The following is a 57,671-nucleotide window of genomic DNA, read 5'->3' as shown; positions in this document are numbered from 1 at the left end:
TATCTTTCCGTGCCTTCGCCTGTTAGCTTTGGTTACACAGCACGCCAACTAAGGGGACACCATAGAGCGTCTTAATATTTATCTGCTACTCTCGTTTATTCACATTTGTCTATTATAGTTTGTTCTGCCATGCATGTCAATATGATAATTTAATTTGCCTGGGCCAGATGCTTTTCAAGTACACGGACGAAAGCTTCAAGCCCTGTCTGATCTTCTTCAGTAAAACGGTCAGTGATCGGTGCATCGATATCCAGTACGCCATAAACTTCATCGTTCACTGTTATGGGTATCACGATTTCTGACTTGGAGTTCGCATCACAGGCGATATGACCCGGGAATACATGAACATCTGCAATTCGCATTGTGCGGTTGTCACTGACAGCTGTCCCGCATACACCGCGACCGACTGGTATCGTTACGCAGGCAGGTAAGCCTTGGAAAGGTCCCAGTTGAAGCTGACCATTCTTCATCGTGTAGAAGCCCACCCAGTTCACATCGTCGAGAAAGTAATTGAGTAAACTTGATGCATTGGCCAGATGACTGATGACATCTGATTCACCTGTAAGTAAATGATCAAGTGCTGTATTCAGCGCTTGATAATCTTTGATTTGACCTGGTTGAAACATAGGACCACCTCATGTTAATAGAATGAAAATATTTGTCTGAACTTCATTTTATACATCGACTTATATTTTCACAATAAAATAGTTTTTTGCAACACTTTTTTACGTTATAATGTTAAAGAACAAGTTGGAGGGAAGAACGTTGATAATTTACATGATTGTGTTACTGATCGTACTGATATTAATTGGAGTCGGCGTCCTGTTTTATTTAAGAAACCAGAAACGTACGGCTGTTGAAAAAGTTGAACTACGTAAAGAGGAAATCAAGGCGCTGCCTTTTCAGAATGAGCTTGTTAAAGTGAAAGATCTCCAGCTTAAAGGCGAAGCGAAAATGAAGTTTGAGGACTGGAAGTACAGCTGGCAGAATGTGCTGAAAAATGACCTCGATGAAAGTGAACTGCATATTAACGAAGCGGATGAGGCATTGGATCGTTTTAGATTTAAAGAGAGCAGCGAACGAATTGATGAAAGTCATCAGACACTTGACAGCATTGAACAGAAGTATCAGACGCTGTCTGCAGAGATTGATGATTATGTGAGTCGTGCCAAAGAAGACCGTATTAAATATGAAGAATGCCGGACTATTTATCGCGAGGCGAAACGTGATGTACTGGCCAATCGACATCAGTACGGTGAAGCTGCGCGACCGCTTGAAGAGAATATCGAACGCTTCTTACCGGCTCTGACTGAGTATGAACAGCTGACGAGTGAAGGGAACTATGAATCAGCGCACTTCAAAATTACAGAAGTTCATGATCAGATGACGCGTCTGAAATCAGATATGGAAGAGATTCCTCTCTTGATCCGTGATGTTCAAAAAGAACTGCCGGGACAGTTTCAGGAAATCCGATACGGCTGTCGCGACCTTAAAGTAGAAGGGTATAACCTGGACCATGTTAAAGTGGACAGTAACCTTCAGACTTTAAAAGGAAAGTTAAACTTAGTTGAACCACTGATCGCGAGACTGCAGCTTGACGAGGCAGAAGAAATTATTGCTGATATTAACGGCACTTTAGATGAGATGCTGGAATTAGTTGAAATCGAAGTGATGGCAAAGAATAATGTGGAGAAATCCAAAGAGCTGATCACTGATGAACTTTTCTACGCAAAAGATATGAACTATACACTGCGTACTGAAATAGAATATGTTCGAGATAATTATTATATCGATGAAGAAGATATTCAGAAAGTACGTCAATATGATAATGAAATTCAAAGTCTGATTGCTGTTTATGATGAGATTTTAAGCGAGATGGCAAAATCAGCTGTCCGCTACTCAGAAGTTGAAGACAACCTGACTTATATCAAAGACCATGTAGGGACAATCAATACTGAGCAGGAGAAATTGCAGCAGCATCTGACAGCGCTGCGTGAATATGAGCGGGAGGCTCAGTCACATACGCTTAAGATTCAGAGCCGAAAAGAAGACGTCTTCCGCAAACTGATGGCCTCTAACTTATCTAGTATCCCTGAACGTTTTATCATTATGAAAAATGAGATCGATATTGAAACGCGCGAGGCGCATGCATTATTCAACAAACGTCCAATGCATGTCGAGCATGTACGAGATAAAGTGCAGAAAGTGTTGTCTATGATGAATACCTTTGAGCAGGAAGTCTTGACAATGCTCCAGCAGGCGTCGTATGCTGAAGCTCTTATCCAGTATGGTAACCGTTATCGTAAGGACCATGCTGACCTCAATAAAGATTTAATTGAAGCAGAGCGATTATTCAGCAACAATCGATATAAACGCGCAGTAGAGATTGCTGAAACTGCGATTGAACGCGTCAGTCCCGGTGCACCTGTACAGATTGAAAAAAGAATGAACGAGATGAACTAACGCAGAAAAAAGACTTTCTTCTAAGTCTTTTTTCTTTTTTGTGAGAGGAGAGAAGAATACGAATGATCTATTTTGATAATAGCGCAACAACAAAACCGGATAAGGAAGTACTTTCTACCTTTAATAAGGTGAATGAAGATTATTATTTCAATCCCGCAAGTCCTCATGTTAAAGGACTCGAGACAGAGAAATTACTGGATTCTGCCAGAGAGCAGATCAGAAAATTGCTCAAGCTTGATCAGCAGTCGATTATTTTTACGAGCGGGGCGACTGAATCCAATAACCTTCTACTGACAGGGATGGCACGTGCAAAAAAACAGTTTGGTCGTACGATTATTACAACTAAACTTGAACATCCATCTGTGCTTGAGACTGTCCGTGCACTTGAAGAAGAAGGATTCATTGTGAAGTACATGCGATTTAAAGAAGACGAGACGCTTGATCTGGAGCATCTGGAAGGTTTGCTGACAAGTGATGTGATACTGGTTGCCATGATGCATGTCAACAATGTCATGGGCGCTATTCTGCCGGTCGCAGAAGTAGCGTCATTGATTCACAACTATCCGAAGATTCATTTCCATGTTGACTGTGTGCAGTCATTTGGTAAAGTGCCGCTGCAGCTGGAAGGTGTTCATAGCTTCAGTCTCAGCGGACATAAATTCAACGGACTGAAAGGTCAGGGGATTCTTGTATTTAGTCAGCTGAAGACTATCGCACATACATTGTTCGGTGGTGGCCAGGAGTATGGCTTCAGAAGCGGTACGGTCAATGTGGCTTCCGCAGTAGCGATGAGCAGAGCGATACGTCTGACACTTGATGACTATGAGATGCAGCGTGCCCGTCTCTATCAGATGAAAGAAGAGATAGAACGGTACGTTAAACAATTTCCAGGTATCCAGCTGAACTCACAGCAAAATGGTGCGCCGCACATCGTTAACCTGTCGTTTGTCGGTGTCAAAGGAGAAGTCATCGTCAATGCTTTTTCTAAAAGGGACATCATGGTATCAACAACAAGTGCATGCTCATCAAAACGTGCTAAACTGAATGAGTCGCTGACTGCACTACACGTATCAGATGAAGCCATCACAGGCAGCATCAGAATATCGTTATCGAAAAATAACACAGCTGAAGAAGTGCATACCTTCAATGAAGTGTTCAGAGAAATATATGAAGAAGTAGAGGAGTTACTGAAGAAATGAGATATGATCAGTTATTAGTAAGATACGGTGAACTCACGCTTAAAAGCGGGAACCGCCATACATTCGTCAACCAATTAAAAGGGAACGTCAAACATGCATTGATTCCGTTAACAGGGTACCAGGTGCATGCGAACCGTGACCGGATGTACATTCATTTAGACGAGCATATCGATGTTGAAGAAGTGATCCGCCGTGTATCGAAAGTATTTGGTATCCATTCGGTCAGCCCGGTCATGCGAGTCGATAAAGAACTGGAAACAATCAAGGCAGCTGCTGTTTTAGTCGCAAAGGATGTTGACCAGGAAGGCCGGACGTTCAAAGTAGATGTGAAGCGTTATGATAAGAACTACCCAATGGAGACTTTTGAACTGCAGCAGGTAATCGGCGGTGCCATCTTAAAAGATATCGAACACCTGACTGTCAACGTCAGACAGCCGGATTATAAAGTGACGGTTGAAATCAGACAGGATGGTGCATATCTGTACTCACGTATCGAAAAAGGAGCAGGCGGTCTTCCTGTAGGCACAGGCGGCAAAACATTACTCATGCTGTCAGGCGGCATCGACTCGCCTGTTGCCGGTATTGAAGTGATGAAGCGGGGCGTGACCATTGAAGCGATTCATTTCCATTCACCTCCATTCACAAGCGAAGAAGCGAAACAGAAAGTCATCGATCTGACACGTATTATGGCTGAGACGGCTGGAGAAATTAAACTTCATCTCGTACCATTCACTGAAATTCAGAAAACGATCCATAAAGTGGTGCCGGAGAATATGACGATGACATCTACACGTCGTATGATGCTCAAAATTGCTGACCGCGTAGCAGGAAACATTAATGCGCAGGCAATTGTCAACGGGGAAAATCTTGGGCAAGTCGCGAGCCAGACGCTCGGCAGTATGCACGCCATCAATGCAGTGACGAACATGCCTATCCTACGACCGCTTCTCACCCTTGATAAAGATGAGATTATTATAAAAGCGAAAGACATCGGTACGTTTGAAACTTCTATTAAACCGTTTGAAGATTGCTGTACGATTTTCACGCCTAAAAATCCAAAGACGAATCCGAAGCTCGAAAAAATGGAGAAGTTTGAAAGTCGCTTTGATTTTGAACCGCTTTTAAACGCCGCAATAGACCATATAGAAGTACTCACTATTACGAAAGAACGTCCAGAAGAAAACTTCAGCGACTTCTTATAATGGATAAGCGCTATTCGAATGAATAGCGCTTTTTTAACAAGGGGGATAAAAAATGGATATACAGATGCTGATCATGATTATTATATTTGGTTTTTTAGCAGCTTTTATTGATGCAGTCGTAGGGGGAGGAGGACTGATATCAACGCCTGCACTGCTCGCGACAGGTATGCCACCTGCAGTGGCTTTAGGAACAAATAAACTAGCCAGTTCTTTCGGTTCTTTAACGTCGACGATTTCTTTCATCAAGTCCGGTAAAGTAGACTTCAATATAGTCGGGAAGCTCTTTCCGCTGTCTTTTATTGCTTCTATATTAGGTGCGTTGACCGCCACGGTCCTGCCACCCGCACTGTTGAAACCGATTATTATCGTGATGTTGTCAATCGTTCTTGTCTACACACTTGTCAAAAAAGACTGGGGAAATGAAACGACTTACAAGAAGTTCTCTCCGTTAAGAATGCTGCTGTTCTGTTCGATTCTAGTGCTGATTGGTTATTATGACGGATTCATCGGTGGCGGCACAGGCAGCTTTCTTTTATTTGCTTTATTATTTGTTGGTTTCGATTTTCTGCGTGCTGCCGGCAATGCCAAGTTTCTGAACTTTGCTTCTAATATCGGTGCGCTCTTACTATTCATGGTGGTAGGCAAAGTGGATTACATGGTGGGTTTTGTGATGGGTGCTTCAATGATTGCAGGGAGTTACGCAGGCAGTCAGTTCGCATTGAGAAAAGGTGTCTCATACGTCAAAATGCTTTTCATCATCGTGACTCTTTTATTGATCGGAAAAAATGCCTATGACTATATTTCAATGCACTTTTGATAAGTGCTGTAAATTTTAGGGTGGTTTCTGTTATATTATAAGGAGATACTAAATGTTGGAAAGGGAGATAAGATGAGTAAAAGAATTATTGCATTATTAATTGCTGCCGCATTACTGATTTTAGCAACGGCTTCGTCGTTATTTACAACGAACTTCATGGATAGCTTCACTCAGGAGTTTGAAGGACAGCTTGATACAGGTGAACTGGCAGAAAGTTCTCTTGAAGGAGACGATCTTGGTCATCGAATTGCTAGAATTGAAGTAGATGGTGTTATTCAGGATACAGGTAGTCCAAGTCTTTTTGCTGAAGAAGGATATAATCATGAGACGATGATGAAAGAACTTGAGCAGATCAAAGAAGATGAGTCAATCAAAGGCGTCCTGATGGTTGTCAATTCTCCAGGGGGCGGTGTTTACGAGAGTGCTGAAATTCATAATAAAATAGAAGAACTGAAAAAGTCCGGCAAGAAAATCTATGTCACGATGAAAAATATAGCAGCATCAGGCGGTTACTATATTTCAGCTCCTGCCGACAAAATCTTCGCTTCTCGTGAGACACTGACTGGGTCGCTCGGTGTTATCATGCAGTCGATGAACTATAAAGAACTTGCTGATAAGTATGGCGTCAAATTCAACACGATCAAAAGTGGTGCTCATAAAGATATCATGAGCCCGACAAAAGAAATGGATGCTGAAGAACGTAAAATTCTTCAGTCGTTAGTTGATGAAAGTTATGGCGAATTTGTCAGAGTCATTTCTGACGGACGTGGAATGTCACAGGCTGAAGTACGCAAGCTTGCAGATGGCCGTGTTTATTCAGGACTTCAGGCGCAAAAGAATGGCTTAGTTGACGAGCTTGGACTTGAAGAAGACGCTTTAAGCGCCCTGAAAAAAGAAATTAAAGCAAATGATGCAGAAGTCATTGAATTTGCGCCAGCTGATTCATTCTGGGGCAGTAATCCATTTGCTGCGAACTCATTTGTTCAGAAGATGATGGGTAATGATGATTTATCAGCGATCAAAGAACTGATGTCTAAACGTCAAGGTACAACACCTATGTACCTTTACGGAGAGTAGGTGCAGATATGAGTGAAAGAATTGTGTACCCCTCTTCAATGGTAGAAGGTTATGAACGTGATATCATCAATAGCACGCATGCAGGGTTTGGTGTGCGACTGGTTGCGTTTCTTATCGATGGCATCGTTGTCGGAAGTCTGAAAGCCATCATTTTAAATCCACTGGCGAAACTATTTGACTGGGATCTCAGCAGCTATGTATGGGCACCTATTTTCAGTATTGAGAACATTGCGTCGTCCATGATTTTCTTCTTGTACTTTATTCTGATGACCTGGTTCTTCCGTGCGACACTTGGTAAGATACTGATGGGTCTGAAAGTCATTTCGGCCAATGACAAACCGCTGAACTTTCTGCAGGTTGTCACACGTGAATGGTTTGGACGTTATATCAGCGGATTCCCAGGTTATCTGCTCTATCTCGTCGTCTTGTTCAACCCAAACAAGCAAGGTATTCACGACATGCTCAGTGATACCGTCGTGATTTACGAAAGACAGGAGCGTTTACGCGACCGTCTGATGGCTCCTTTCATGAAACAAAATAGTACGCTTTAACTTTAATTCATGATAAATTAAAGATGAACTTATTCATAAGGAGGAATTATCAATGACTCAAGTGACATTTAAAGGAACACCGATGACATTAATCGGTGAGCAGGTTAAAGAAGGTACTGTAGCACCGGATTTTTCAGTACTTGCAAATGATTTAAGCGTTCGTACGCTTGCTGATTTTGAAGGTAAAAAGAAATTAATCAGCGTGGTACCATCAATCGATACAGGTGTATGCAGCACGCAGACGCGTACATTCAATGAAAATGCGTCAGGTATTGATAATGCAGTGGTTATCACTATTTCATGTGACCTGCCGTTTGCACAAGCTAAATGGTGTGCAGGTAATGGACTTGAAAATGTTGTGACACTTAGCGACCATAAAGACCTGTCATTTGGCACAAGCTACGGTGTCGTGATGGAAGAATTGAGATTGCTCGCACGTTCAGTATTTGTACTGGATGCTGATAATAAAGTGGTTTATACAGAAATCGTACCAGAAGGAACAGATCACCCTGACTACGATAAAGCAGTAGAAGCACTTAAATCAATTTAATAACTTGAACTGCCCTTTTATGGGCAGTTTTTATTTGAAAGGAAATAACATGGAATCAATGATTGAAACTCTATTTAATACGTTAGACGCTAAAACAAAAGAATTACAGCAGGACAACGGTCATAGTTTTATCGAGAACCTGGGGCTCGCGATGGAAGATATTTATATGAATCAGCGGGAGATGCTGGAGCAAAGCACGCTCAGTGACCGCCGTAAAGCCTTTCAGTTTGCTTATTTAAGTATGCTGAAAGAAGAGATGATTCAACCGAATCATCAGATTACGCCTGATAGTATCGGCTATTTTGTCAGCTATATGGTGAAAATGTTCACTGAAGACGTCACTGATATTACCATCCTTGATATAGCGAGCGGAACAGGTCATCTATCTGCAACCATCAATGAACAGAACCCTGATAAATCATTTCAGCATGCGCTTGTAGAAGTAGACCCGGTGCTTGCGCGGGTCAGTGTTCACCTTGCGAATTTCCTGGAAGTTCCCTTTGATATCTATCCTCAGGACGCAATGATGCCGCTGCAGGTAGACGAAGTCGACGTCGTGGTCGGAGATCTGCCGGTCGGCTATTATCCTGTTGACGAACGTAGCCACGAAATGAAGCTCGGTTTTAAAGAAGGTCATAGCTTCTCTCATCACTTAATGATTGAACAAAGTGTGCAGGGACTTAAACCTGGTGGATTTGCGATGCTTATCGTTCCAAGTCAGTTATTTGAATATGACCGAGTAGAACAGCTCCAGCAATTTATTGCTACAGAGACCTATATGCAGGCCTTTTTAAATTTGCCAAAAAGCTTGTTTAAGACAGAATCTGCACAGAAATCCATCCTCGTACTGCAGAAGAAACCACTGGAAAATAGTTTGCCAGTTGAAGTGTTGCTAGCAAATATCCCCGACTTCAAAGACAGTCAGGCGATGAAAAAATTCCTTGATGAATTCAATGAGTGGTTTGAAATTAACAGAAAAAATAAATAACTGTTATATTCATTGATTAATTGCTGTAATAATGGTTAAATAGCATATGTATATAAATAACGAGGAGGATCCTTATGAAAAAAATTATGGCGATCAACGCCGGTAGTTCTTCATTAAAATTCCAATTATTCGAAATGCCAGAAGAAAAAGTTCTGACTAAAGGCTTAGTAGAACGTATCGGCATGAAAGATTCTATTTTCACAATCTCTGTCAACGGTGAGAAAATCACTCAGACTTTAGATATTAAAGACCATGAACAAGCGGTTAACATGATGCTTGAAGAAATGAAAAAACACGGCATCATCAACGATATCAACGACTTAGATGGTACAGGTCACCGTGTTGTTCAAGGTGGGGACTTATTCCCGACTTCAGCACTTGTTACTGACGAAGTAGAGAAGCAGATTGAAGAATTAATCGAGCTTGCTCCTCTTCATAACGGTCCAAACTTAATGGGTATTCGTGCATTTCGTAAAATGCTTCCTAATATCCCACACGTTGCTGTATTCGATACATCATTCCATTCAACAATGCCTGAATCTGCATTCCTTTACAGCACACCTTACGAATACTATACAGACTACGGTGTACGTAAATATGGCGCACACGGTACAAGCCACAAATATGTATCTCAACGTGCAGCTGAATTAATGGAACGTCCAGCAGAAGAACTGAAAATTATCACTTGCCATATCGGTAACGGTGCTTCAATCACTGCAGTAGATGGTGGTAAATCAGTTGATACATCAATGGGCTTTACACCACTTGCAGGTGTGACAATGGGAACACGTACAGGTGATATCGATGCAGCAGTTATTCCGTTCGTAATGGAGAAAACAGGTAAAACAGCAGAAGATCTTATCATGAACGTCTTCAACAAACAATCAGGTATTTTAGGTATCTCTGGTATCTCAAGTGACTTACGTGACGTTGAAGAAGCAGCAGAATTAGGTAAAGAACGTGCTCAGTTAGCGCTTGATATCTACGTTGACCGTATTCAGAAATACATCGGTTCATACGCAGCGGTACTTCAAGGTTTAGATGCTATCGTCTTCACTGCAGGTGTAGGTGAGAACTCTGACTTAATCCGTGCTAAAGTACTTGATAACTTCAAATTCATGGGTGTGGAATACGATCCAGCATTAAACAATGGACTTCGTGGTAAAGAAGCATTCATCAACACAGAAGATTCTAAAGTAAAAATCATGATCATCCCTACAGAAGAAGAAGCGATGATCGCACGTGATACTATGGAATTCGGTAAAATCGAAGCGTAATAAATCGAAGCATAATAAAAAGACTCTAGTCCTGGACTAGAGTCTTATTTTTTTATTGATTATCTTGTTTAAACTGTTCTGTCGCGACTTCTGGTTCGAAGTTTTCTGGTAATGTTTCTGTACGAACGACAAGCACATCACATTCAGAGTGACGAACAATCGCTTCTGACACTGAACCAATAATAAAACGTTCAACGGCATTAAGTCCAGTTGAACCACACATGATCAGGTCAACATTCATTTTGTTCGCTAATCGTTTAGGGATAATAGTTTTTGGTGAACCATATTCTGTGAAGATTTCTACATTTTCAACGCCACGTTCTAAAGCTACATTTTTGTAACCTTCAAGTAATTTATTGCTGTAGTGAGCAGCGCGTTCAGAGATAGAACGGTCGTATGCTTCAACACTAGCATAGCTTCTCGTGTCGATAACATTGACGATTGAAAGTTTGGCACCATTACGTTTTGCTACTTCAACTGCTTTGTTGAACGCCCATTCAGCTTCGCTTGAACCATCAACCGCAATTAAAATGTTTTTGTAGAATAACATATAAATCCCTCCCAAAGTCTTTTTCTGACTTCATTATAGCACAAAAAAATATTTTTTAATTAAAAATGTTTGCGTTTTCATTTTAAAGTGTTAAACTGAAACCGCAAACAATTATTAGGAGGAATTAGCAATGATTATTGGTGTACCTAAAGAAATTAAAAACAACGAAAACCGTGTCGCTCTGACACCTGCTGGCGTGTATTCTCTTGTTCAGTTCGGTCACGAAGTATTGATCGAAACGACTGCTGGTGAAGGTTCTTACTTCACAGACGCTGACTACACTGAAGCAGGCGGTAAAATTGTTTCATCTGCTGCAGAAGCATGGAAAGCAGAAATGGTTATGAAAGTTAAAGAACCACTTGCTTCTGAATACCAGTATTTCAGAGAAAATCTGATTCTCTTCACATATCTTCACCTTGCACCAGAACCAGAACTGACTAAAGCGTTAATCGACAACAAAGTAGTAGGTATCGCATATGAAACCGTTCAAGCAGACAATGGTTCATTACCACTGTTATCTCCTATGAGTGAAGTAGCTGGACGTATGGCAACTCAGATCGGTGCTCAGTTCTTGCAACGTACAGGCGGCGGTAAAGGTATCTTACTTGCTGGTGTACCAGGCGTTGAAAAAGGTAAAGTGACTATCATCGGTGGTGGTCAAGCAGGAACAAACGCAGCGAAAATGGCAGTAGGTCTTGGTGCTGACGTAACGATTCTTGACTTAAACCCTGCTCGTTTAGCACAGCTTGATGACTTATTCGGCAGCAAAGTACAGACTCTAATGTCTACACCATTCAATATCGCTGAAAGCGTTAAAAACAGTGACCTTGTTATCGGTGCCGTATTAATCCCAGGTGCTAAAGCTCCTAAACTTGTAACAGAAGAAATGATTCAATCTATGAACCCTGGTTCAGTTGTTATCGATATTGCAATCGACCAAGGTGGTATCTTCGAAACAACTGATCGTATCACGACTCATGATGAGCCAACTTATGTGAAACATGATATCGTTCACTATGCAGTAGCTAACATGCCAGGCGCTGTTCCTCGTACTTCTACAATGGCACTGAACAACGCAACAATTCCTTACGCACTGCAGATCGCTAACAAAGGTTATGTAGAAGCAGTAAAATCAAATAAAGCATTATTCAAAGGTATCAATACTTTAAATGGTCACGTCACTTTCAAAGCAGTTGCAGAAGACCAAGGTTTAGAATTCAAAGACGCAAGCGAATTACTTGCTGACTTATAGAAAGAACAAAAGACATGAACGCAAAGTTCATGTCTTTTTTTATGCTTATTTAGAGTAGTGAGTCAGTAATTCATAGCCGTCTTCTGTAACGAGCAGATCATCTTCAACTCGTACACCGACTTCGCCGGGCACATAAACACCAGGTTCAATCGTGAAGACCATGCCTTCTTGCAGGACATCTTCATTTGTAGAAGAAATGTCAGGGAATTCATGAATACTGATGCCGAGGCCATGGCCGAGACGATGAGGGAATTGTTCGCCGTATCCCTGTTCATTAATATAGTCACGTGCTGCAGCATCAATATCTGCAATCTTGACACCAGGCGCAACTTTTTCAATTGCACGCTTGTTGGCTTCAGTGACAATGGCATGAATGCGCTGATGCAGTTCTGACGGCGCGCCGAATGGAATGGTTCTTGTGATATCAGAACAATAACCTTTATAAACAACGCCTAAATCGAAGAGGACATAGTCACCTTCTTTAAGTGTATTACTGCCCGGCGTACCGTGAGGATTGGCTGAATTGTCACCGAAAAGCACCATCGTCTCAAAACTCATCGCCGTGATGTCATCAATCTGCAGCATGTTATTTTCTATGACTCTAACAACTTCCTGTTCAGTGATGCCGACTTTTAAGTGCTCAACACCGATCTGTACAGCCTGATCAGCATATTGAGCAGCCTGCTTTAAGATGCTGACTTCGTCATCAGTCTTGATATTACGCATCTCCTTGATTGTCTGATCAATAGCGACTGTATCTTCAACAGCAAAATGACTCTGTAATTCTGCTAATCGTGCGACAGTCAGATGTTCACTTTCAATGCCGAGACTTGTGAGTTTGAATGATTGGATTAAGTACGGATTTTCAGTATCCAGATAACCGATGATATTGCCATCAAATACTTTTTTTGCTGATTCTACTTCCATCTTAGGGACAAAAAGTGTCAGTTCGCTGTCAGTGATCAGCAATGACAGTAATCGTTCATGCGGATTGGATAAGAAACCTGTCAGGTAATTGATGTTCTCAGGATTGGAAATCCAGATGCCGTTCAGCTCTTCTGAAGCAAGAAGTTCTCTTAGTCCGTTTAATTTTTCATTATTCATTTCGTTCCACACTCCTTCATATGTCCCATCATATCAAAAGACAGTGCAATGAGGTATAATAACAGTAAATAATGAAGAGGAGTGAAGTAGAAATGGAAGTGACTTTTCACGGACAATCTTGTATTTCTTTTGAGGCAAACGATAAGAAAGTGATTGTAGATCCTTTTATTACAGGAAATCCTTTATCAGATTTAAACGTTGAGGAAGTAGAGGCTGATTTCATCGTGCTGACACACGGACACGGCGATCATTTAGGTGACACGATTGCGCTTGCGAAACGTACAGGTGCGCTGGTCATCGCCCTGCCGGAACTCATCGATTATCTGGCGACAAAAGGTGTGGAGAATGGACATCCGATGAACATCGGAGGAAACCGGGCATTTGATTTTGGTCAGGTTAAATTTGTTCAGGCCTTTCATAGTAATTCCTATACCGAAGAAGACGGAAGCATTGTTTATTTAGGGATGCCGTGCGGTCTTATCTTTACTCTAGGTGAAAAAGTGATCTATCACGCGGGTGATACAGGTCTATTCTCCGATATGAAGCTGATTGCTGACAGACATCCTGTTAATCTCTGCTTTATTCCAATCGGTGATAATTTTACGATGGGCATTGACGATGCAAGCTATGCAATCAACCATTTTATTAAACCGGATATAACAGTGCCGATTCATTATGATACGTTTGATCTGATTAAACAGGATCCTGAAGTATTTAAAAGCAAAGTAGATGGAAAGGTAGAAATTATACAGCCGGGTGAATCCGTCACATTATAATTGAGGTGCCAGCATGACGAAACATGAACAAATTATCAAACATATAGAAGTGCTCAAAGTGGGCAGCAAAATTTCCGTCAGACAGATCGCTAAAGATCTGTCTGTTTCAGAAGGAACAGCATATAGAGCGATTAAAGATGCTGAAAACAGAGGCATCGTCTCTACAATGGAACGTATCGGAACAATCCGTATCGAGAAAAAAACGCGGGAAGCGATTGAAAATCTGACATTTGCTGAAATCGTCAAAATTATTGACGGTCAGCTGATCGGTGGCCGTACGGGACTTCATAAATCTCTGTCGCGCTTTGCTATCGGGGCAATGGAGCAGGAAGACGTCACAAAATATTTAGGTGAGAACACCCTGCTCATTGTGGGCAACCGTGAGAACATCCAGCAGCTTGCACTTGAAAAAGGCAGTGCGGTACTCGTGACAGGTGGATTTGCAGTCAGTGATTCAATCAGACAGCTGGCCGACCAGAAAGGTCTGCCGATTCTATCGACGAGCCATGACACTTTTGCCGTGGCGAACATCATCAACCGTGCGCTTTATGATCAACTGATTAAACAGGAAGTCCTGACGGTCGCAGAGATACTGATTCCGGTCAGTGAGACCAATGTCTTGTATGAAAACGATACAGTAGGAGACTGGAAAGCTTTGTCTCACAGCTCAGGTCATACACGTTTTCCTGTACTGGACGATCAGAACCGTGCTTATGGCATCGTAACGAACAAAGATATTATTGACCTGGATAACAGCATGAAAATAAAACGCATCATGACGAAGAATCCTATCACGGTTAACTTGAGCTCAACCATCGCGACTTGTGCACATGTCATGATATGGGAAGGCATCGAGCTTTTACCGGTCGTCAGCAAGAATCATCGACTGATTGGTATTGTCACACGTGAAGATGTTCTGCGCGCCATGCAGTCGATAGAACGTCAGCCGCAGATTGGTCATACGTTGAATGATCAGGTGCTGAAGCAGATGAAGTTCGGAGATGATATCACCATCCGAGTGACGCCGCAGATGTCCAATCAGCTCGGAACGATGAGTAAATCTGTATTCGTCGCCATCATAGAAGAAGCGACGAAACATCTGCTCAAGCGGGAGCGACGAGGTGAAGCGCTTATTGAAAGCCTGAACATCTACTTCCTGAAAACAGTACCGATTGATACAGTCCTCACAATCTCATGTGAAATGCTGGACCTTGGGCGGAAATTCGCGAAGATGGAAGTGACGATTCACTCTGAAGAAGAAATCGTCTCAAAAGCCATGCTGATGTGTCAGCTGATAGAAGCATAAAAAAAGAAAGCATTATGCTTTCTTTTCTTTCTCAAGTTCTGCCCATGCACGGTCTTCTTCTGCAAAATGCTGTTCGAAGTAGCGCATTGCACGTACACCGTAACTGATATTGGCAACTGCGAAGACAATAAGGACGGCGCAGATGAGATAAGTCACCAGGTTTGTGAACTGGATGATCTGATTAAATGAAAAGGCAACTAAGAAGATGCCGAACATCATTCTGCCGCGGGCACGATACCATGCGCGACGTACTTCACGATTCGTTCTGAAGTAGCGTGCCACCTGGTATAAAGTCAGGACGAGCGAAATAATCATGACAGCCAGCGCAAATGATGCAAGATAGGGTGATATTGTATTCCACATAATGAACAACCTCCATCTGCATTATAGCAGAGGATTTGCTAAAAGGAGAAACTATGACTAAAAATAGCATCAAATTGTTACAGAACTGGCTCAATAATTACGATACCATTATTCTGCATCGACATGTACGCCCAGATCCAGATGCACTGGGCTCTCAACTAGGTTTTAAAGCACTCTTGCAGAAGATGTACCCTAATAAAAAAATACTGGCCACTGGCGAAACAGTTGATAACCTGGCATTCATCGGCTCAATGGATGAAGTGCAGGATAGTGACTACCAGAATGCACTTGTCATTGTGCTGGATACAGCCAATGCGGCTCGAATAGATGATGCACGCTATCATTTAGGAGATAAACTGGTCAAGATTGACCATCATCCGCCTGTAGAAAATTACGGGGACATCAATATCGTTGATACAACAGTATCCTCTACAAGTGAATTAATCGCTGAACTGCTGATGCAGTTTGGCTTTGGACAGGACTATCTGAACACAGAAATCGCGGAGCGCCTCTATATCGGTATTGTGGGTGATACGGGCCGTTTCCTCTTTAACAATACATCACCACGCACGATGGAGATTGCAGGTATGCTGTTGTCATATGATTTTGATCATACAAAGATGCTGAATCAGATGAGTCAGCGGACACTTGAAAGCATGCATTTTCAAGGCTATGTGCTGCAGCACTTCAGTTACGAGGACCATGTTGGTTTTATCTTTATTACAGAGGATATCCTGCAGCAGTTCAAAATCAGTGCAAATGATGCCTCGCTTTTCGTCAATAGTATAAGCGATGTAGCAGGGATTGAAGCCTGGGTCTTTGCAGTGGATGAAGGCAATCAGATTCGCGCACGCATCAGAAGCAAACGAGCACCTATCAACACGCTTGCTGCACGATATAATGGCGGCGGTCATCCGATGGCTAGCGGCGCAACAGTTTACAGTAAAGAAGAACTTGAGCAATTGATCAGTGAGTTAAAATCTACAGTCAAAGAGTGAGGTGAAAGTGATGGTCGTGCATCTGAATATTCATACTGCTTATGACCTGCTTGCATCAACAGTCAGAATAGATGAAGTCATCAGCCGTGCAAAAGAAGCGGGTCAGACCGCACTTGCCATCACAGACACCCATACCATGTACGGTGTGCAGGCATTTTATACGAAGTGTCTGGCGCAAGGCATCAAGCCGATTATCGGTATGACAGTCTGGCTGACAGAAGGTCCTGATGAAACAGAAACTATTCTGCTTGCGAAAAATCTGGAAGGTTATCATAATCTTATTCGACTGTCCTCACGTATTCAGCTTAAAGAACTGGACTTTGTATCAGAAAAATTACTGAAGCAATATCTGGAAGGGCTCATCGTTATTTTCAAGCAGGCGCATAACGGGTTTCTGGAACTATTCCCGGGAAGCTATGCCTGTCATCTGTCTGACGTCAGAGCGGAGCAGAAAGTCTATGTCAGCAGTGTGAAATATATGGAGTCAGCTGGTCTGACGGATCTGAATGTTTTACAGGCCATCGAGAATAATCAGAAGATGGCACTGGATCAAGTGACAGGGGAAGACTTCTTTAGAACTTCTGAGTCCTTGTCACATGTCGAGCGTCCGTTTTTAGAACGAACTGAAGCAATTGCAGCGATGTGTGACGTTCAAATTCCGCAGCTGCACCATCTGCCGAAATTTCAGACGCCAAACGGTGAAACGAGTGATGATTATTTAAAGCAGCTGTTGGACGAAGCATGCACTGGTTTTACTGAAGTATATAAGGCAAGAATGGAGAAAGAGTATCAGATCATTACGGATATGGGGTTCAGTGACTACTTCCTGATTGTCAGTGATTTGATCCGTTATGCGAAAAGTCAGGGCATCCTTGTCGGCCCGGGACGTGGTTCTTCAGGGGGTTCTCTTGTCAGTTATCTGCTGGATATCACCATGATTGATCCGATTAAACATCAGCTGTTATTTGAACGATTTTTAAATCCTGAACGGGTGACGATGCCGGATATCGATATTGATTTTGAGGATACAAGACGTCACGAAGTCATCGAATACTGTGTAAAGAAATACGGCGCATTTAATGTAGGAGGCATCGTGACGTTCGGCCATCTGACGGCTCGCGCTGTGATGCGCGATGTCGGACGGATTCTGCAGTTTCCCGATTCCGATTTAAAGTTTGTTTCTCACCTCATTCCTAAAAAACCAGGAACTATGCTTGAGGATGCCTATCAGAACGCAGAGTTCAAGCAGTTTACCGAGCAGGACGACGCGCATCGGCAGTGGTATACTATCGCCAAGCGTCTGGAAGGTTTACCTCGCCATACTTCTACTCATGCAGCGGGTATTATCGTTCATGACCAGCTGTTGACGAATTACGTCCCGCTCATTAAAGGAGACACGCTGAATTTAACGCAGTGGACCATGACAGAAGTCGAACATCTGGGATTACTGAAAATCGATTTTCTGGGTCTGCGCAATTTAACGATTATTCAGCGTGTCTTAAATGCGAGTCGGCAGAAACTGACGACGAAAACGATCAATTATCATGACCCGCTTGTTTTTGATGCCCTCAGTCAGGCGGATACAACTGGGATTTTCCAGCTCGAATCTTCTGGTATCAGGCAGGTACTGCGTCAACTTGAACCGCAGAACTTTGAAGATATTGTCGCCGTACTCAGTCTGTACCGTCCCGGACCGATGGAACAGATTCCGCTTTACATTGAAAGACGTCATGGTCAGCCGTTTGACTATCTGCATCCTGATCTTGAGCCTATTTTAAAATCAACTTATGGTGTCATCATCTATCAGGAACAGATTATGCAGATTGCGAGTCAGTTTGCAGGTTTCACTTTAGGGGAAGCCGATACGCTTAGACGCGCAATGAGCAAAAAGAAACGGGATGTACTGGAAGCTGAACGTCAGCATTTTATCAGGGGCAGCGAGCAAAATGGTTATGATACAGCGACAGCCGAGGCGATATACGAGCTGATTATGAAATTTGCTGATTATGGTTTTCCCAGGGCCCATGCGGTTGCTTATGCGCAGATCGCCTATATGATGCTTTATTTAAAAGTTCATTATCCAACCTATTTTTATGCGGCAACAATGAGCAACGTGATCGGCAGTGAAGATAAACTTGCCGATTTAATCGCTGAAATGAAGGCAAAACAGATGACGTTTAAACCGCCTTCTATCAATCAGTCGCACTGGTTTTTCAGAGCAGACCAGGATCAGGTTATTCTGTCACTCGGTATGATTAAAGGAATGGGTTACCGGACGGTAAAGGAGATAGTGGACGAACGGCAGAAAGGTCAGTTCCTGGACATCTATGATTTTATGCAGCGTATGCCTAAACGATCAGTTTCAAAAGCAGCGCTCGAGGCGATGATTGTAACAGGTGTCTTCGATGAATTCGGACAGACGCGTGCAACGTTACTCGCGTCCATTGACAGTATTATGGATATGGAACAGGGACAGGAGGATGACCACTTTCTCGAGGAACTGGGTTTCAGCCTGAAAAAAAGTTATCAGGATCGCCCTGAAATGTCAGAAGAGAAACGTACACAGTATGAAGTGGAGTATCTCGGTTTCTATCTATCGACACATCCAATTGAGAAGTTGTACAATGACCATCTTTATCTGCCGCTTTTTAAGCTGAATCATATGGACCAGTCAAACTGGCTGCTCGTCAGTTTGACGTCGGTCAAAGAGATTCGCACTAAAAAGGGGCAGCTTATGGCTTTTGCGACCGCAACAGATGGCTCGACAGAAGCTGAACTGGTCATTTTTCCATCTGCATTTGAGCGTTTTGAAGCGGTGCTTAATGAGAAAGAGGTCGTTATCAGAGGCAAACGAGATGATAAAGGGAAAATCATTGTGGAAGAGATGGCTACTTTTAAGCAGTTCAAAGATAATTATATGAACAGAGTGAAAGAAATCTATCTTCTCAAAGAGCCTAAGATACCGCTGGAAGATGGAGAGATTGCGCTTCTGTTCTTTGACTATGCAACAGGTCAGTCTAAGCAGATTGCTACAGTGAATCAGAAGACAATGAAGCAGCTGCTAGCACATTATTCGCCTGAACTGATCCGCCTGATTTAACTTTATAAACTGAAATGATTATGATATATTATTCCTTAGTGGTCAGACCACTAAGGAATTTTTACTTTACATACTAGGAGCAGAATGATGAACACTGCAAAACAAAAAGGGTTTATATCTGTTGTTAAAGAACTCGAAAACTATATGATAGCCCATGATCTGTCTGCTGGAGACAAACTACATTCAGAGCGGGATTTAAGTGAAAAGATGAATATCAGCCGGTCCAGTATTCGTGAAGCATTAAGAGCGATGGAACTCATCGGTATCATCACGACTAAAAGAGGCGAGGGAACCTTTCTCTCCAATGTAGATGACCATCAGCTTTTTGAAATTATCGGCCGCTTTTTAATCTATTCAGAAAAACAGAAGAATGAAATCACAGAATTTAAGCAACTTTTAGAAGGATTTATCAGTCATCACGGGGACAAGAATAGAATTATCTTTCGTGTCTACAGATTGATCAAACGTTACGATAAAGTATTCAGCGGGAAGGGGTCCGAGCATGATTAAAGATTTATTTAAACGTAATAATGGCAATAAGAAATATGTGGCAGTACCCAAAATAAAGGCAACAGACGTTCCTGAAGGTATCATGGTGAAATGTCCGAAGTGCGGTAAAATCATGTATACAAAAGAACTTAACAAAAACCTGAATGTCTGTGTGGAATGTAACTTTCATTTAACGATGACGGCACATGACCGCATTCAATCTCTCGCTGATAAAAACAGTTTCGTTGAATTTGATGCAGAGATGCTGTCGGAGAACTTGCTCGATTTCCCTGATTATATGGAGAAAGTTGAAAAAGACAGAAAGAAAACTCAGCTGAATGAAGCAGTTGTAACAGGAACGATCAAAATTGACGGTATGCCACTCGGAATCTGCGTCATGGATTCCAGGTTCCGTATGGGGTCGATGGGTGCTGTAGTAGGAGAAAAAATCTGCCGTGTCATCGACTACTGTACTGAACATAAGCTGCCATTTGTTATTTTTACGGCGAGTGGCGGAGCGCGAATGCAGGAAGGTATTATTTCATTGATGCAGATGGCGAAGACTAGTGTTGCGATTAAACGTCATAGTGATGCGGGCGGGCTTTACATCGCATATATGACACATCCGACAACAGGTGGAGTCAGTGCCAGCTTTGCTTCTGTTGGTGATATCAATCTGGCTGAACCGGAAAGTCTGATCGGTTTCGCGGGCCGACGTATTATTGAGCAGACCATCAATGAAAAACTGCCAGACGATTTTCAGACAGCAGAATTTTTACTGGAGCATGGTCAGCTGGATAAAGTCGTTCACCGCAAGGATATGAAACAGACACTTAGTCAATTAATAATGATGCACGGAGGTAAAGCAGATGACACTGGAATTTGAGAAACCACTTGCAGTGCTGGATAACAGAATCAAGGAACTGGAAAAGAAGAGCAGTGAAGAAGAACTGAAACAACTGAAAGAAGAACGTGCGGAACTTCAGAAGAAAATATATCGTGAACTGGAACCTTGGGATCGGGTCCAGATTGCACGCTTAGGTGTCAGACCGACGACTCTTGATTATATCTATGCGATTTTTGACGACTTCATTGAACTGCACGGCGACCGTACTTATGGTGACGATGCAGCGATGATCGGCGGCATCGCTATGTTCCATGACACACCCGTTACCGTCATCGGTCATCAGCGCGGAAAAGATACAAAGGACAATATTTACCGCAACTTCGGTATGGCACATCCTGAAGGTTATCGTAAAGCGCTGAGATTGATGAAACAGGCAGAGAAGTTTAAACGACCGATTATCTGTTTTATCGATACGAAAGGAGCTTATCCTGGTAAAGCAGCAGAAGAGCGCGGGCAGAGTGAGTCAATAGCCCGCAACTTAGTGGAGATGGCGGGACTATCAGTACCCGTTATTTCGATTGTTATCGGTGAAGGTGGAAGCGGTGGCGCTCTAGGAATCGGTATCTGTAATCATCTGCTCATGCTTGAGAATTCAACTTATTCAGTCATTTCCCCGGAAGGCGCAGCCGCTCTTCTCTGGAAGGATAGTACACAGGCTAAACGTGCCGCTGAAACGATGCGAATTACTGCGCCTGACTTACTTGATTTAGATGTTGCAGACCGTGTAATCGAAGAAGTAGTTGGAGGCGCTCATGAAGACGTTGAAAGACAAAGTGAAAAAATTGCGGAAGCCATCTCTGATTCTCTCTCTGAACTGACTCAATTATCTGCTGATGAACTGATCAATCAGCGCTATGAAAAATACCGAAATATCGGTTCCGGCCAGTCATTTAACTAAGAATATGATGTGAAACGTTTTCATTTTCAACCCTGTTTGCAATTAATAGCATCCTACTTTTTTTTGTGGTACGTTATAAATAAATACCGACAAAAAGTGAGGAAGCCATTATGAAAAAGATTGCAGTATTAACGAGCGGTGGAGATTCACCGGGGATGAATGCGGCTGTACGTGCAGTAGTCCGTAAAGCGATTTATCACGATCTGGAAGTATACGGTGTCTATCAAGGCTATCAAGGTCTGATTACCAACAATATCAAGCAGATGGACCGAGGAGCGGTAGGGGACAAAATTCAGCGTGGTGGTACTTTTCTCCAGTCTGCAAGATGTCCTGAATTCAAAGAACCTAAAGTTCGTCAGCAGGGGATTGAAAATCTGAAGGCATTAGGTATCGAAGGTCTTGTCGTCGTTGGGGGAGACGGCAGCTACCGTGGTGCTCAGCGTTTGAATGAAGAAGGAATCAAGACAATTGGTATTCCAGGAACGATTGATAATGATATTAACGGTACAGATTTCACAATTGGTTTTGATACAGCTCTGAATACTATCATTGAAGTAGTCGATAAAATTCGTGATACTGCATCCAGTCATGAGCGAACTTTTATCATCGAAGTTATGGGACGCGATGCAGGAGATCTGGCATTATGGTCAGCGCTTGCAGGCGGTGCAGAAACTGTGCTGATTCCTGAATTCAAAAAAGATGTTCAGGAAATTGCGGACAAGATTCAACAAGGGATTGAGCGTGGTAAAAAACACTCGATCATCATCGTAGCTGAAGGGGTCATGTCTGGTAAAGACTGCGCTGAAGAACTAAAAAAATATATCAATGTAGATACACGTGTCTCTGTTCTAGGTCATATGCAGCGTGGTGGCTCACCATCAGGCATCGACAGAGTGCTCGCTTCTCGTTTCGGTGCTTATGCAGTGGACTTACTCATGAATGATGAATCAGGTTTAGCAGTGGGTATACAGAATAACAAACTGACAAAGACGAAGTTTGAAGATATCTTCTCAAGTCAGCATAAAATTGATGAAGATATGTATCGCCTGACGAACGAACTATCGATTTAATTAAACTGATAATGGGGGAGAAATAATGAGAAAAACGAAAATTGTATGTACGATTGGTCCAGCTTCGGAATCACCAGAAATACTTGAACAACTGATGACAGCAGGGATGAATGTTGCGCGTCTGAACTTCTCACATGGTTCTCATGAAGAACATGGTGAGCGTATCGCACGTATCCGTGAAACAGCCCGAAAACTGAACAAGACAGTAGCCATCCTGCTTGATACGAAAGGGCCTGAAATCCGTACGCATAATATGGAGAACGATAAGATTGAACTGCAGAAGAATACATCAGTTGTCATCAATATGCAGGAAGTACTTGGCACAGCGAACGAATTCTCTGTGACTTACCCTGAATTGATCAACGATGTTCATGTCGGTTCAACGATTTTATTAGACGATGGTCTGATTGAACTGAAAGTGAAAGACTTAAAGCATGATGAAGGTAAAATTGTCTGTGACGTCATTAACGCTGGTGAACTAAAGAACAAAAAAGGGGTTAACCTGCCAGGCGTTAAAGTCAACTTACCAGGTATTACTGAAAAAGATGCTGAAGACATCAAGTTTGGTATCGATCAGCAAGTCGACTTTATTGCAGCCTCATTTGTTCGTCGTGCAAGCGATGTTCTTGAAATCCGTAAGATTCTTGAAGACCGTAAATGTACAACAATCCGCATCATTCCTAAGATTGAGAATGAAGAAGGTATCGATAATATCGACCAGATTCTTCAGGTGTCAGACGGGTTAATGGTTGCTCGTGGCGATATGGGTGTTGAAATTCCAGCAGAACGTGTGCCGTTAGTTCAGAAAGAATTAATCCGTAAGTGTAATGCACTTGGTAAGCCGGTCATTACAGCTACGCAGATGCTGGATTCTATGCAGCGTAATCCGCGTCCGACCCGTGCAGAAGCAAGTGACGTTGCGAATGCGATCTATGACGGCACAGACGCAGTCATGTTATCAGGCGAGACAGCAGCCGGCCAGTATCCTGTAGAATCAGTAAAAGTAATGGCTAACATCGCTTTTGCTGCAGAAGAAGCACAGGATTATAAGTTCCTGCTGAACGCTCGAACAAAATTAAATGAAACAAATATGGTCAATGCAATTGGGGTTTCTGTGGCTCATACAGCGCTTAACCTGGACGTACAGACTATTGTAGCTGCGACAGAAAGTGGTCACACTGCTCAGATTATTTCTAAATACCGCCCGCATGCACACATCATTGCGATGACGCCTTATGAGCAGACAGCTCGTCATATGGCTCTAGTCTGGGGAACGATTCCAGTCGTCAAAGAAGGCAAGAAAACGACAGACCAGCTGCTGGAACAGGCATCAGAAGCAGCTATTGAAGCAGGTAGCGTGGAAAATGGCGACCTGATTATTATTACAGCGGGTATCCCGACAGGTGAAGCTGGCACGACGAACTTTATGAAGATTCAGCTCGTAGGTGACGAACTCGCTACTGGTCAAGGTATCGGTCGTACATCAGCAGTCGGGCGTATCGTAATCGCTAGAAATGCTGGAGAGTTAGCTGACAAAGATCTGACAGATGCAGTTATCATCACGCATTCTACAGATGCTGATATGGTGCCTTATCTTGAACAGGCAGTCGCTATTGCAACAGAAGAAGGCGGACTGACAAGTCATGCCGCTGTTGTAGGACTGACACTTGGAAAACCGACCATCGTCGGCATAGAAGGCATCTATGATAAGTTTGAAAACGGCGCTACTGTAACAGTAGATGCACAGCATAATAAGATTTATGCAGGTCATGCCAAAGTATAAAAAAAGAAGCTCATCCCTCGGATGAGCTTCTTTTTTTAAGCTTTTTTACCTTTCATATCAAAACGATACATCAGGAAAATCAGTACGAACCAGAGTGGTGTAAGCGCAACGCCGATTCTTGTGTCAGGCGCCATGAAGAGCAGCGCAAACATGAAGATGAAGAAAGCTAACAGTACGACGGCAGTCGCCATACCACCAGGTGTCTTGAACTTAGAAGCCTGATGTAAGTCTGGGCGTCTCTTTAGATAGACCATATAAGAAATCGTGATCAGTGACCACACAACAATGAAGAATACAGTTGCGAGTGTTGTCACGAGTGTGAATACTTGTGAAGCATTCGGAATCATGTAGTTCAGTAATACAGAGATTAAAAGTAATGCACTAGAGAAAATAACTGCATTAGCAGGAACGCCTGTTTTGTTTGTCTTTTCAAAGAAGCCTGTTCCTTTTGCGTAGTGTTTACTTAAGCCGTATAACATACGGCTGTTTGAGAAGATACCACTGTTACAAGATGAAGAAGCAGATGTGATAACAACGAAGTTAATTAAGCTTGCTGCAAAGACAATACCAATCATTTTGAAGAGCTCAACGAATGGGCTGAGTTCTGGATTGATCTGATCCCAAGGCGTGATACTCATGATAATGGTTAAAGCACCCACGTAGAATAAGATGATACGAATCGGTACATTGTTGATTGCTTTTGGTAACGTTTTTTCTGGATCCTGCGCTTCACCGGCTGTTACACCGATTAACTCAATTCCGACAAAACTGAAGACTGCCATCTGGAAGCTGAGCAGGAAGCCGTTGATTCCGTTCGGGAACCAGCCGCCGTGACTCCATAAGTGAGTAAGTGATGCATGACCGAATGGTGTTTTAAACTGAATGATGATTAAGAAAATACCGACTAAAATCAGTGCGATGATGGTAATAACTTTAATGATAGCGAACCAGAATTCAAGTTCACCGAATAATTTAGCTGTTAATAAGTTTAAAGTCATTAAGAAAAGAATGGTGATCAGTGCCGATAACCAGGTCGGAAAGTCCGGCCACCAGAAGTTGATAAACTGTGCAACAGCTGTTACTTCGGCCATCCCTGTAACAATCCAGCAGAACCAGTAAGTCCAGCCTGTCATATAACCTGCAAATTCACCTAAGTAATCTTTAGTGATGTCTGTAAATGAATGATAGTTCAGGTTAGAAAGTAATAACTCTCCTAGCAGTCTCATAAACAAAAAGAAGATAATTCCTAAAATTCCGTAAGTCAGCAGAATTGACGGACCTGCAAAGTGAATGGATTTTCCAGCTCCAAGGAATAACCCGGTACCAATCGCGCCCCCGATCGCGATCAGCTGGATATGACGATTCGTTAATGTTCTCTGAAGATTATTATCCATAATATTTCCCCTTTTCTAGTTTTGAAATAATATAACGTTTTAATCTCCAAAAGCATATAACGAAATATTCTAAATTGCAAGAAAATTTTTGAATGCGATTTCATAAGTAAAACTTATAGCTAGCAATAAATAATATCAAAGTATTGAAAACGTTCACATATCTGACTGGTTTCTGTATAATAATCATGTAAAGTAATTTCGAAAGAGTACGAATATAAGATGTAAAGGGGACTATAATATGGCAGATGTAATCAGAGGTTTAGAAGGCGTCCTTGCTACTGAGACGAAAGTAAGTTCTATCGTTGGACAGCAGTTAACATATGCAGGTTATGATATCGATGATCTGACTGAAAATGCTAAGTTTGAAGAAGTTATCTTTTTATTATGGCACTTCAGATTACCAAACGAGCAAGAGTTGGAAGAATTCAAAGCGCAGTTACTTGAAAATATGGAGTTAAATCCACGCATCTATGAACACTTTGAAGATTATGCAGCAGACCATGTTCATCCGATGACAGGATTAAGAACATCACTTAGTTATCTGGCTCACTTTGATCCGCGTGCTGAAGAGTTCAATGATGAAGCACATTTCAATAAAGCGACTCGTATTCAGGCGAAAGTGGCATCACTGGTTGCAGCATTTGCGCGTGTCCGTCAAGGTAAAGAGCCACTGAAACCTAAAGCAGAGCTGAGCTATGCAGCGAACTTCCTTTATATGCTGTTCGGTGAAGTACCGACAGACGTGCAGGAAGAGGCATTTAATAAAGCACTTATTCTTCATGCGGATCATGAACTGAACGCATCTACATTTACTGCACGTGTCTGCGTTTCGACTTTAACAGATATGTACTCAGGCGTGACAGCAGCAGCCGGCGCTTTAAAAGGACCTCTTCACGGCGGTGCCAATGAGCAGGTCATGAAAATGCTCAGTGAAATCGGGTCTATGGAAAATGTGGAATCTTATATTCAGAAAAAAATTGATAATAAAGAAAAAATCATGGGCTTCGGTCATCGCGTCTACAAAGAAGGCGATCCTCGTGCGAAGTACTTGAAAGAGATGTCACGTCGTATTACAGATGAGACAGGGCAGAAAGAATTATACGATATGTCTGTTCGCATCGCTGAAATACTGGAAGAGAAAAAAGGCTTACTGCCAAACGTTGACTTCTATTCAGCAACGGTTTACCACTCAATGGGCATTGAACATGATTTATTTACACCGATCTTCGCAGTATCACGAGTCTCCGGCTGGTTAGCGCATATTCTTGAGCAGTACGAAAATAACCGCATCATCCGCCCTCGTGCAGAGTATGTCGGTGAAGTTGGACGTAAATATGTCCCTGTATCTGAACGAAAATAATCAATTATAGGAGGATTATCATGGCTGAAAAAATTACGAATTCTAACGGAACATTAAATGTACCGAACAATCCTGTTGTCCCATTCATTATTGGTGATGGCACAGGCCCGGATATCTGGCATGCAGCAAGCCGTGTGCTTGATGCAGCTGTAGAAAAAGCCTATAACGGTGAAAAGAAAATTGAATGGAAAGAAGTCCTAGCGGGTCAAAAAGCATTCGATACGACAGGTGAGTGGCTGCCGCAGGAAACACTTGATACAATTGATGAATATTTAATCGCGATTAAAGGACCTCTGACAACGCCGATCGGTGGAGGTATTCGCTCACTGAACGTCGCATTACGTCAAGAACTTGATTTATTCGTCTGCCTGCGTCCTGTCCGTTACTTTGAAGGGGTACCTTCTCCAGTTAAACGTCCGGAAGATACAGATATGGTCATCTTCCGTGAGAATACAGAAGACATCTATGCAGGAATCGAATATAAAGAAGGATCAGATGATGTCAAGAAAGTCATTGACTTCCTGCAGAATGAAATGGGCGCTAAAAACATCCGTTTCCCGGAAACATCAGGTATCGGTATCAAACCGGTCTCTAAAGAAGGAACTGAGCGTTTAGTCCGTGCTGCCATCAATTATGCATTAGACCAAGGACGTAAGTCTCTGACACTGGTTCATAAAGGGAACATCATGAAGTTCACAGAAGGTGCATTTAAACAGTGGGGTTATGATTTAGCTGAACGTGAATTTGGCGACAAAGTCTTCACTTGGGCACAGTACGATAAACTGGTTGAATCAGAAGGTAAAGAAGCAGCAGAAAAAGCACAGGAAGAAGCAGTAAACAGCGGCAAATTACTGATTAAAGATTCAATTGCAGATATCTTCCTGCAGCAGATTCTGACACGTCCCGCTGAATTTGATGTTGTTGCAACTATGAACTTAAACGGTGATTACATCTCTGATGCACTCGCTGCTCAAGTAGGCGGTATCGGTATTGCACCGGGTGCTAATATCAACTATGAGACAGGTCATGCAATCTTTGAAGCGACTCACGGTACGGCGCCGAAGTATGCAGGTCTTGATAAAGTTAATCCGTCATCAGTCATCCTAAGTGGTGTGCTGATGCTGGATCACCTCGGCTGGAAAGAAGCGGGCGAACTGATTACTAAATCAATGGAAAAAACCATTGCATCTAAAGTGGTCACATATGACTTTGCCCGTTTAATGGACGGTGCGACAGAAGTGAAATGTTCAGAGTTTGCTGATGAACTGATTAAAAATATGTAAATCAAGTAAGCCGTGTAACAGCGGCTTATTTTTTATGGCTATATCTGAAATATAAATATTTTGTAAATTTTATTACCGGCAGTTGAAGTTTATTGATTAAATATAGCCTTAATAAATCGACTTCATATATAATATAAGAGACATATCATCTGGAGGTAGTGAATGGCACAGAAAATACTAGTTGTTGACGATGAGCAATCAATCGTGACACTGTTGAAATATAATTTACAGCAGGCAGGATTCGAAGTGGAAACTGCTTTTGACGGAGAAGAAGGACTCGAGAAAGTTTTTACAGAACGACCGGATTTACTGGTGCTTGATTTGATGTTACCTAAAATGGACGGCGTAGAAGTCTGTAAGTCCATTCGTAACGAAAAGAATCAGATTCCGATTCTGATGCTGACAGCAAAAGATGATGAATTTGATAAAGTGCTCGGGCTTGAACTGGGTGCCGACGACTATATGACGAAACCCTTTTCTCCAAGAGAAGTCGTGGCGCGTGTTAAAGCGATATTAAGACGTACGGTTGTCAATGAACAGCAGATGGATATCAGACAAAGTAAAGAAATCAATATCGGTAAACTGAAAATCTTGCCTGAACATTTTGAAGCTTACCGAAACAATGAGTTATTAGATCTGACACCTAAAGAATTTGAACTATTGATTTATCTGATTGAACGGCAGGGACGCGTTATCACACGTGAACATATGCTGAATTCTGTCTGGAACTATGAGTTTGCGGGTGACTCGCGAATTGTCGATGTACATATCAGTCATTTAAGAGAGAAGATTGAAGAGAATCCGAAACAGCCGCAATATATTAAGACCGTACGTGGACTCGGCTATAAGCTGGAGAACCCTCGTTCAATATGAGAAGTTTCACAAACCGACTTTTTACCTCGCTCGTTGCCTTGATGATTTTAAGTTTTCTGCTGATCGGCTTTTTCCTGTCCAATATTTTAGGCGAACAAATCAGTAAAACGAAGGAAGCAGAATTAGAACGCCAGGCTGAGCGATTAATAGAAGTCTTAAAAAATGAAGACCAGTATCTCCAGAAAATCAGAGACTATGATAAAGTATCACTCAAAAAAGTCTGGATACAAAAAGGTGAAAAGACGCTTTTTAAAAGCGACACAATAGATGATGAACAGATTGAAAAAGTGATGGCGCCATGGATCAACAGCGGGGCTTCTGATTTTTACCGTTTTCAAGGTGATAGCAGCGATGCCATGCTGATCTATAGAAAAGAAGGCTATACCATTTTTCTTATAGACAGATTGACCAATCTGGAAAGTCTGACAAAAACCATCTGGCAGTACATGCTTCTGACACTGGCAACTGCAATTCCGGTCATCTTCTTTATAGCGAGATACATCAACCGGACTTATATAGCACCGATCAGAGAAGTGACCTATGCATCGAGATTACTGACAGAAGGTAATTATAAAGTCCGTGTGCCGGAAAGCAGTGTCACTGAAACGAAAGAACTTTACATCAGTACTAATCGACTCGCACGGACACTCCAGACATTGAACAATGAGCAGAAACTGCAGCGTAACAGGCTGGAGACGACCCTTGAAAACATCCCTTCTGCTATTTTGATGATCGATAAGAAGGGACAGGTTGTTATCGTCAATGATAACTACAATGAAACCTTTAATAAAGGTCAGCAGATACTTTCCGGACATTTTGAAGAAGTGATTCATTTCGCGTCAGTTAAACAGATGATCAAAGAAGCTATCATCTCTGAGAAGCCGATCAATCAGACGATAGATATTCAGATGACCGTCTACCGCAAGTATTTCGATGCGGCTGTTGTGCCGGTATTATCAAGACGTCGCCGCAAACTGGAAGGTGTCGTTGTCGTTCTGCATGATATCACGAAGCTGAAGTCACTGGAACAGATGCGAAAAGACTTTGTAGCCAATGTCTCTCATGAACTGAAGACTCCTATCACTTCTATAAAAGGATTCTCTGAAACGCTGCTCGACGGCGCAAAAAATGATTCCGATACACTGGACATGTTCCTGGATATCATTCTAAAAGAGTCCAACCGAATTCAGGGGCTTGTCAGTGAACTGCTGGAACTCTCTAAAATAGAGCAGAGTAGTCATATCATGCTCGATGCGGTCAATATGAGCAATAAGGCGCTCAGCTGTATTGAAGTCGTTGAACCACTTGCTACTAAGAAGAATATAACGATTGAAGCTATGATTGACCATGACGTCATTGTGATGGCAGAAGCCAGCAAACTGAAACAAGTCATCATTAACCTGCTGTCAAACGCCATCAACTATTCACCGGAAGGTTCACGGATCAAAGTCATTGTTAAAGATGGCAGGCAGGGCATCCTGGAAGTTGTTGATGAAGGAATGGGTATTGCAGCAGAAGAGCAGACGCGAATTTTTGAGCGTTTTTATAGAGTGGATAAAGCGAGAAGCAGAGACAGTGGCGGTACGGGACTGGGTCTGGCCATCGTCAAGCATATCGTCGAGGCATTTGACGGTGTGATAGAAGTTGAAAGTGAAGTGGGTAAAGGTTCCACTTTCAGAGTATATCTTAAAAAAAGTTAAGCCATGCACGTGAGTGCGTGGCTTTTTCTGTGCTGTGGTAAAATAAGAGTATCAACCTGATGGAGGTTCTTTATGACTGAAAAATTGATTTTAATAGACGGTAACAGCCTGGCATTTCGTGCTTTCTATGCACTGCCGCTCTTAAGTAACCGCGCGGGTATTCATACGAATGCGGTATACGGATTTACTTTACTGCTTGAAAAAATACTTAAAGATGAGGCACCGACTCACTTCTTAGTGGCATTCGATGCAGGGAAGACGACTTTCCGTCACTCTACATATGGCGACTACAAAGGTGGACGTCAGAAGACACCGCCGGAACTAAGTGAACAGTTCCCGCTGATCAGAAAGCTGGTCGATGCCTATCACATCAAACACTATGAGCTTGAAAATTATGAAGCGGATGACATCATCGGCACGCTGGCTCGTGAAGCGACTGAAAAGAAGATGCAGACGATTATTATCACGGGTGACCGTGACTTGACACAGCTTGTCAACGACTCTGTATCTGTCTATTACACTAAAAAGGGTGTTACAGATATCGATCACTATACACCTGAATTTGTCCATGCACAGTATGGTTTTGGTCCTGATAAAATCATCGACTTAAAAGGTCTGATGGGCGATAAATCAGATAATATTCCGGGTGTACCGGGCATCGGTGAGAAAACTGCAGTCAAACTGCTGCTTGAATACGGCACAGTAGAAGAAGTGATCAGCCACTTAGATGAGATTAAAGGCAAGAAGCTGCATGAGAACTTAACGACTTATCAGGCAGATGCACTGATGAGTAAGCAGCTTGCGACGATAGAAGTCCATGCACCGATAGAAATTCATCTGGAAGATGTCAAATTGTCCGCAGAAAGCAATGACGACAAAATTGAGCTTTTCAAGGAACTCGAATTCAAACAGATGCTTGACCAGATGGATACAGCACCTGTCATCGAACAGAAGGCGCTTGAACTGACAGACCAGTTTGATGCTATTGATCTTACAGGGGCTACGTCACTATTTATCGACTGCTTCAAAGATAATTACTTAGTCAACGAAATTCTGCCGATTGCTGTGACAGATGGCGAGAAGATTTTTGTGACATCATCTGATGAACTGCCGGATGCGCTCGTAGCATACCTGGAAGGTCCTGACCAGAAGAATGTCTTCGATGCGAAGAAAACGGCTGTACTTTTGAAGCGTTTAGGTGTCAATGTGCAGAATATTCATTTTGATGTTATGCTGGCAAGCTATCTGCTTGATCCATCGAAGACTATCGTTGACGTTGCAGAGACGGCCGCGCTGCACGGAATGGTCATGCCGAATAATGAACAGATCTTCGGTAAAGGCGCTAAAATGGCAATTCCAGATAGGAAGACACTCTTTGATTATTTCGGCAGACAGGCGATGACCATACATCAGCTGACCGATATCATGAAAAAAGAGCTCGAGAATAATGAACAGCTGAAGCTGCATGATGAACTGGAGCTGCCGTTATCACTTGTCTTAGCGGAAATGGAGTATCGCGGTATTACAGTAGACAGACAGGCACTGATCGACATGCAGGGTGAACTGAAAGCACGTATCGATGAGCTGATGAATCGTATTTATGAACTCGCCGGCCACGAATTCAATATTAACTCGCCGAAACAGCTGGGTGTCATTTTATTTGAAGAGCTTGGTCTGCCGGCTGCTAAAAAGACGAAGACGGGTTATTCAACAGCGGTTGATGTCTTAGAAGGTTTAAGAACCAAGCACGACATTATTCCGGCCATCTTGGACTACAGACAGCTCGCAAAGCTGCAGTCGACTTATGTCGAAGGACTGCAGAAAATGATTGCTGAAGATGGCAAGATTCATACACGCTTCAATCAGGTGCTCGCACAGACAGGCCGTCTCTCTTCAGTCGAACCGAATCTGCAGAACATTCCAATCCGCTTAGAAGAAGGGCGCAAAATCAGAAAAGCGTTTACTGCTTCGAAACCAGGCTGGGTGATCTTTGCAGCGGACTATTCACAGATTGAACTGCGTGTCCTCGCTCATATCACAGAAGATAAGAGTATGATGGAAGCCTTTAATCATGGTATCGATATTCATACGAAGACAGCGATGGAAGTATTTGATGTGGAAAAGGACGAGGTCGATGCGGATATGAGACGTCAGGCGAAAGCGGTCAACTTCGGTATCGTCTACGGTATCAGTGATTATGGTCTCAGTCAGTCACTCGGTATTTCACGTCCGGCTGCTGCCCGCTTTATCGATAATTACTTAACGAGCTTCCCGAATGTTAAGCAATATATGGACGATATTATTTTAGAAGCAAAACGAGATGGCTATGTCTCAACACTGCTCAATCGCCGCCGTTATATTCCGGACATCAATGCACGTAATTTTAATACGCGTGGCTTTGCAGAACGTACAGCTATGAACACGCCGATTCAAGGTAGTGCTGCTGATATCATTAAACTTGCGATGGTGAATTACGCGAGAGAAGTGAAGAACACTGATTTTAAAGCAGAGTTGTTACTGCAAGTACACGATGAGCTGATCTTTGAAGTACCAGAAGAAGAGATAGAAGCGTTCAGCTTGTTTGTGAAAGATATCATGGAGCACGCACTAGAACTGAACGTGCCGTTATTAGTGGAATCTAATTACGGTCAGTCGTGGTATGAAGCGAAGTAGGAGGAAGTTATGCCTGAATTACCAGAAGTCGAACATGTCAAAAGAGGTCTTGAACCCAAGGTCACCGGTGAAGTGATCACCGGTGTGACCTTTTCTGACAAAGTTCATATCGGCAAAGAAGCCGGTAAGGAAACAATTATAAAGGGAATCGATCTAGAATCTTTCAGAGAACGAGTCATAGGCAGTAGATTTAAGTCGATAGACAGAAGAAGTAAATATCTGATTTTTACGCTTGAAAATGAATTTGGAGAACAGTTTATCATCAGTCATCTCGGTATGTCCGGGGCCTATTTCGTGGTCGATACAATCGACGATATCGGCATTCCAAACTATATCAATCACTGGCATGTGGAACTTGAACTGCAGTCAGGGAAAAAGCTGATCTACAGTGATATCAGGCGATTCGGTGAGATGCGATTAGCCAAACACTTAGAAGATGCCGCTCAGATTATGGCGATTGCACCCGAACCTTTTGAAGAAGGGTCTGAAGATTATTTCATCAGACAGCTCAAGCAGAAGAAGTGGCAGCAGAAGAAAATCAAGGAAGCGGTCATGAATCACAGTGTGATCAGTGGCTGCGGCAATATCTATGCGTGTGAAGGTCTGCATACAGCAGCTATTAATCCTCATCGACTGGTGAAAGACATGACGGAAGATGAACAGCGCAGACTTTTTAAGGCGCTAGTAGCAAGTCTTGAAGAAGGAATTCGTTACGGCGGCTCGTCTATATCGAGCTATCGTAACGTTGAAGGCGAAAGTGGCCAGATGCAGACCCGGTTCAAAATATATGGCAGACAGACGTGTGGGACATGTGGTCGTGAAGTAGAGAAGGCAGTCATTGCCGGACGCAACACCCACTACTGCACGCATTGTCAGAAATAGGAGATAAAGTATGTCAGTTATAGGCTTAACAGGTGGTATCGCAAGCGGGAAATCAACAGTATCAAGATTACTCGCGGCACATGGATTTGTGATCGTTGATGCAGATATTGCAGCACGCCAGGCAGTCGCTAAAGGATCAGAAGGTTTAAGGCAGGTAGAAACCGTATTCGGACCTGAAGCAATTAAAGACGGTGAGATGAACCGCAGCTATATCGGGCAGCAGATTTTTCATGATGAAGAGAAGCGTCTGGCTTTGAACGGGATTATTCATCCTATTGTCAGAGAAATTATGGAAGAAGAGAAACAGTCAGCACTTGCTGCCGGGAAACCGGTCATTATGGATATTCCTTTGCTTTATGAGAATAAACTGGAAGAGACGGTTGATGCAGTCTGGGTCGTTTACGTGACAAAGGAAGTACAACTTGAACGACTGATGAAGCGTAATGACCTGGACAAGGAAGCGGCACTTGCACGCATTGCGTCTCAGCTGTCCATTGAAGATAAGAAGGAAAGAGCAGATGTCGTCATCGATAATAATGGCACGCTCTTAGATCTGGAAAGACGCATCAATGAAATTGTCGCAGAATATTACAAATCTCACTAAAAAGTTGCTAGCAACCGCTTCCATATTAGATTCATTGTGTTATACTATTGACATAAAAGTATAGCACAATAAGGAGAAATGACATGACGACTAGAGTAGCAATTAATGGTTTAGGAAGAATTGGTAGAATGGTATTCCGTGCAGCAGCACTGAACGATGAGTTAGAGGTTGTAGCAATCAATGCAAGTTATCCGCCGGAAACATTAGCGCATCTGATTAAATACGATACAACTCACGGTAAGTATGAGCTTGAAGTAGAACCGATTGAAAACGGCCTTCGCGTCGGCGGTAAAGAAATCAAACTTGTAGCTGAACGTAATCCGGAATTATTACCTTGGAAAGATCTGAACATTGATATCGTCATCGAAGCAACAGGTAAATTCAACGATGCAGAGAAAGCATTTGCTCACTTAAAAGCGGGCGCTAAAAAAGTTCTGTTAACAGCACCTGGTAAAGGGGATGTTCAGACAATCGTACGCGGCGTAAACTGCGAAGGATTAGATGTTGAAACTTATGATGTCATCTCAAACGCATCTTGTACGACGAACTGTCTGGCACCTGTAGCGAAAGTCCTGAACGAAAAATTCGGTATTGAGAACGGTTTAATGACAACTGTTCACGCTTATACAAATGACCAGAAAAACCTTGATAACCCGCACAAAGACTTACGTCGTGCGCGTGCTTGTGCACAAAGCATCATCCCGACTTCAACAGGTGCAGCAAAAGCTTTAGCGCTTGTCTTACCGGAATTAAAAGGTAAATTACACGGTATGGCACTGCGTGTACCGACAACAAACGTATCATTAGTTGACTTAGTCGTTGACCTTAAACAAGACGTAACAGTAGAAGACGTCAACAACGCGTTTAAAGAAGCGGCAGAAGGTTCTTTAAAAGGCATTCTTGACATCACTTTCGAACCATTAGTAAGTGTTGACTTCAACACAAACCCAATGTCATCTGTTGTTGATGGCTTATCAACAATCGTCATGGACGGCAATAAAGTGAAAGTCCTTTCTTGGTATGACAATGAGTGGGGCTACTCAACTCGTGTTGTAGAACTTGCTGTCTTAATGGGACAAAAATTAGCGAAATAATAAAGAAAGCTGGCGTATGCCAGCTTTCTTTATTGCAGTTTTATACTCTTAATCTGTTTAGTCAGAACTTCCGCCATTTTATCGTAGCCTTTGACATGAGGGTGAAGACCATCTATCGTCAGCTCTGGATTCAGCTTGTCATCTATGGTCATAACGTCATAATAATTCAGAAAGTGAATGTTTTCCTCGGTCGCGAGCTCTATTAGTCGGCGATTGATCTCTATAATAGCGTCCTGTCTGATACCTTGAAGATCCGTGTGGGGACGGTTGATGGAAGTGACTGAAGTAATCACAATGTTAATGCCCCTGTTCTTACTCTCTTCGACCATCGCCCGGATATCTGACACGACCTGTTGGATGATGTCAGCTGCTTTCTCAGAGTCAGACGCTTCTTTCGTATTATTGACGCCTACTGACAATATGATGAGTTCCGGATTAAGCTGCAGTGCGTCAGCTTCGAAGCGTCTTCTGCAGTACATGGAATAGTCATCGCTGACCCCGCGGTTGATTAGACGTTTGCCTTCAGTATGTCTGAAGTAACTGTCGATATCCCAGTAGGCGGTGATGGAATCACCGATAAAGACAGCACCGACTGGATCTTCATGATAAAGAATGGCTTCATTTCTACGGTTGAATTTCTCCCGTTCTTTGTTGACTGGATTGCCTTCTTCAAATTCTTCTAATTCAATCATCTTTTTCGCCTCCGTTTGTGGTCATTATACCCTGTCAGTAAAATCAATAACAGTTTTTATGAAGACTTGATTCATGTATAATGAAGTGATACTAACTAAAGGGGCGATCATATGAAATGTCTGAAATGCGGTTACAATCAGTCTAAAGTCATCGATTCACGTCATGCAGATGATCTGAATGCCATCAGAAGGAGAAGAGAGTGCGAACAGTGCGGCACTCGTTTTACGACGTTTGAGCGTATAGAACTGTCTCCGCTTATCGTCGTTAAAAAAGACGGTACGCGCCAGGCGTTCAACCGCGATAAAATATTGCACGGTCTGGTACGTGCATGCGAGAAAAGACCGGTCGCATATGATGACTTAGAGAAAATTGCAAACGATGTTGAATATCAGCTGCGTGAGGGCAGTAAGACTGAAATATCATCAGTTGATATCGGTGAACGCGTCATGGAGCAGCTGATGACGCTGGATCAGGTGTCTTACGTGCGCTTTGCCTCGGTTTATAAGGAGTTCAAAGATATCGATCAGCTCTTGTCGACGATGCAGGGGATTTTAAGCGATAAGAATAAGAAGTAGGTGTACACATGCAATATTTTTCAGGGTTACGGCCGGCCGACCGTTTTGTCGTCACGACCAATTATGTCGAAACCAGTCTGACAGATGAGATATTAAAACGTCTGTATATTCCTTTGATTGGTCTCGAAAGTATAGCGGTCTATCAGTATTTAAGTCAGTTTCTGGAGAAAAGCCAGGTCTCTGACGAGGTCACTCACTATATCGTTATGAACGAACTGAAGATGAATCTCAGCCATTTTGAGCAGCTGCGGTTTCGTTTAGAAGGCATCGGTCTGATGAAATCATTTATGAAAGTGACGGATGAAGCACAGCATTTTGTCTATAAGCTGATCAGTCCAGTAATGCCGGACCAGTTTTTCAATGATCCCATGTTGTCTGTCTATTTATTTCAGACGGTCGGCAAAGAGCGTTTCAATCAGCTGAAACGTCATTTCTGCACAGAACGTTTTGATGTTTCAAGTTATCAGGAAATCAGCAAGAACTATATCGATATATACGGCACACCGAAATCACCACCGGCGTCAATTTACGCGGGTAACGATCATCTGATTAAGACGAGAGAGTCGCTCGGCATCCCTGTTCATCAGCAGACGTTTGATTTTGAGATGCTCGAGATGCTCCTCGCGCAGAACATGATCACAAAAGAGCAGCTGACGAGAGATGTCCGGGAACTGATCGCCCAGCTGTCGTTACTCTATGACATTGCACCGACAGATATGAGACGAATTATCCTGAAGTCATTGACCTCCAACCAGACGATATCGCATGAAGACTTAAGACGTAATGCACGGGACTTCTATCAGTTTGAACACGAAGGTAATCTGCCGGCGCTGACTATTTCTGCTGAAGCTGAAGCTGCGCCTAAGAGTGATAAGAACTGGTTTGAGATGCTCGACACGACGAGTCCGATTGAGATGCTCGCAAGTTTCAGTCAGTCAGAGCCGACTGTCAAACAGAAGCGGATGGTTGAAAGTATTCTGGAGCGGGAGAAACTGCCTTTTGGGGTCATGAATATTCTGCTGCAGTATGTACTTTTGACCAGTGAGATGAAACTGCCGCAGAGCTATATAGAAGAGATAGCATCTAACTGGAAGAAACTCAAACTCTCTTCCAGCGAGGAAGCCTACAATCATGCGATGAAAGTAGAAGAGAAGAAAAAAACGAGAAAAACAGTTCAGCGTGAAAAAGCATCCTACGAAAAAACACCGGAATGGCTGAACAATCAGGAACAGCCTAAAACCGCTGAAGCAGTGACAGATTTAGCAGAAGAAAAACGAAAACTAGAAGAAGAACTGAAGAACTTCTGGAAGGAGGGTGAATCATGAAACCGTTCAGTGCATTTGTAAAGAATAACCCCGCTATTATGGCGCGGATTGAGCAGGTCAAAAAAGAGACCGTGCAGCATCCTGAAATCAAGCCGTTCTTAGAAGCACATGCCGTGACAGATGACATGATTGACAAAGATCTGACTGTTCTGCAGGAATATAAAGACCAGTCTAAGCTCTGTGACCGCTGCGCCAGTTACGGCCAGTGCATCAACTTCGTCAAAGGGCATACCCCGCATCTATATATAGAAGATAACCGCATAAAGATCAGCTACACGCCTTGTCCGAATAAAAAAGTGCATGACGAAGAGCAGCTGATGAAACAGTATGTCACTGCTATGCATGTGCCGTATGAAACATTGAATGCCAAGATTAATTCGATTGATTTAGAGGGGACGGACCGTCTTAATATCGTTAAACGGGCAATGGAAATCTGTAACGATATCGCTGCAGGCAGACCGACGAAGGGTCTTTATATTTACGGCAGCTTTGGTACAGGCAAATCATACATTCTAGGTGCGATAGCCAATCAGCTTAAGGAGCGCCATATTTATACGACCATTTTCTATGTGCCGGAATTTATCCGTGAACTGAAAAATGGCTTCAATGATCAGACTTATGCGGAAAAACTGGACCGCGTCAAAAAAAGTCCTGTCTTAATGCTGGATGATATCGGCGCTGAAGATATGACGACGTGGGTCAGAGATGAAGTGCTGGGACCCCTCTTACATTACCGCATGATGAACCAGCTACCGACTTTCTTCTCATCCAACTTCAACAAAGAGGAACTGAGATATCATTTCCAGAAGACGAAGGTGGGCGAAGAGAAGACAAAAGCTTACCGGATGATGGAACGAATTGATGCGCTGACAGAAGCTTATCCGCTTAAGGGAAAAAATTATCGTCGCTCTTGATAAATTTGCGGCAAGGTGTATAATAGCATTATAGTCAAACAATTCAAACAATGATAAAAGGATATGAAACGCATTTCTCATCATATAGCGAGTCAGGGTAGGTGTGAGCCTGATGGATGACATGTTGTTTTACTCCCTTTTTTAATCGACATCTAATCCATGTCCGGCTCAAGACCGTTATCTTATGCAGAGTTGCCTTTATGGTGATTAGGGTGGTACCGCGGAATGACTCCGTCCCTTGTGGGATGGGGTCTTTTTGTGTTTAAAAAATAAAAGGAGTGTTTAGAATGAGTGAAATTAAGATCAAGTTTCCAGATGGTAATGAAAAAAGTTTTGAGAGTGGCATCACAACTGAAGAGATTGCAGCTTCTATCAGCCCGGGTCTGAAGAAGAAAGCACTGGCTGGTAAGTTTAACGGTCAGATGGTCGACTTAACGACTGCTCTTGAAACAGATGGTGATATCGAGATCATCACATCGGACTCACCGGAAGGAATCGAGGTCCTTCGTCATTCAACAGCTCATTTAATGGCACAGGCACTTAAACGTATTTACGGCGACGTTCATTTCGGTGTAGGTCCTGTGATTGAAGAAGGATTCTACTACGATTTCGATATGCCGGAGAAAATCTCTGCTGAAGACTTTGAGAATATCGAAAAAGTCATGAAACAGATCGTCAACGAAAACATTGCGATTGAACGCCGTGTCGTTTCACGTAACGAAGCAAAAGAAGTCTTTAAAGACGATCCTTACAAACAGGAACTGATTGACGCGATTCCGGAAGATGAGAACGTGACACTTTATTCACAAGGTGAATTCACTGACTTATGTCGAGGTGTACACGTGCCTTCAACAGCTAAAATCAAGGAATTCAAGCTGTTATCTGTAGCAGGTGCTTACTGGCGTGGTGATTCTGACAACAAAATGCTGCAGCGTATCTACGGTACAGCGTTCTTCGATAAGAAAGATCTGAAAGCACACTTAGAAATGCTGGAAGAGCGTAAAGAACGTGACCACCGTAAAATCGGTAAAGAGCTCGATATCTTCACAACTAGCCCGTTAATCGGAGCAGGTCTGCCGCTCTGGCTGCCGAACGGTGCAACTATCCGTCGTGAATTAGAACGTTATATCGTCGATAAAGAAGTCGCGCTCGGTTATGACCACGTCTATACACCGGTGATGGGTTCTGTTGACCTATACAAAACATCTGGTCACTGGGATCACTATCAGGAAGATATGTTCCCGGTCATGGAAATGGACAATGAAGCGTTCGTTCTTCGTCCGATGAACTGTCCTCACCATATGATGATCTATAAAAACAAACCGCACAGCTATCGTGAGCTGCCTATCCGTATTGCTGAACTCGGTACAATGCACCGCTACGAAGCAAGTGGCGCTGTATCAGGCTTACAGCGTGTCCGCGGCATGACTTTAAATGATGCGCATATCTTCGTTCGTCCTGATCAGATCAAAGATGAGTTCAAGCGTGTTGTACAGCTTGTGATTGACGTCTACAAAGATTTCAACTTAAACGATTACAGCTTCCGTCTGTCATATCGTGACCCGGAAGATACAGAGAAATACTTCCAGGACGATGAAATGTGGGAAAAAGCACAGGCGATGCTGAAAGAAGCAGTAGACGAAATGGGTCTTGACTACGAGGAAGCACCAGGCGAAGCGGCATTCTATGGTCCTAAACTGGATGTTCAGGTGAAGACAGCACTAGGTAAAGAAGAGACTTTATCGACTGTACAGCTCGACTTCCTGTTACCACAGAAATTTGATTTAACATACATCGGTAGCGATGGTCAGGAACATCGTCCGGTCGTAATTCACCGCGGTGTCATTTCAACGATGGAACGTTTCGTAGCCTTCCTGACAGAAGAATACAAAGGGGCTTATCCAACATGGCTTGCGCCAAACCAGCTGGAAATCATTCCGGTATCTAACGAAGTCCATTATGACTATGCACGTGCACTTTATGATGAGCTGAAATCTCAAGGTGTTCGCTGTCATATCGATGACCGCGAAGAGAAAATGGGCTATAAAATCCGTGAAGCTCAGATGCATAAAGTCCCATACCAAATCGTTGTGGGTGACAAAGAAGTTGAGAATAATGAAGTCAATGTCCGTCAATACGGCAGCCAGGATTCAGAAACAATCGACCGCGATGATTTCATCTGGAAACTTGTCGATGAAATCCGTCTCAAAAAATAGGCTTGCAGGACTTACTTTAATACGTTATAGTATAAAGAAATAAAATATTCCTCAATAAGAGGTAGAGGTCGCGATGAAGAAGAGTAGCCTTGCTGATACGGTATCACGTAGCTGAAGCAGGGTGAAAGGCAACATCGCCGAAGTGGCAGACGTCTGATAACCGTCTGCTGCTGGGCTGATATAGAATATATATCAGACTGTCACATTTGTGATGCGCTACTGATACAATAGATAAAGGTGCGCATCTATAGATGTGCACCTTTTTTTGTGTGAAGAATGGAGTGTCAAAATGAGTAATAACAATGAAGTGCAAAGATTACTGAAACCGCGCCATATTTCGATGATCGCGATCGGGGGCTGTATCGGTACAGGTCTGTTCATGACTTCAGGTGGTGCTATCCGTGATGCAGGTCCTGGTGGTGCACTGCTTGGTTTCTTAATTATCGGTATCATGGTGTTTTTCCTGATGACCAGTCTCGGTGAGATGGCGACATACTTGCCGATTTCAGGTTCATTCTCAACTTATGCGACCCGGTTCGTGGATCCGTCTCTTGGCTTTGCGCTCGGCTGGAACTACTGGTTCAACTGGGTTATTACCGTTGCAGCAGACGTCAGTATTGCAGCCAGCGTCATCAAGTACTGGGCGATATTTGATTTTCTGCCGGGGTGGGGCTGGAGTCTCGTCTTTCTTGCGCTGATTTTCCTGCTTAACACACTGAGCGTTAAAGTATACGGAGAAAGTGAATACTGGTTTGCGCTTGTTAAAGTCGTCACAGTCGTCCTTTTCTTAATCATCGGTGTACTGACGATATTCGGTATTTTAGGCGGGGAATATATTGGTCTTAAAAACTTCACAACAGGTGAAGCACCGTTTCTTGGTGGTAGTCTGTCAGGCTCGTTCCTGACCATCCTCGGTGTATTCTTAGTAGCGGGCTTTAGCTTCCAGGGGACAGAGCTTGTCGGTATTACAGCAGGTGAGTCAGAAGAACCGGAGAAAACAATTCCTAGAGCCATTAAACAGGTTTTCTGGCGTATCTTGATTTTCTACATTTTATCTATATTCGTTATCGGACTCATCATCCCTTATACAAACCCGAACTTAATGGGTGGGGACAGCATCTCCAAATCACCGTTTACACTCGTATTTGAAAATGCAGGACTGGCTTTTGCAGCATCATTTATGAATGCAGTTATTCTGAGTTCTATTCTGTCAGCAGGTAACTCTGGTATGTATGCATCTACTCGTATGCTGTACGCAATGGGTAAAGATGGTCTTGCATCACGCAAGTTCTCTGAAACTAACGAGAAAGGTGTACCGATTCCGAGTTTACTGGCGACATTCGTCGTTGTTGTCATCATCTTCCTTGTAGAACGTGTGGCAAGCGGGGCCTATGAATATATCGTTGCGGCAAGCGGTTTAACCGGCTTTATCGCCTGGCTGGGCATTGCGATCAGTCACTATCGCTTCAGACGTGCCTTCTATCGTCAGAATAAAGACTTGTCAGTCCTGAAATATAAAGCGATGTGGTTCCCGTTCGGTCCGATATTCGCATTTATGCTCTGTCTGTTTGTTATTATCGGTCAGGATACAGACTTGATTCTACGAGGTGAGTTTGAGCTGAACGGTTTCCTGATCACTTATATGGGAATCCCAATTTTCCTGGCCTTCTATCTTTATCACAAAGTGAAATATAAAACGAAGAAAATACCGCTTGAACAAGTAGACTTATCGCAAGCTCATGATATGAGTGAATATGAAAAAATAGATGTTGACACTGTCAAATAATCCTGTTATTATTAAATCTGTTGAATACGAATCGGACAAGTAGAAGCCTCCCGCTTCTCACCCGCAGAACGCCAAGAGCAGTGACCGGGTAAAGACATGGTTATCATGTCTATTTTTAGCGGGCGCTTTTGCGCCCGCTTTTTGTTCGTCGTAAATCCAATAGGAGGTGTCAATCATAGCTAAAGATCAAACGCAAATCAATGACAAAATCCGTGCGAGAGAAGTACGTCTCATCGGACATGACGGCGCTCAGTTAGGTGTTAAATCTAAATTTGAAGCCATCGAAATCGCTGAACGTGTCAATCTTGATGTTGTTCTAGTTGCCCCTAATGCAAAACCACCAGTCGCTAAGATTATGGACTATGGTAAGTATAAATTCGAGCAGCAGAAGAAAGAAAAAGAAGCACGTAAAAACCAGAAAGTAGTTGTAGTCAAAGAAATCAGACTGAGTCCTACAATCGAAGAGAATGACTTTAATACGAAACTGAAAAATGGTCGTAAGTTCCTTGAAAAAGAGGACAAAGTCAAAGTATCTATCAGATTCCGTGGACGTGCAATCACGCATAAAGAATTTGGTCAGCGTGTGCTGGAGAAATTTGCTGATGAGTGTAAAGATATCGCCACAGTAGAACAAAGACCAAAGATGGATGGCCGCTCGATGTTCTTAATGCTTGCGCCAATCGTCGACAAAAAACAAAACTAGGAGGATAACGAAATGCCTAAAATGAAAACTCACCGCGGAGCAGCGAAACGTGTAAAAAGAACAGGTTCAGGTAAATTAAAACGTTCAAGAGCTTACACTTCTCACTTATTCGCCAACAAATCAACTAAACAAAAACGTGGGCTTCGTAAAGCGTCATTAGTCTCTAAAGGCGATCAGAAACGTGTTGCTCAAATGTTAACTTACGTAAAATAATAAAATCAGGAATTATTTAAGGAGGAATTATCATGCCACGAGTTAAAGGTGGAACGGTGACACGCGCTCGCCGTAAAAGAACCATTAAATTAGCAAAAGGTTATTTCGGTTCAAAAAGCACATTATACAGAGTAGCTAAACAGCAAGTAATGAAATCAGGAAACTACGCATACCGTGACCGTCGTCAGAAAAAACGTGACTTCCGTCAATTATGGATCGCACGTATCAACGCGGCTGCACGTATGCACGACATCAGCTACAGCCGTCTAATGAACGGTCTTAAATTAGCTGGTATCGACATCAACCGTAAAATGTTATCAGAAGTTGCAATCTCTGACGACAAAGCTTTCGGCGAATTAGTTGAAGCAGCTAAAAAAGCATTAAATAAATAATCACTTAACTCCAGTATCTTTAAAGATGCTGGAGTTTTTTTGTTGCAATTTTTCTCTATAAGGGAATTCCCTATTTGTGAACAAAGTCACATTAATAGCTATAAATCATGACATGGATACGATAAAATAAAAGTGTATTCGAGGGGGAATAGAATGAAGGGAATTATTTATATTGCGCATGGCTCGAAAATGCCGGATAAAAATGAAAAGTTCAGAGCTTTTGTAGATAAAATCATCAAAAATCGGCCTGAAAGTATTCAGCGACTCGCATTCCTTGAAAAAGACGATGAAAATGTGCCGCGTGTAGCAGGTGAAATGCTGGTAGAAGGTGTCACTGACTTTTTAGTCATGCCGATGCTGCTTTTCCCTGCTATGCATGCTCAGGAAGATATACCTGAGCAACTTGACTCAGTCCTGAACGGTCGGGCGACTTACCATATTGCAGACTGCTTTGGTGATGAAGTAAGTGTCTGGCAGGTTGCCTTAAAGAGAATAGAAGATGCAGAGGGACTCATCCTCATTACAGCGCATGGCAACAAGCGTTTTGCAGAACCTGACCGCATGCTTGAACAGGTTGTACATAATATGCAAGAACAGACGGAACAGCGTCTGCAGGCTGCAATGCTCTACGGTGCACTCAGTTTTGAGAATCAGCTTGCAGAAACAGAGGCACAGGAAATCACCATTATGCCTTATTTCCTTTTCGATGGGCATCTCGTTCGCAAGATTAAGCGACTGAGTCAGCCTTTTATAGAGGAAGGAAAGACTATTCATTTCACTGACACGCTTGACCTGGATGAATCAATGGTCGAAGCAGCACTGAATAAACTGGAGGCACTCGATGTATCCCGTCATGCTTGATTTAACAGATAAGAAAATCGTGATTGTCGGTGGAGGCAGAATCGCCGCACGTAAGGTGAATGGACTGAAAGAGACAGGCGCCAGCATCACCGTTATCGCACCTGAAATCCTGGAAACAATTAATGGTGAGACCATTACTTGTATTAAAGAACCTTTCCATCATGATCTATCACATTTCGATATGATTTTTATTGCGACTGATGACGCAGAAGTGAATGCCCGTGTCATGAAGCAGATTAAACCGCATCAGCTCGTCAACGACTGTACGAATAAAAAGAACTCCAATTTTTTTAATATGGCCAGCTTTAGAACAGACGACGCGCGCATCATGATTTCAACAGACGGTAAAAGTCCTGAGACCAGTAAGAAACTAAAAGAACGTCTTAAACTATTTTTTAACTCATAAAGGAGAGTCAATCATGAAAGAAAAATTAGTCATGGTCGGTAACGGTATGGCCGGCGTCAGAACAATAGAAGAGATTATTGATAGAGATCCGGAAAAATTTGATATTACCATCATCGGTGAAGAACCTTATCCAAACTATAACCGTATTATGCTGTCGAACATTTTACAGAAAAAGATGACAGTCGAAGAAACGATTTTAAATGATTATGCCTGGTATAAAGAGCAGGGTATCACGCTGCACAACAGCGACCGTGTAGAAGAGATTGACCGTGATCATAAAAAGGTCATCACGAAAGACGGCGCGGTCTATGAATATGACAAACTGATTATGGCGACAGGGTCTACTTCATTCCTTTTACCGATTGATGGCGTCAAATTAGACGGTGTTATCGGCTGGAGAACCATTAAAGATACAGAATACATCATTGAACAGGCTAGACATTACCGTAAGGCAGTCGTTATCGGTGGTGGGCTGCTTGGTCTGGAATGTGCCCGTGGTCTGCTTGATCAGGGCATGGATGTCACAGTCGTTCACTTAGCTGAATGGCTGATGGAAATGCAGTTAGACCGTAAAGCAGGCGATATGCTGAAAGCGGACTTAGAGAAGCAGGGTATGAAATTCAAGCTGCAGGGTAATACACAGGAAATTATCGGAGACGAGCGTGTAGAAGCTGTCCGTTTAAGTGATGGTACTGTTATTGAGACCGATCTTGTTGTCATGGCAGTCGGTATCAGACCTGTCACAAAACAGGCTCGTGCTGCAGGACTTGAAATAGGTCGTGGGATTGTCGTCGACGATTTTATGGTGACGAGTGATCCAAATATCTATGCAGTCGGAGAATGTGCAGAGCACAACTCTAAAGTATACGGGCTAGTAGCGCCTCTCTATGAGCAAGGTAAAGTACTGGCTGACCATATTACAGGGCGTCCGACAGATGGTTATCATGGTTCAGCGACCTTCACTTCTCTGAAAGTGTCCGGCTGTGACCTTTTCAGTGCTGGCAAAATCTACGAAGGTGAAGAAACACGCGGCATTGAAGTTTACAACGGCATTGATAATGTCTATAAGAAAGTCTTCGTTGAACAAGGTAAAGTCGTCGGTGCTGTGCTGTACGGTGATACAGAAGAAGGTAACCGCTTCTATAACATGATCAAAAAAGGCGAAACAATCGAAGAATTTACACTTGTGTCACTGCTTCATAAAGCAGGTGAAGTGGATGCGATTTCTGTAGCAGAAATGGCTGACGATGAAACCATCTGTGGCTGTAATGGTATCTCTAAAGGACAGATTGTCACTGCAGTCCACGAAAAAGGGCTGACGACTGTTGCTGAAGTGACAAAGCATACAAAAGCAGGGGGCTCTTGTGGTAAATGTAAGGGTCAGATTGCTGATCTACTTGCTGTTACACTGGGTGATGCCTTTAATGCCGGCGGACCGACAGGTATCTGTGAATGTACAGAACTGACACGTGATCAGATTGTCACTCAGATTCGAGCAAAAGGCCTTAAAACTTCTAAAGAAGTACGTAATGTGCTCGGCTGGAAAAACGAGGGCGGCTGTTCTAAATGTCGTCCGGCTGTCAACTATTACCTCAATATGGTATGGCCGCATGAACATGAAGACGAAAAAGATTCTCGCTACGCTAATGAACGTTTCCGTGCCAATATTCAGAAAGACGGTACATTCTCTGTTATTCCACAGATGCAGGGCGGTATTACGAATCCGGATCAGCTGATTAAGATCGGTGAAGTGGCGAAGAAATATGATGTTGATTTACTGAAAATTACTGGTGCACAGCGTATCGGCCTGTACGGTATCAAAAAAGATGATCTGCCGAAGATCTGGGAAGAACTTGATATGCGGTCAGCTGCAGCATACGGTAAATCTACACGCTCTGTTAAATCATGCGTCGGTAAAGCGTTCTGTCGTTTCGGTACACAGTACACGTCAGACCTCGCGATTCGCTTAGAGTCCACATTTGAATATATTGATACGCCGCATAAATTTAAGATGGGTGTCTCTGGCTGTCCACGTAGCTGTGTGGAATCAGGTGTTAAAGACTTCGGTATTATCGGTGTGGAAAACGGCTTCCAGATTTATATCGGTGGTAACGGCGGTACAGAAGTTAAAGCAGCGACACTGCTGACAACTGTTGAGACTGAAGATGAAGTGATCGAGTTATGTGGCGCAATGATGCAGTACTACCGTGAGACAGGTATTTACGGCGAACGTACAGCACCATGGCTTGAGCGTCTCGGCTTTGAGCAGGTGCAGGAAGTGCTGATGGACTTCGAAAAACGTCAGGAGCTTCATGCGAGACTCATGGATGCAAACAAAGATCGTCAGCATGAGCCATGGAGAAATGTCATCGAGAATGAAAATGAACGTAAAATCTTCGAAGTGGGGCGCGTATAATATGGAAAAAGTAAAAGTATTCAATCTGTCGGACTTAAAACCTCAGATCGGCATGAAGTGTTTCGTCGGCGATAAAGAAATCGGTGTCTTCCTCCTTGATGATGGTGAAGTGAAAGCAGTCTATAATCGTTGTCCTCACCAGCAAGGGACACTTAGTGAAGGCACAGTATCCGGTCATTATGTGTTCTGTTCACTCCATGAACGCAAAATCAGTCTTGAAGACGGGGAAGTGCAGCCTCCTGATAGCGACGGCTGTGTAGAAACATATCAGACTGAAGTTGAAAACGGTGAAGTTTTCGTATGGGTGTAGGCAAAGTTTATTTTGTCGGAGCAGGGCCGGGGGATCCCGGCCTTCTGACTTTAAAAGCAAGAAGAGCCATTGAAAAAGCAGATGTCATCATCTACGACCGGCTTGTTAATCCTATTCTTCTGCAGCTTTCAAAGCCGGAATGTAAGTTGATATATGTGGGTAAAAACCCTGACGTCAAATACATGAAGCAGGATATGATCAATGAAGTGATTAATCATGAAGCGGCTAAAGGACTGCAGATTGTACGGCTGAAAGGCGGGGACCCTGCTATTTTCGGTCGGCTGACAGAAGAAGTTGAAAGTCTTGTTCATACGGACTATGAAGTGATTCCGGGCATTACGAGCGCGACGGCGGCAGCAGTCTATAGCGGATTTCCGTTAACGGACCGTGAGTATTCCCCACATGTGACTTTTGCGACCGGTCATCTGCAGAAAGACAGTGTTAAAGAAATAGATTTTCAGGCGCTCGCTAAAGGCGGGACACTCGCACTTTATATGGGGATGAAGGAACTGCCGAATATCGTCAAAGTCCTGATTGATCAAAATGGCGAGACATTGCCTATAGCGGTCATCGGACAAGCAAGCTATGGCTACCAGAAGACAGTCATCAGTAATCTCTGTCATATAGAGCGGGCAGTTGGCGAAGCAAAGGTTTCGCATCCTGCTATGATTATTGTCGGAGATGTCGTAAGATGCCGGAAGACTGAATCCTGGTTTGAGAAAAAAACTAATTTCGGCCGTAAAATACTAATAGTCAGTGAGTCAAAAATAGAGATTGACGATGTGCTCGAACGCTTTGATGACGGCGGCTATTATTATTTAATCGATCAGCTGACCGATACGACGCACAGCGAAAAATATGCGGATGTTCACCGCGATGTATTAAAGGCAGTGGCGTTCGATGAAATCAGCGGAACAGATGCAGCAAAGGCCTTATTCAAGCAGCAGTTCGCTATTGATTAAGTGAACTGCCTTCAGTATAATAAAATTAATTTCATAGAGGCGGCACATTGCCCGCTTTCATATGTATATGACTGCAGCGCCTTCCAATTCGGAAGGTGCTTTTTTATTGGAGGAGAATATGAATATCAATTTATTGTTACTCGCTTTGATGGCCTTTCTCGCAGGACTTGCTGAATTTGTTATCGCCGGGATTATTCCGTACCTCGCCGATTACTTTCAGGTGACGACAGAGCAGGCAGGTTTACTCGTAACCGTCTTTGCTTTTATCTTTGCTATTGCTGGACCCATCCTGATGATGGTAACGAGCGCTATTAAAAGACGTACACTCTTGATCGGTTTTAATATACTTTTTATCATCGGTAATCTGCTCAGCGTGATGAGCACGACTTACGGTATGATCATGCTGTCAAGAATCGTTCTTGCAATCAGTGTGTCGATGCTTGTCGGCCTCGCATTTTCATTATGTGTCAAAGTAGTCAGGCAGCCGTTTCAGCCACGAGCAATCGGTATTGTCCTGATGGCTCTCAGCAGCGCCATGGTTCTCGGATCGCCGATTGGAATCTTTTTATCTTCTCTTTATAGCTGGAAGATGGTTTTTATGGGGATTGCTGTCTTGTCTGTTGTGACGTTACTGATTACCGTTAAATATTTTCCGTCTGATTTGGAAGTTGAGAAGCTGTCGCTTAAAGATGATTTAAAAGGACTGCTCAGAAAAGACCTGATTGCAGCCCACTGCTATACCTTTCTCTTTTTTACAGGTCAGAGTGTTTTCTATATTTACTTTTCACCTTATTTACTACATGAAAAAGTCAGTGCAACTGTCATCAGTTTGCTTTTCATTGTCTTTGGTGTCTGTGGTACACTCGGCAGCGGCTTGGGCGGACTCCTGACAGAGAAATGGGGCAGCAGACGGGCATTAGTGGTTTTAAGTATGCTTTATGCTGTTGTGATGGCCGGCTACCTGGTTTCAAGTTCAGTCGGCTGGCTGTTTATCAATACTGCGCTGCTTGGACTTGTCGGCTGGTCCATTAATGCTCCGACACAGTCCTATCTGATTGAACGTTCAGAAAAATATGCGAGTATCAATCAGACGGTCAGTACGTCATCGGTGCAGTTCGGTATTTCATTTGGTGCGTTACTTGGCGGCATGATACTAGGAGCTTACGCGTCCTATACATTATTGATTGTGTGGGCAGTGGTGATTCTGATTGGAACAGTAATAGTGTCACTGATGTTGTTCAGATTTTCCAGAGAAAGAAGATTACCTTAAAGTTTCCTTAAAAACACGAGGAAAATGAAATTTGACACCCTTTTTACGTTAAAATAGAAAAAAATGGAGGGTGATCAGATGGACTTTCTGAAAAATCGCATCGTAGTAAGGCTAATGGCGACGTTCGCAGTCATCGCCATCGTTCTCTGCCTGTTCTTTCTGCTAGTTGAGTGCAAGACCAATTTTGAACATAGAATCGGCTATAGCCCAATCGTTAAAATGAATGTGGAACCATTGTCAAAATTAAATGTTGAGCGATGGGTGATAAAAAGGTAAGTATGAGCGTCCCGCCGATTTATCTGCCGCTCTTAAATATTGAATATATTCAGATGGCTGGTGTCTCTTTAATAACATGTCATCACCTCACACTCACTAAATAAGCTCCGGCAATTCCTGACAAACTGGCCAACTCGAATCCCATCTACAGTTTTTCATTTTCTGCTGCTATTTCTTTAAAAACTGTGCGAACTTCTCATGCAGTTTTTGACGAAATATTGAAAAAACTTAAATTTAAAAGTGCTATACTGAAATTAATGAAAAGGGGGATATACATGGAACAACTAGACTTATTCAAAAAATTGACGGACTGTAATGCAGTTGCCGGTTTCGAAGGACCGATGACAAACTTGATGAACGATTACTTAGAACCGATATCAGACGACATCGTGAAAGACAATACGGGCAGTATTTTCGGTAAGAAGGGGCAGGGACGCCATTCCATTATGCTGGCCGGTCATTTAGATGAAATCGGCTTTATGGTGACAGCGATTACAGTGGATGGTTTCATCCGATTCACCAACCTCGGCTACTGGTGGGCAAATGTCATGCTGAGCCAGAAAGTCACCATTACCGGCAGTAAAGGAGACGTCCGAGGCGTGATCGGCGGCAAGCCGCCTCATGTTTTAGGCGTTAAAGAGAAGGAACTTGCTGCTGAAGTCAGCAATATGTTTATTGATATCGGTGTGAATAACAGACAGGAAGCACTTGATGCCGGCGTGCGTATCGGTGACCCGATCACACCGTACAGCGAGTTCGAAGTGATGACTAACCCTGATTACCTCCTCGCTAAAGCATGGGATAACCGTTTCGGCTGTGCACTTGCGATTGAAGCGCTGAGAGACAACCCTGATCCTCATATCACTATTTACTCAGGGGCAGTCACTCAAGAAGAGACATTGTCACGCGGTGCTAAGACAGCAGCTCATAAAGTGAAGCCATCACTCGCCATCGCGCTTGATGTCGGTATTTGTGCGAAGACGCCAGGTATGACAGGGAACGCGAAGATGGGCGATGGACCGATTATTGTGCTCGTCGATGCATGGCATATCGGCCATCCGACTTTCAGACAGTTCGTTACAGATATCGCTGAAAAACATGACATTAAGATTCAGTTTGACTACCTGACAGGCGGCTACACAGATGCTGGACATATTGCACAGAGTTTTGACGGCATTCCGGCTATCACAATCGGTGTGCCGACGCGTTACATTCATTCGAACGTCTCGATGATGAATCGTCAGGACTATAACGGCGCACTGAAACTCTTGAACGCTGTACTTGCAGAGCTGACTGATGACATCGTCGACCAGATTATAGAGCAGACATACTAAAAGACAGCCCGAGTCATTCGGGCTGTCTTTTATAGTTCGATATCCACATCCATCATCTGTACTTTCAGCAAGTCTAAAATACCACTTGAAGCACTTGGGAATGCGAAGATCATCATGTTCAGTTCACGGGCAGACATCTTCTTCTCGACGATGAAAGTCATGATGTTGATCAAATCATCTGCTGCATGACCGTAGATCGCGGCACCCGCAACATGCTTTCTGTTATCCAGTGCAAAGACCATCTCGGCGTCTGTCTCGTTTTTATATTCAAATCTGAGACTTTCTCCGAACTTAATAGTTTTGATTTTGTAACCTTTTTCTTCTGCTTCTGCGATTGGCATCCCTACTTGAGATATTCGTGGCAGTGTGTAGGCGACAGACGGAATAGCCGGATATTTAATAGGCAGCAGTTCGAGTGCCTTGACAGGATTCAGCAGGTTCGCCTCGCGTGCCATAATCTGCAGCGCAATATAGTTGGATTCAAATGTCGCAGTCGGTGTTAATTTCGGAATATCTTTATCCAGGACATCTCCGCTGGCATAAATATTATCAACTGAAGTGAGTAAATGTTTATCTACTTTGATTCCTTTTTTGCTGTACTCAATTCCTAATTCCTCGAGACCAATATTCTCCACATTTGGAATACGGCCTGTTGCGTCTACGATATAGTCAGTATCAATCGTGAGACCTGATGCAGTCGTTAACTTATAGCCGAATTCAGTTTTCTCAACGCTTGTAGTATCTTCATAATAATGGAAGGTGACATTTTCTTTTTCAAGCTTTTCAGTCAGTTTCTTCACGTACGGCTGGTGAAATGCTTTTAAGATCTGGTCAGAGTGGCTGATGACATGCACTTCTGAGCCATATTTACTGGCGATGGAAGCAAACTCGATACTGATATAGCCGCCGCCAATAAAAGTGATGTGTTTCGGAAATGACTCCAAGTCCATAAAGTCACGACTGTCGTGCAAATATTCCTTGCCTTTAATATCCAGTAAATGGCTGCGCTGGCCTGTTGCAATGACGATATATTTTGGAGAATAATCCGTGCCATCTACAGTCACCGTATTCTTGTTTTTGATGACGCCGTGACCATAAATAATATCGACGCCCATTTTTTTGAACATCTTCTCGAGGCCATCTTTCTGTGGATCGATAACTTCATGTTTATAACGCATCAAGTTTTCCCAGTTAACTGCTGGCTGACTTTCAAATATATCACCGAGACGTTCCATATCTTCAACTATCTCAAATGGGCCCTCGAGTAAAAATTTTGGGTTACAGCCATAGTTGGTACAAGTGCCTGCCAGTGTCTCTTTTTCGATTAATGCCACTTTCTTTTTGGACTGTGCAAGTGCGACCGCGGCATGCCAGGCTGCATGACCACTACCGATAAAAATTACATCATAATTCATTACTGAACCTCCTCTACTATTATATTTTCCTCTTCCCTTTTTCTGGGTATTTAATCAACCTGTAAGGAGACAGCGAATTAAGTTATAATAGAGGTAATCAGATAAATCGGAGGCGTGAAGACATGGAATTAATCGAATCAGTACAGAACACAAGAATTAAAAATATCGCCAAACTGCATACACGTAAAGACCGCAAAAAAGCACAGCAGTTCTTAGTGGAAGGCTATCATTTAGTGGAAGAAGCAGTGAAAAGCGGCATTGAAGTAGAGACAATTCTGAGCGTCAATCCGGATGATATATCAAGTGAGATGACAGCAGGCAGCAAGGAACAGTTCCAGATTACTTTTAAGATTGCGGAGAAACTGTCTCAGACAGAATCGCCTCAAGGTATCTATGCGGTATGCAACATGCCGGACTATCAGATAGGCGATTTCAGTCAGCTGATTTATCTTGACCGCATCCAGGATCCAGGCAATGTCGGCACGATTATCCGTACAGCAGATGCAGCAGGATATGATGGTGTTGTCATCTCAAAAGGCACCGTTGATATCTACAATGATAAAGTACTGCGCGCGAGTCAGGGCAGTGTCTTTCATATACCGGTTGTGGAAGCGGATTTTCACGATATCAGGAAAGACTTCAGCGGCAAGATATACGGCACATCACTGAAGAATGGTAAGAACTATAAGGAAGTCGAACTGTCTAAAGAATTCATACTTGTTCTCGGCAATGAAGGGCAGGGCGTCGATGAACTGATTTTAAATGAAACTGATGAAAATTTATTTGTACCGATTTTTGGCCAGGCAGAAAGTCTGAATGTCGCGGTCTGTGCCGGTATTTTAATGTATCAGCTGAAGTAACCTTAAACTTACCTTAAAAATACAGAAAATAGTAAAATTAACCACCTTTTCGATTATACTAAATGTATAACGACGAAGGTGGTTTTTTCTATGAATCTAAAAGAGACATGGCAGGACTATAACGACTACTTTTATAATACGAAAGCACCCATTAATTATAAACAGTATAGAGATGAATTAAATTTAATCGCGATAATGACATTACCTGTTTTCTTATCTTTTATCTTTCTGATTTCCTTGAATTTAAATGAAGGAATCAAACAGTCCTTTATCTACGGTGTGACATTTGTAATTGCAGCTTTAATAATAACAATACTTAGAAATCCGGTAGAAAGACGCATGTTCAATACAAGAGACAAATCTGATATGCCTTATCGGGTGTCCCATGTTATCTTTTTTATCGGTTCGATTATCTACTGTCTGATCAGCTACTTTCTACATCAGGAAGTTCAGTTCTATGTGCTTGTGCTAGGTTATTTTATCCCGAGCATGACCACGATGGGAAACTATTATTTAAAATAATTCTGAGGTATTCATAAAGGGGGCAATTTAATGAAAAACAACATTACCTGGAAGGAAGCTTGGCAGGACTATATACGTAACTTCTTTAAACCGAAAGCGCCGATCAGTTACGAGATGTACGACAAACATAGATGGGTGTCTGTGCCATTGCTCATTTTATTGCTTATTCTGTTCTTTTTTATCAGTTATCAGTTAGATTTATTCGACTCGATAGACTGGAATCAATCACTTGAAAAATACCATAAATTAAAGGTAGAACAAGCTTTTCTGTCAGGACTTGTCTTTACACTTTTTCTTTTCATCTTTCACCTAACAGATTTAACAACTGAACTAAGAATGTTTCATGCAAGAGGAAAAAGTGCGAGAGACTATCTGATTGCACTGATAGTAGCTCCCATCATTTCATTATTATTTGTTTATTTGATGTATCGATTCGAGCAAGAGAATCAAACGTTTTTCATCATCATATTCTTTTATTTACCGTCTTATTTCAACAACTGGAGATATATAAATAACAGAAAAGCAGATCGACTACGAAAAGAATATTAATGCTTTTCAGGAAGGAGTATCGAAATGAAACAGCAAATTACCTGGCAGGAAGCCTGGCAGGATTATACGCGTAACTTCTTTAAGCCGAAAGCGCCGATCAGTTATGAGATGTATAAGGCACATAGTCGTCTCGTGCGACCTTTAGGTGTAGTTTTAACAATCATATGGTTTATTATTATTTATCAGATAGGAAAATATCCAGAAGGATTTTGGAATAGAGCTGAAAAGACACAGGATCACTTTGAAATTGTCCAATCTTTTAAACGTGGTCTAGTATTCATCTTAATCTCCAGCGCTATCATTCTTCCCACTTTACCAACAGAATTAAGAATGTTCACTAAAAGAGGTAAAAGTGTTTTGCCTTATATGTTAACTTTTATCTTCTTTGTTGTTGGAGGGATTACTTTTTCTTTTATCACCTTCTATCTAAATATGAAGGGAGATATGCTGTTCGGTGTTCTAATGATGTTAGTGTTGATATTTATGAATAATCAAAGTTATGTAGATAACGTGAGAAAAACAGGGGCCGACCAAAATGAACAATAAAATTACCTGATAGGAAGCCTGGCAAGATTATACGCGTAACTTCTTTAAGCCGAAAGCGCCGATCAGTTATGAGATGGATGATTATCATAGATGGATTACTTTGATATTCTTGCTGCCAACTACAGCACTTTTATGGTATATTGCGAGTCAATCAGGGCTGTTCGACCCAGTGGATTATAATTTATCTGAAAAGGAATACGCTTATCAGAGAGCAATGGCGTTTTTTAACGTAGGATTATTTGTTCTGGTATTCATGTTTTTTAACTTCCTTTTTAGCATCGGTAAGGAAATCAGATTGTTCTATTCAAGAGGAAAAAGTCCGAAACTCTATCTTCTTGCAGTGGCAAGATCCTTTATATTGGCATTGATATTTCTGTTCGTTATGAAGCATTATGAACAAAATGTTCCAAGTGTCATGGTACTGAACCCTGAAAATGGGACGGAATAAAAAACACTTTTTATAAGGCTGCTTGTATTCGGTATTGAACCGGAGATAAGTAGCCTAATTTTTGTTGAATTCTATTTTCATTATAATTTTTGATGT

55 protein-coding genes, 1 riboswitch and 1 other annotated feature are annotated in these 57,671 nt (G+C 42.7%); of the genes, 47 read left to right on the top strand and 8 right to left on the bottom strand.

Features of this window, described 5'->3' with window-relative positions; genetic code table 11:
• Nucleotides 1-149: 149 nt before the first annotated feature.
• A complete protein-coding gene (locus ERX27_RS02105) occupies nt 150-626 on the bottom strand; it encodes a GAF domain-containing protein (protein WP_133431184.1) in 477 nt (158 codons plus the stop codon).
• Nucleotides 627-765: 139 nt separating this feature from the next.
• On the opposite strand from ERX27_RS02105, the gene ERX27_RS02100 reads away from it, so the two are divergent.
• The 9 genes from ERX27_RS02100 (at nt 766) to ERX27_RS02060 (ending at nt 10,124) form a co-directional block, all read left to right on the top strand.
• Complete coding sequence (locus ERX27_RS02100) at nt 766-2,463, top strand: septation ring formation regulator EzrA (RefSeq protein WP_133431183.1); 1,698 nt, start codon at nt 766-768, stop codon at nt 2,461-2,463.
• 62 nt (nt 2,464-2,525) lie between these two features.
• Entirely contained in the window at nt 2,526-3,662 is a 1,137-nt protein-coding gene (locus ERX27_RS02095) for a cysteine desulfurase family protein (protein WP_133431182.1), read from the top strand.
• The gene (gene thiI / locus ERX27_RS02090; protein ID WP_133431181.1) at nt 3,659-4,864 is read left to right on the top strand and encodes a tRNA uracil 4-sulfurtransferase ThiI; all 1,206 of its coding nucleotides are present in this window, start codon (nt 3,659-3,661) and stop codon (nt 4,862-4,864) included. The genes ERX27_RS02095 and thiI overlap by 4 nt, the downstream gene beginning before the upstream one ends.
• 52 nt (nt 4,865-4,916) lie before the next feature.
• On the top strand, nt 4,917-5,681 hold the full coding sequence (locus tag ERX27_RS02085; RefSeq protein WP_133431180.1) for a TSUP family transporter: 765 nt from the start codon (nt 4,917-4,919) through the stop codon (nt 5,679-5,681).
• Nucleotides 5,682-5,753: 72 nt separating this feature from the next.
• Nucleotides 5,754-6,758 (top strand): signal peptide peptidase SppA, encoded by a 1,005-nt coding sequence (gene sppA / locus ERX27_RS02080; protein WP_133431179.1) that lies wholly within the window; start codon nt 5,754-5,756, stop codon nt 6,756-6,758.
• 8 nt (nt 6,759-6,766) lie between these two features.
• Complete coding sequence (locus ERX27_RS02075) at nt 6,767-7,309, top strand: RDD family protein (RefSeq protein WP_133431178.1); 543 nt, start codon at nt 6,767-6,769, stop codon at nt 7,307-7,309.
• 52 nt (nt 7,310-7,361) lie between these two features.
• Nucleotides 7,362-7,859 (top strand): thiol peroxidase, encoded by a 498-nt coding sequence (gene tpx, locus ERX27_RS02070; RefSeq protein WP_133431177.1) that lies wholly within the window; start codon nt 7,362-7,364, stop codon nt 7,857-7,859.
• 49 nt (nt 7,860-7,908) lie between these two features.
• The gene (locus tag ERX27_RS02065) at nt 7,909-8,847 is read left to right on the top strand and encodes a class I SAM-dependent methyltransferase (RefSeq protein WP_165983050.1); all 939 of its coding nucleotides are present in this window, start codon (nt 7,909-7,911) and stop codon (nt 8,845-8,847) included.
• A gap of 74 nt (nt 8,848-8,921) precedes the next feature.
• On the top strand, nt 8,922-10,124 hold the full coding sequence (locus tag ERX27_RS02060; protein ID WP_133431175.1) for an acetate kinase: 1,203 nt from the start codon (nt 8,922-8,924) through the stop codon (nt 10,122-10,124).
• Nucleotides 10,125-10,176: 52 nt separating this feature from the next.
• On the opposite strand, the gene ERX27_RS02055 is transcribed toward ERX27_RS02060, so the two are convergent.
• Nucleotides 10,177-10,674 (bottom strand): universal stress protein, encoded by a 498-nt coding sequence (locus ERX27_RS02055; RefSeq protein WP_133431174.1) that lies wholly within the window; start codon nt 10,672-10,674, stop codon nt 10,177-10,179.
• Between the two features lie 130 nt (nt 10,675-10,804).
• Between ERX27_RS02055 and ald the strand changes: the two genes are divergently transcribed.
• Nucleotides 10,805-11,926 (top strand): alanine dehydrogenase, encoded by a 1,122-nt coding sequence (gene ald, locus ERX27_RS02050; protein ID WP_133431173.1) that lies wholly within the window; start codon nt 10,805-10,807, stop codon nt 11,924-11,926.
• A 45-nt stretch (nt 11,927-11,971) separates the two neighbouring features.
• Here the strand turns inward: ald and ERX27_RS02045 are convergent, their stop codons facing one another.
• Nucleotides 11,972-13,030, bottom strand: a complete 1,059-nt coding sequence (locus ERX27_RS02045; RefSeq protein WP_133431172.1) for a M24 family metallopeptidase — start codon at nt 13,028-13,030, stop codon at nt 11,972-11,974.
• 92 nt (nt 13,031-13,122) lie between these two features.
• Between ERX27_RS02045 and ERX27_RS02040 the strand changes: the two genes are divergently transcribed.
• A complete protein-coding gene (locus tag ERX27_RS02040) occupies nt 13,123-13,806 on the top strand; it encodes a metal-dependent hydrolase (RefSeq protein WP_133431171.1) in 684 nt (227 codons plus the stop codon).
• Between the two features lie 13 nt (nt 13,807-13,819).
• A complete protein-coding gene (locus ERX27_RS02035) occupies nt 13,820-15,112 on the top strand; it encodes a DRTGG domain-containing protein (RefSeq protein WP_133431170.1) in 1,293 nt (430 codons plus the stop codon).
• Between the two features lie 12 nt (nt 15,113-15,124).
• Here ERX27_RS02035 and ERX27_RS02030 read toward each other — a convergent pair whose 3' ends face one another.
• Entirely contained in the window at nt 15,125-15,475 is a 351-nt protein-coding gene (locus ERX27_RS02030; RefSeq protein WP_133431169.1) for a YtpI family protein, read from the bottom strand.
• A 53-nt stretch (nt 15,476-15,528) separates the two neighbouring features.
• Between ERX27_RS02030 and ERX27_RS02025 the strand changes: the two genes are divergently transcribed.
• The 7 genes from ERX27_RS02025 (at nt 15,529) to pyk (ending at nt 24,720) form a co-directional block, all read left to right on the top strand.
• Nucleotides 15,529-16,473: a DHH family phosphoesterase gene (locus ERX27_RS02025; RefSeq protein ID WP_133431168.1), complete on the top strand. Its 945-nt coding sequence runs from the start codon at nt 15,529-15,531 to the stop codon at nt 16,471-16,473.
• 10 nt (nt 16,474-16,483) lie between these two features.
• The gene (locus ERX27_RS02020) at nt 16,484-19,573 is read left to right on the top strand and encodes a DNA polymerase III subunit alpha (RefSeq protein WP_165983049.1); all 3,090 of its coding nucleotides are present in this window, start codon (nt 16,484-16,486) and stop codon (nt 19,571-19,573) included.
• An 87-nt stretch (nt 19,574-19,660) separates the two neighbouring features.
• Nucleotides 19,661-20,083, top strand: a complete 423-nt coding sequence (locus ERX27_RS02015) for a FadR/GntR family transcriptional regulator (protein WP_165983048.1) — start codon at nt 19,661-19,663, stop codon at nt 20,081-20,083.
• Nucleotides 20,076-20,948, top strand: a complete 873-nt coding sequence (accD, locus tag ERX27_RS02010) for an acetyl-CoA carboxylase, carboxyltransferase subunit beta (protein ID WP_133431165.1) — start codon at nt 20,076-20,078, stop codon at nt 20,946-20,948. Before ERX27_RS02015 ends, accD begins: the two co-directional genes overlap by 8 nt.
• Entirely contained in the window at nt 20,932-21,867 is a 936-nt protein-coding gene (locus ERX27_RS02005) for an acetyl-CoA carboxylase carboxyltransferase subunit alpha (protein WP_133431164.1), read from the top strand. The genes accD and ERX27_RS02005 overlap by 17 nt, the downstream gene beginning before the upstream one ends.
• A gap of 110 nt (nt 21,868-21,977) precedes the next feature.
• The gene (gene pfkA / locus ERX27_RS02000; protein ID WP_133431163.1) at nt 21,978-22,937 is read left to right on the top strand and encodes a 6-phosphofructokinase; all 960 of its coding nucleotides are present in this window, start codon (nt 21,978-21,980) and stop codon (nt 22,935-22,937) included.
• Between the two features lie 25 nt (nt 22,938-22,962).
• Complete coding sequence (gene pyk, locus ERX27_RS01995) at nt 22,963-24,720, top strand: pyruvate kinase (RefSeq protein WP_133431162.1); 1,758 nt, start codon at nt 22,963-22,965, stop codon at nt 24,718-24,720.
• 35 nt (nt 24,721-24,755) lie between these two features.
• Here pyk and ERX27_RS01990 read toward each other — a convergent pair whose 3' ends face one another.
• The gene (locus tag ERX27_RS01990) at nt 24,756-26,114 is read right to left on the bottom strand and encodes an amino acid permease (RefSeq protein WP_133431161.1); all 1,359 of its coding nucleotides are present in this window, start codon (nt 26,112-26,114) and stop codon (nt 24,756-24,758) included.
• Nucleotides 26,115-26,352: 238 nt separating this feature from the next.
• Here ERX27_RS01990 and ERX27_RS01985 point away from each other — a divergent pair, with 238 nt between their 5' ends.
• From ERX27_RS01985 to ERX27_RS01950, 8 genes are all read left to right on the top strand, one after another.
• Complete coding sequence (locus ERX27_RS01985; protein WP_133431160.1) at nt 26,353-27,474, top strand: citrate synthase; 1,122 nt, start codon at nt 26,353-26,355, stop codon at nt 27,472-27,474.
• 17 nt (nt 27,475-27,491) lie between these two features.
• Nucleotides 27,492-28,757: an NADP-dependent isocitrate dehydrogenase gene (gene icd / locus ERX27_RS01980; protein ID WP_133431159.1), complete on the top strand. Its 1,266-nt coding sequence runs from the start codon at nt 27,492-27,494 to the stop codon at nt 28,755-28,757.
• A gap of 162 nt (nt 28,758-28,919) precedes the next feature.
• Nucleotides 28,920-29,630 carry a response regulator transcription factor gene (locus tag ERX27_RS01975; protein WP_133431158.1) on the top strand — a complete coding sequence of 237 codons (711 nt, stop codon included), beginning with the start codon at nt 28,920-28,922 and terminating at the stop codon, nt 29,628-29,630.
• Nucleotides 29,627-31,330 (top strand): two-component system histidine kinase PnpS, encoded by a 1,704-nt coding sequence (gene pnpS / locus ERX27_RS01970; RefSeq protein WP_133431157.1) that lies wholly within the window; start codon nt 29,627-29,629, stop codon nt 31,328-31,330. The genes ERX27_RS01975 and pnpS overlap by 4 nt, the downstream gene beginning before the upstream one ends.
• Before the next feature lie 72 nt (nt 31,331-31,402).
• The gene (gene polA / locus ERX27_RS01965; protein WP_133431156.1) at nt 31,403-34,003 is read left to right on the top strand and encodes a DNA polymerase I; all 2,601 of its coding nucleotides are present in this window, start codon (nt 31,403-31,405) and stop codon (nt 34,001-34,003) included.
• 9 nt (nt 34,004-34,012) lie between these two features.
• The gene (gene mutM / locus ERX27_RS01960) at nt 34,013-34,885 is read left to right on the top strand and encodes a bifunctional DNA-formamidopyrimidine glycosylase/DNA-(apurinic or apyrimidinic site) lyase (protein ID WP_133431155.1); all 873 of its coding nucleotides are present in this window, start codon (nt 34,013-34,015) and stop codon (nt 34,883-34,885) included.
• 10 nt (nt 34,886-34,895) lie between these two features.
• Complete coding sequence (gene coaE / locus ERX27_RS01955; RefSeq protein WP_133431154.1) at nt 34,896-35,489, top strand: dephospho-CoA kinase; 594 nt, start codon at nt 34,896-34,898, stop codon at nt 35,487-35,489.
• Nucleotides 35,490-35,572: 83 nt separating this feature from the next.
• Nucleotides 35,573-36,583 (top strand): glyceraldehyde-3-phosphate dehydrogenase, encoded by a 1,011-nt coding sequence (locus ERX27_RS01950; RefSeq protein WP_133431153.1) that lies wholly within the window; start codon nt 35,573-35,575, stop codon nt 36,581-36,583.
• A 29-nt stretch (nt 36,584-36,612) separates the two neighbouring features.
• On the opposite strand, the gene ERX27_RS01945 is transcribed toward ERX27_RS01950, so the two are convergent.
• Nucleotides 36,613-37,275, bottom strand: coding sequence for an SGNH/GDSL hydrolase family protein (locus tag ERX27_RS01945; RefSeq protein WP_133431152.1), 663 nt, complete (start codon nt 37,273-37,275; stop codon nt 36,613-36,615).
• A 111-nt stretch (nt 37,276-37,386) separates the two neighbouring features.
• Between ERX27_RS01945 and nrdR the strand changes: the two genes are divergently transcribed.
• The 15 genes from nrdR (at nt 37,387) to ERX27_RS01870 (ending at nt 53,235) form a co-directional block, all read left to right on the top strand.
• The gene (nrdR, locus tag ERX27_RS01940) at nt 37,387-37,851 is read left to right on the top strand and encodes a transcriptional regulator NrdR (RefSeq protein WP_133431151.1); all 465 of its coding nucleotides are present in this window, start codon (nt 37,387-37,389) and stop codon (nt 37,849-37,851) included.
• Between the two features lie 8 nt (nt 37,852-37,859).
• On the top strand, nt 37,860-39,176 hold the full coding sequence (locus ERX27_RS01935) for a replicative helicase loading/DNA remodeling protein DnaB (RefSeq protein ID WP_133431150.1): 1,317 nt from the start codon (nt 37,860-37,862) through the stop codon (nt 39,174-39,176).
• Nucleotides 39,173-40,090, top strand: a complete 918-nt coding sequence (gene dnaI / locus ERX27_RS01930; protein WP_133431149.1) for a primosomal protein DnaI — start codon at nt 39,173-39,175, stop codon at nt 40,088-40,090. Before ERX27_RS01935 ends, dnaI begins: the two co-directional genes overlap by 4 nt.
• Nucleotides 40,091-40,377: 287 nt before the next feature.
• Nucleotides 40,378-42,306, top strand: a complete 1,929-nt coding sequence (gene thrS / locus ERX27_RS01925; RefSeq protein ID WP_133431148.1) for a threonine--tRNA ligase — start codon at nt 40,378-40,380, stop codon at nt 42,304-42,306.
• A 54-nt stretch (nt 42,307-42,360) separates the two neighbouring features.
• Nucleotides 42,361-42,533, top strand: a riboswitch (Lysine riboswitch).
• 62 nt (nt 42,534-42,595) lie between these two features.
• Complete coding sequence (locus ERX27_RS01920) at nt 42,596-44,092, top strand: amino acid permease (RefSeq protein ID WP_133431147.1); 1,497 nt, start codon at nt 42,596-42,598, stop codon at nt 44,090-44,092.
• A 31-nt stretch (nt 44,093-44,123) separates the two neighbouring features.
• Nucleotides 44,124-44,244, top strand: a sequence feature (ribosomal protein L20 leader region).
• A gap of 14 nt (nt 44,245-44,258) precedes the next feature.
• Complete coding sequence (gene infC, locus ERX27_RS01915; RefSeq protein ID WP_133431146.1) at nt 44,259-44,795, top strand: translation initiation factor IF-3; 537 nt, start codon at nt 44,259-44,261, stop codon at nt 44,793-44,795.
• Between the two features lie 12 nt (nt 44,796-44,807).
• Complete coding sequence (rpmI, locus tag ERX27_RS01910; RefSeq protein WP_133431145.1) at nt 44,808-45,008, top strand: 50S ribosomal protein L35; 201 nt, start codon at nt 44,808-44,810, stop codon at nt 45,006-45,008.
• Between the two features lie 32 nt (nt 45,009-45,040).
• Nucleotides 45,041-45,400, top strand: coding sequence for a 50S ribosomal protein L20 (rplT, locus tag ERX27_RS01905; RefSeq protein ID WP_133431144.1), 360 nt, complete (start codon nt 45,041-45,043; stop codon nt 45,398-45,400).
• A 153-nt stretch (nt 45,401-45,553) separates the two neighbouring features.
• On the top strand, nt 45,554-46,261 hold the full coding sequence (locus ERX27_RS01900; RefSeq protein ID WP_133431143.1) for a sirohydrochlorin chelatase: 708 nt from the start codon (nt 45,554-45,556) through the stop codon (nt 46,259-46,261).
• A complete protein-coding gene (locus tag ERX27_RS01895; protein ID WP_133431142.1) occupies nt 46,242-46,667 on the top strand; it encodes a precorrin-2 dehydrogenase/sirohydrochlorin ferrochelatase family protein in 426 nt (141 codons plus the stop codon). The genes ERX27_RS01900 and ERX27_RS01895 overlap by 20 nt, the downstream gene beginning before the upstream one ends.
• Before the next feature lie 10 nt (nt 46,668-46,677).
• Nucleotides 46,678-49,083, top strand: coding sequence for a nitrite reductase large subunit NirB (gene nirB, locus ERX27_RS01890; RefSeq protein ID WP_133431141.1), 2,406 nt, complete (start codon nt 46,678-46,680; stop codon nt 49,081-49,083).
• Nucleotide 49,084: 1 nt separating this feature from the next.
• Complete coding sequence (locus ERX27_RS01885; protein ID WP_133431140.1) at nt 49,085-49,393, top strand: nitrite reductase (NAD(P)H) small subunit; 309 nt, start codon at nt 49,085-49,087, stop codon at nt 49,391-49,393.
• Complete coding sequence (gene cobA / locus ERX27_RS01880; protein ID WP_133431139.1) at nt 49,384-50,355, top strand: uroporphyrinogen-III C-methyltransferase; 972 nt, start codon at nt 49,384-49,386, stop codon at nt 50,353-50,355. The genes ERX27_RS01885 and cobA overlap by 10 nt, the downstream gene beginning before the upstream one ends.
• A 118-nt stretch (nt 50,356-50,473) precedes the next feature.
• Nucleotides 50,474-51,625 carry an MFS transporter gene (locus tag ERX27_RS01875; RefSeq protein WP_165983047.1) on the top strand — a complete coding sequence of 384 codons (1,152 nt, stop codon included), beginning with the start codon at nt 50,474-50,476 and terminating at the stop codon, nt 51,623-51,625.
• 551 nt (nt 51,626-52,176) lie between these two features.
• The gene (locus tag ERX27_RS01870; RefSeq protein ID WP_133431137.1) at nt 52,177-53,235 is read left to right on the top strand and encodes a M42 family metallopeptidase; all 1,059 of its coding nucleotides are present in this window, start codon (nt 52,177-52,179) and stop codon (nt 53,233-53,235) included.
• A 29-nt stretch (nt 53,236-53,264) separates the two neighbouring features.
• Here the strand turns inward: ERX27_RS01870 and ERX27_RS01865 are convergent, their stop codons facing one another.
• Nucleotides 53,265-54,650 (bottom strand): dihydrolipoyl dehydrogenase family protein, encoded by a 1,386-nt coding sequence (locus ERX27_RS01865; RefSeq protein ID WP_133431136.1) that lies wholly within the window; start codon nt 54,648-54,650, stop codon nt 53,265-53,267.
• A 122-nt stretch (nt 54,651-54,772) separates the two neighbouring features.
• On the opposite strand from ERX27_RS01865, the gene ERX27_RS01860 reads away from it, so the two are divergent.
• The 5 genes from ERX27_RS01860 (at nt 54,773) to ERX27_RS01840 (ending at nt 57,575) form a co-directional block, all read left to right on the top strand.
• Nucleotides 54,773-55,510 (top strand): TrmH family RNA methyltransferase, encoded by a 738-nt coding sequence (locus ERX27_RS01860; RefSeq protein WP_133431135.1) that lies wholly within the window; start codon nt 54,773-54,775, stop codon nt 55,508-55,510.
• 90 nt (nt 55,511-55,600) lie between these two features.
• Nucleotides 55,601-56,032 carry a hypothetical protein gene (locus ERX27_RS01855; protein ID WP_133431134.1) on the top strand — a complete coding sequence of 144 codons (432 nt, stop codon included), beginning with the start codon at nt 55,601-55,603 and terminating at the stop codon, nt 56,030-56,032.
• Nucleotides 56,033-56,062: 30 nt separating this feature from the next.
• Nucleotides 56,063-56,581: a hypothetical protein gene (locus tag ERX27_RS01850; RefSeq protein WP_133431133.1), complete on the top strand. Its 519-nt coding sequence runs from the start codon at nt 56,063-56,065 to the stop codon at nt 56,579-56,581.
• A gap of 24 nt (nt 56,582-56,605) precedes the next feature.
• Nucleotides 56,606-57,127, top strand: coding sequence for a hypothetical protein (locus ERX27_RS01845; protein WP_133431132.1), 522 nt, complete (start codon nt 56,606-56,608; stop codon nt 57,125-57,127).
• A gap of 73 nt (nt 57,128-57,200) precedes the next feature.
• A complete protein-coding gene (locus tag ERX27_RS01840; protein ID WP_133431131.1) occupies nt 57,201-57,575 on the top strand; it encodes a hypothetical protein in 375 nt (124 codons plus the stop codon).
• Nucleotides 57,576-57,585: 10 nt separating this feature from the next.
• On the opposite strand, the gene ERX27_RS01835 is transcribed toward ERX27_RS01840, so the two are convergent.
• Nucleotides 57,586-57,671: IS3 family transposase (locus tag ERX27_RS01835; RefSeq protein WP_165983063.1), on the bottom strand; the 86-nt coding region annotated here is incomplete at its 5' end.

The organism is Macrococcus brunensis (genome assembly GCF_004359615.1).
Taxonomy (GTDB): Bacteria; Bacillota; Bacilli; order Staphylococcales; family Staphylococcaceae; genus Macrococcus; species Macrococcus brunensis.
The sequence above is the reverse complement of the archived record's forward strand: the minus strand, read 5'-3'. Positions and strand labels throughout refer to the sequence as shown.

Bases quoted from the DNA above. Each gene is read 5' to 3' on its own strand.
- ERX27_RS02105 (WP_133431184.1), bottom strand. From the start codon at position 626: ATGTTTCAACCAGGTCAAATCAAAGATTATCAAGCGCTGAATACAGCA.
- ERX27_RS02095 (WP_133431182.1), top strand. From the start codon at position 2,526: ATGATCTATTTTGATAATAGCGCAACAACAAAACCGGATAAGGAAGTA.
- thiI (WP_133431181.1), top strand. From the start codon at position 3,659: ATGAGATATGATCAGTTATTAGTAAGATACGGTGAACTCACGCTTAAA.
- ERX27_RS02085 (WP_133431180.1), top strand. From the start codon at position 4,917: ATGGATATACAGATGCTGATCATGATTATTATATTTGGTTTTTTAGCA.
- sppA (WP_133431179.1), top strand. From the start codon at position 5,754: ATGAGTAAAAGAATTATTGCATTATTAATTGCTGCCGCATTACTGATT.
- ERX27_RS02075 (WP_133431178.1), top strand. From the start codon at position 6,767: ATGAGTGAAAGAATTGTGTACCCCTCTTCAATGGTAGAAGGTTATGAA.
- tpx (WP_133431177.1), top strand. From the start codon at position 7,362: ATGACTCAAGTGACATTTAAAGGAACACCGATGACATTAATCGGTGAG.
- ERX27_RS02065 (WP_165983050.1), top strand. From the start codon at position 7,909: ATGGAATCAATGATTGAAACTCTATTTAATACGTTAGACGCTAAAACA.
- ERX27_RS02060 (WP_133431175.1), top strand. From the start codon at position 8,922: ATGAAAAAAATTATGGCGATCAACGCCGGTAGTTCTTCATTAAAATTC.
- ERX27_RS02055 (WP_133431174.1), bottom strand. From the start codon at position 10,674: ATGTTATTCTACAAAAACATTTTAATTGCGGTTGATGGTTCAAGCGAA.
- ald (WP_133431173.1), top strand. From the start codon at position 10,805: ATGATTATTGGTGTACCTAAAGAAATTAAAAACAACGAAAACCGTGTC.
- ERX27_RS02045 (WP_133431172.1), bottom strand. From the start codon at position 13,030: ATGAATAATGAAAAATTAAACGGACTAAGAGAACTTCTTGCTTCAGAA.
- ERX27_RS02040 (WP_133431171.1), top strand. From the start codon at position 13,123: ATGGAAGTGACTTTTCACGGACAATCTTGTATTTCTTTTGAGGCAAAC.
- ERX27_RS02035 (WP_133431170.1), top strand. From the start codon at position 13,820: ATGACGAAACATGAACAAATTATCAAACATATAGAAGTGCTCAAAGTG.
- ERX27_RS02030 (WP_133431169.1), bottom strand. From the start codon at position 15,475: ATGTGGAATACAATATCACCCTATCTTGCATCATTTGCGCTGGCTGTC.
- ERX27_RS02025 (WP_133431168.1), top strand. From the start codon at position 15,529: ATGACTAAAAATAGCATCAAATTGTTACAGAACTGGCTCAATAATTAC.
- ERX27_RS02020 (WP_165983049.1), top strand. From the start codon at position 16,484: ATGGTCGTGCATCTGAATATTCATACTGCTTATGACCTGCTTGCATCA.
- ERX27_RS02015 (WP_165983048.1), top strand. From the start codon at position 19,661: ATGAACACTGCAAAACAAAAAGGGTTTATATCTGTTGTTAAAGAACTC.
- accD (WP_133431165.1), top strand. From the start codon at position 20,076: ATGATTAAAGATTTATTTAAACGTAATAATGGCAATAAGAAATATGTG.
- ERX27_RS02005 (WP_133431164.1), top strand. From the start codon at position 20,932: ATGACACTGGAATTTGAGAAACCACTTGCAGTGCTGGATAACAGAATC.
- pfkA (WP_133431163.1), top strand. From the start codon at position 21,978: ATGAAAAAGATTGCAGTATTAACGAGCGGTGGAGATTCACCGGGGATG.
- pyk (WP_133431162.1), top strand. From the start codon at position 22,963: ATGAGAAAAACGAAAATTGTATGTACGATTGGTCCAGCTTCGGAATCA.
- ERX27_RS01990 (WP_133431161.1), bottom strand. From the start codon at position 26,114: ATGGATAATAATCTTCAGAGAACATTAACGAATCGTCATATCCAGCTG.
- ERX27_RS01985 (WP_133431160.1), top strand. From the start codon at position 26,353: ATGGCAGATGTAATCAGAGGTTTAGAAGGCGTCCTTGCTACTGAGACG.
- ERX27_RS01975 (WP_133431158.1), top strand. From the start codon at position 28,920: ATGGCACAGAAAATACTAGTTGTTGACGATGAGCAATCAATCGTGACA.
- pnpS (WP_133431157.1), top strand. From the start codon at position 29,627: ATGAGAAGTTTCACAAACCGACTTTTTACCTCGCTCGTTGCCTTGATG.
- polA (WP_133431156.1), top strand. From the start codon at position 31,403: ATGACTGAAAAATTGATTTTAATAGACGGTAACAGCCTGGCATTTCGT.
- mutM (WP_133431155.1), top strand. From the start codon at position 34,013: ATGCCTGAATTACCAGAAGTCGAACATGTCAAAAGAGGTCTTGAACCC.
- coaE (WP_133431154.1), top strand. From the start codon at position 34,896: ATGTCAGTTATAGGCTTAACAGGTGGTATCGCAAGCGGGAAATCAACA.
- ERX27_RS01950 (WP_133431153.1), top strand. From the start codon at position 35,573: ATGACGACTAGAGTAGCAATTAATGGTTTAGGAAGAATTGGTAGAATG.
- ERX27_RS01945 (WP_133431152.1), bottom strand. From the start codon at position 37,275: ATGATTGAATTAGAAGAATTTGAAGAAGGCAATCCAGTCAACAAAGAA.
- nrdR (WP_133431151.1), top strand. From the start codon at position 37,387: ATGAAATGTCTGAAATGCGGTTACAATCAGTCTAAAGTCATCGATTCA.
- ERX27_RS01935 (WP_133431150.1), top strand. From the start codon at position 37,860: ATGCAATATTTTTCAGGGTTACGGCCGGCCGACCGTTTTGTCGTCACG.
- dnaI (WP_133431149.1), top strand. From the start codon at position 39,173: ATGAAACCGTTCAGTGCATTTGTAAAGAATAACCCCGCTATTATGGCG.
- thrS (WP_133431148.1), top strand. From the start codon at position 40,378: ATGAGTGAAATTAAGATCAAGTTTCCAGATGGTAATGAAAAAAGTTTT.
- ERX27_RS01920 (WP_133431147.1), top strand. From the start codon at position 42,596: ATGAGTAATAACAATGAAGTGCAAAGATTACTGAAACCGCGCCATATT.
- rpmI (WP_133431145.1), top strand. From the start codon at position 44,808: ATGCCTAAAATGAAAACTCACCGCGGAGCAGCGAAACGTGTAAAAAGA.
- rplT (WP_133431144.1), top strand. From the start codon at position 45,041: ATGCCACGAGTTAAAGGTGGAACGGTGACACGCGCTCGCCGTAAAAGA.
- ERX27_RS01900 (WP_133431143.1), top strand. From the start codon at position 45,554: ATGAAGGGAATTATTTATATTGCGCATGGCTCGAAAATGCCGGATAAA.
- ERX27_RS01895 (WP_133431142.1), top strand. From the start codon at position 46,242: ATGTATCCCGTCATGCTTGATTTAACAGATAAGAAAATCGTGATTGTC.
- ERX27_RS01885 (WP_133431140.1), top strand. From the start codon at position 49,085: ATGGAAAAAGTAAAAGTATTCAATCTGTCGGACTTAAAACCTCAGATC.
- cobA (WP_133431139.1), top strand. From the start codon at position 49,384: ATGGGTGTAGGCAAAGTTTATTTTGTCGGAGCAGGGCCGGGGGATCCC.
- ERX27_RS01875 (WP_165983047.1), top strand. From the start codon at position 50,474: ATGAATATCAATTTATTGTTACTCGCTTTGATGGCCTTTCTCGCAGGA.
- ERX27_RS01870 (WP_133431137.1), top strand. From the start codon at position 52,177: ATGGAACAACTAGACTTATTCAAAAAATTGACGGACTGTAATGCAGTT.
- ERX27_RS01865 (WP_133431136.1), bottom strand. From the start codon at position 54,650: ATGAATTATGATGTAATTTTTATCGGTAGTGGTCATGCAGCCTGGCAT.
- ERX27_RS01860 (WP_133431135.1), top strand. From the start codon at position 54,773: ATGGAATTAATCGAATCAGTACAGAACACAAGAATTAAAAATATCGCC.
- ERX27_RS01855 (WP_133431134.1), top strand. From the start codon at position 55,601: ATGAATCTAAAAGAGACATGGCAGGACTATAACGACTACTTTTATAAT.
- ERX27_RS01850 (WP_133431133.1), top strand. From the start codon at position 56,063: ATGAAAAACAACATTACCTGGAAGGAAGCTTGGCAGGACTATATACGT.
- ERX27_RS01845 (WP_133431132.1), top strand. From the start codon at position 56,606: ATGAAACAGCAAATTACCTGGCAGGAAGCCTGGCAGGATTATACGCGT.
- ERX27_RS01840 (WP_133431131.1), top strand. From the start codon at position 57,201: ATGGATGATTATCATAGATGGATTACTTTGATATTCTTGCTGCCAACT.